The organism is Azospirillum formosense, assembly GCF_040500525.1.
Taxonomy (GTDB): domain Bacteria; phylum Pseudomonadota; class Alphaproteobacteria; order Azospirillales; family Azospirillaceae; genus Azospirillum; species Azospirillum formosense_A.
Window position 1 is genome coordinate 1100001 of sequence record NZ_CP159403.1, and the last position, 57504, is coordinate 1157504.

Annotated in this window: 48 protein-coding genes (1 of these 48 cut by a window edge); 15 read left to right on the forward strand and 33 right to left on the reverse strand. The window is 70.5% G+C overall.

Annotated features, from left to right (window positions below; all coding sequences use genetic code 11):
* Positions 1 to 200 precede the first annotated feature (200 nt).
* On the reverse strand, positions 201 to 629 hold the full coding sequence (locus tag ABVN73_RS18190; RefSeq protein ID WP_353859674.1) for a DUF1489 domain-containing protein: 429 nt from the start codon (positions 627 to 629) through the stop codon (positions 201 to 203).
* Between the two features lie 103 nt (positions 630 to 732).
* On the reverse strand, positions 733 to 1071 hold the full coding sequence (locus ABVN73_RS18195; RefSeq protein ID WP_353859675.1) for an acyl carrier protein: 339 nt from the start codon (positions 1069 to 1071) through the stop codon (positions 733 to 735).
* Between the two features lie 117 nt (positions 1072 to 1188).
* On the opposite strand from ABVN73_RS18195, the gene ABVN73_RS18200 reads away from it, so the two are divergent.
* Positions 1189 to 2088: a DMT family transporter gene (locus tag ABVN73_RS18200; protein WP_353859676.1), complete on the forward strand. Its 900-nt coding sequence runs from the start codon at positions 1189 to 1191 to the stop codon at positions 2086 to 2088.
* 19 nt (positions 2089 to 2107) lie between these two features.
* On the opposite strand, the gene modC is transcribed toward ABVN73_RS18200, so the two are convergent.
* From modC to ABVN73_RS18295, 19 genes are all read right to left on the reverse strand, one after another.
* Positions 2108 to 3244 carry a molybdenum ABC transporter ATP-binding protein gene (gene modC / locus ABVN73_RS18205; RefSeq protein WP_353859677.1) on the reverse strand — a complete coding sequence of 379 codons (1137 nt, stop codon included), beginning with the start codon at positions 3242 to 3244 and terminating at the stop codon, positions 2108 to 2110.
* Positions 3241 to 3909: a molybdate ABC transporter permease subunit gene (gene modB / locus ABVN73_RS18210; RefSeq protein ID WP_014198586.1), complete on the reverse strand. Its 669-nt coding sequence runs from the start codon at positions 3907 to 3909 to the stop codon at positions 3241 to 3243. Before modB ends, modC begins: the two co-directional genes overlap by 4 nt.
* 34 nt (positions 3910 to 3943) lie before the next feature.
* Entirely contained in the window at positions 3944 to 4690 is a 747-nt protein-coding gene (gene modA, locus ABVN73_RS18215; protein ID WP_353859678.1) for a molybdate ABC transporter substrate-binding protein, read from the reverse strand.
* 24 nt (positions 4691 to 4714) lie between these two features.
* A complete protein-coding gene (locus ABVN73_RS18220) occupies positions 4715 to 5506 on the reverse strand; it encodes a TOBE domain-containing protein (RefSeq protein ID WP_353859679.1) in 792 nt (263 codons plus the stop codon).
* A gap of 423 nt (positions 5507 to 5929) precedes the next feature.
* A complete protein-coding gene (locus tag ABVN73_RS18225; protein WP_353859680.1) occupies positions 5930 to 6661 on the reverse strand; it encodes an SIMPL domain-containing protein in 732 nt (243 codons plus the stop codon).
* A gap of 96 nt (positions 6662 to 6757) precedes the next feature.
* A complete protein-coding gene (locus ABVN73_RS18230; RefSeq protein WP_353859681.1) occupies positions 6758 to 7699 on the reverse strand; it encodes a hypothetical protein in 942 nt (313 codons plus the stop codon).
* Between the two features lie 26 nt (positions 7700 to 7725).
* A complete protein-coding gene (locus ABVN73_RS18235; RefSeq protein WP_353859682.1) occupies positions 7726 to 8313 on the reverse strand; it encodes a TIGR00645 family protein in 588 nt (195 codons plus the stop codon).
* Positions 8310 to 8867: a type VI secretion system tube protein Hcp gene (locus tag ABVN73_RS18240; RefSeq protein ID WP_353859683.1), complete on the reverse strand. Its 558-nt coding sequence runs from the start codon at positions 8865 to 8867 to the stop codon at positions 8310 to 8312. Before ABVN73_RS18240 ends, ABVN73_RS18235 begins: the two co-directional genes overlap by 4 nt.
* A gap of 3 nt (positions 8868 to 8870) precedes the next feature.
* On the reverse strand, positions 8871 to 9971 hold the full coding sequence (gene tssA, locus ABVN73_RS18245; protein ID WP_353859684.1) for a type VI secretion system protein TssA: 1101 nt from the start codon (positions 9969 to 9971) through the stop codon (positions 8871 to 8873).
* A gap of 8 nt (positions 9972 to 9979) precedes the next feature.
* On the reverse strand, positions 9980 to 14116 hold the full coding sequence (locus tag ABVN73_RS18250) for a type VI secretion protein IcmF/TssM N-terminal domain-containing protein (RefSeq protein WP_353859685.1): 4137 nt from the start codon (positions 14114 to 14116) through the stop codon (positions 9980 to 9982).
* 15 nt (positions 14117 to 14131) lie between these two features.
* The gene (locus tag ABVN73_RS18255) at positions 14132 to 15013 is read right to left on the reverse strand and encodes a DotU family type IV/VI secretion system protein (protein WP_353859686.1); all 882 of its coding nucleotides are present in this window, start codon (positions 15011 to 15013) and stop codon (positions 14132 to 14134) included.
* A gap of 8 nt (positions 15014 to 15021) precedes the next feature.
* Positions 15022 to 16365, reverse strand: coding sequence for a type VI secretion system baseplate subunit TssK (gene tssK, locus ABVN73_RS18260; protein WP_353859687.1), 1344 nt, complete (start codon positions 16363 to 16365; stop codon positions 15022 to 15024).
* Between the two features lie 27 nt (positions 16366 to 16392).
* Complete coding sequence (locus tag ABVN73_RS18265; protein ID WP_353859688.1) at positions 16393 to 16860, reverse strand: hypothetical protein; 468 nt, start codon at positions 16858 to 16860, stop codon at positions 16393 to 16395.
* 5 nt (positions 16861 to 16865) lie between these two features.
* Positions 16866 to 17627, reverse strand: coding sequence for an SPOR domain-containing protein (locus ABVN73_RS18270; RefSeq protein WP_353859689.1), 762 nt, complete (start codon positions 17625 to 17627; stop codon positions 16866 to 16868).
* Positions 17628 to 17844: 217 nt separating this feature from the next.
* On the reverse strand, positions 17845 to 18360 hold the full coding sequence (locus ABVN73_RS18275) for an SPOR domain-containing protein (protein WP_353859690.1): 516 nt from the start codon (positions 18358 to 18360) through the stop codon (positions 17845 to 17847).
* Between the two features lie 10 nt (positions 18361 to 18370).
* A complete protein-coding gene (locus ABVN73_RS18280; RefSeq protein ID WP_353859691.1) occupies positions 18371 to 18970 on the reverse strand; it encodes a lytic transglycosylase domain-containing protein in 600 nt (199 codons plus the stop codon).
* Positions 18967 to 20991 (reverse strand): SpoIIE family protein phosphatase, encoded by a 2025-nt coding sequence (locus tag ABVN73_RS18285; protein ID WP_353859692.1) that lies wholly within the window; start codon positions 20989 to 20991, stop codon positions 18967 to 18969. The genes ABVN73_RS18280 and ABVN73_RS18285 overlap by 4 nt, the downstream gene beginning before the upstream one ends.
* Positions 20988 to 22931, reverse strand: a complete 1944-nt coding sequence (locus ABVN73_RS18290; RefSeq protein WP_353859693.1) for a hypothetical protein — start codon at positions 22929 to 22931, stop codon at positions 20988 to 20990. The genes ABVN73_RS18285 and ABVN73_RS18290 overlap by 4 nt, the downstream gene beginning before the upstream one ends.
* Positions 22928 to 23680: a hypothetical protein gene (locus ABVN73_RS18295; protein ID WP_353859694.1), complete on the reverse strand. Its 753-nt coding sequence runs from the start codon at positions 23678 to 23680 to the stop codon at positions 22928 to 22930. Before ABVN73_RS18295 ends, ABVN73_RS18290 begins: the two co-directional genes overlap by 4 nt.
* A gap of 182 nt (positions 23681 to 23862) precedes the next feature.
* Between ABVN73_RS18295 and ABVN73_RS18300 the strand changes: the two genes are divergently transcribed.
* The 11 genes from ABVN73_RS18300 to ABVN73_RS18350 all read left to right on the forward strand — a co-directional run bounded on the left by ABVN73_RS18300 (position 23863) and on the right by ABVN73_RS18350 (position 36633).
* On the forward strand, positions 23863 to 24177 hold the full coding sequence (locus tag ABVN73_RS18300; protein ID WP_353859695.1) for a hypothetical protein: 315 nt from the start codon (positions 23863 to 23865) through the stop codon (positions 24175 to 24177).
* A 128-nt stretch (positions 24178 to 24305) separates the two neighbouring features.
* The gene (locus tag ABVN73_RS18305) at positions 24306 to 24941 is read left to right on the forward strand and encodes a hypothetical protein (protein ID WP_353859696.1); all 636 of its coding nucleotides are present in this window, start codon (positions 24306 to 24308) and stop codon (positions 24939 to 24941) included.
* Between the two features lie 168 nt (positions 24942 to 25109).
* Positions 25110 to 25646: a type VI secretion system contractile sheath small subunit gene (gene tssB / locus ABVN73_RS18310; protein WP_014198564.1), complete on the forward strand. Its 537-nt coding sequence runs from the start codon at positions 25110 to 25112 to the stop codon at positions 25644 to 25646.
* A 49-nt stretch (positions 25647 to 25695) separates the two neighbouring features.
* Complete coding sequence (tssC, locus tag ABVN73_RS18315; RefSeq protein ID WP_353859697.1) at positions 25696 to 27165, forward strand: type VI secretion system contractile sheath large subunit; 1470 nt, start codon at positions 25696 to 25698, stop codon at positions 27163 to 27165.
* A 39-nt stretch (positions 27166 to 27204) separates the two neighbouring features.
* Positions 27205 to 27720: a type VI secretion system tube protein Hcp gene (locus ABVN73_RS18320; RefSeq protein WP_109071735.1), complete on the forward strand. Its 516-nt coding sequence runs from the start codon at positions 27205 to 27207 to the stop codon at positions 27718 to 27720.
* Positions 27721 to 27922: 202 nt separating this feature from the next.
* Complete coding sequence (gene tssE, locus ABVN73_RS18325; protein ID WP_353859698.1) at positions 27923 to 28396, forward strand: type VI secretion system baseplate subunit TssE; 474 nt, start codon at positions 27923 to 27925, stop codon at positions 28394 to 28396.
* A gap of 14 nt (positions 28397 to 28410) precedes the next feature.
* Complete coding sequence (tssF, locus tag ABVN73_RS18330; RefSeq protein ID WP_353859699.1) at positions 28411 to 30207, forward strand: type VI secretion system baseplate subunit TssF; 1797 nt, start codon at positions 28411 to 28413, stop codon at positions 30205 to 30207.
* A gap of 11 nt (positions 30208 to 30218) precedes the next feature.
* A complete protein-coding gene (gene tssG, locus ABVN73_RS18335) occupies positions 30219 to 31262 on the forward strand; it encodes a type VI secretion system baseplate subunit TssG (RefSeq protein ID WP_353859700.1) in 1044 nt (347 codons plus the stop codon).
* Positions 31259 to 33874, forward strand: coding sequence for a type VI secretion system ATPase TssH (gene tssH / locus ABVN73_RS18340; RefSeq protein ID WP_353859701.1), 2616 nt, complete (start codon positions 31259 to 31261; stop codon positions 33872 to 33874). Before tssG ends, tssH begins: the two co-directional genes overlap by 4 nt.
* Before the next feature lie 16 nt (positions 33875 to 33890).
* On the forward strand, positions 33891 to 35966 hold the full coding sequence (gene tssI, locus ABVN73_RS18345; protein ID WP_353859702.1) for a type VI secretion system tip protein TssI/VgrG: 2076 nt from the start codon (positions 33891 to 33893) through the stop codon (positions 35964 to 35966).
* Position 35967: 1 nt separating this feature from the next.
* The gene (locus ABVN73_RS18350; protein ID WP_353859703.1) at positions 35968 to 36633 is read left to right on the forward strand and encodes a toxin-antitoxin system YwqK family antitoxin; all 666 of its coding nucleotides are present in this window, start codon (positions 35968 to 35970) and stop codon (positions 36631 to 36633) included.
* A gap of 140 nt (positions 36634 to 36773) precedes the next feature.
* Here the strand turns inward: ABVN73_RS18350 and ABVN73_RS18355 are convergent, their stop codons facing one another.
* The 4 genes from ABVN73_RS18355 to ABVN73_RS18370 all read right to left on the reverse strand — a co-directional run bounded on the left by ABVN73_RS18355 (position 36774) and on the right by ABVN73_RS18370 (position 39757).
* Positions 36774 to 37166, reverse strand: a complete 393-nt coding sequence (locus ABVN73_RS18355; protein WP_014198555.1) for a DUF4280 domain-containing protein — start codon at positions 37164 to 37166, stop codon at positions 36774 to 36776.
* 94 nt (positions 37167 to 37260) lie between these two features.
* A complete protein-coding gene (locus ABVN73_RS18360; protein WP_353859704.1) occupies positions 37261 to 38460 on the reverse strand; it encodes a DNA polymerase IV in 1200 nt (399 codons plus the stop codon).
* 68 nt (positions 38461 to 38528) lie between these two features.
* Positions 38529 to 39185, reverse strand: coding sequence for a ChrR family anti-sigma-E factor (locus tag ABVN73_RS18365; RefSeq protein WP_353859705.1), 657 nt, complete (start codon positions 39183 to 39185; stop codon positions 38529 to 38531).
* The gene (locus ABVN73_RS18370) at positions 39182 to 39757 is read right to left on the reverse strand and encodes a sigma-70 family RNA polymerase sigma factor (protein ID WP_353859706.1); all 576 of its coding nucleotides are present in this window, start codon (positions 39755 to 39757) and stop codon (positions 39182 to 39184) included. The genes ABVN73_RS18365 and ABVN73_RS18370 overlap by 4 nt, the downstream gene beginning before the upstream one ends.
* 215 nt (positions 39758 to 39972) lie before the next feature.
* Here ABVN73_RS18370 and ABVN73_RS18375 point away from each other — a divergent pair, with 215 nt between their 5' ends.
* Positions 39973 to 41409, forward strand: a complete 1437-nt coding sequence (locus ABVN73_RS18375; RefSeq protein WP_353859707.1) for a sigma 54-interacting transcriptional regulator — start codon at positions 39973 to 39975, stop codon at positions 41407 to 41409.
* 148 nt (positions 41410 to 41557) lie between these two features.
* On the opposite strand, the gene pflB is transcribed toward ABVN73_RS18375, so the two are convergent.
* The 8 genes from pflB to ABVN73_RS18415 all read right to left on the reverse strand — a co-directional run bounded on the left by pflB (position 41558) and on the right by ABVN73_RS18415 (position 54260).
* A complete protein-coding gene (gene pflB / locus ABVN73_RS18380; RefSeq protein ID WP_353859708.1) occupies positions 41558 to 43840 on the reverse strand; it encodes a formate C-acetyltransferase in 2283 nt (760 codons plus the stop codon).
* 310 nt (positions 43841 to 44150) lie between these two features.
* The gene (locus ABVN73_RS18385) at positions 44151 to 44762 is read right to left on the reverse strand and encodes a PqiC family protein (protein ID WP_353859709.1); all 612 of its coding nucleotides are present in this window, start codon (positions 44760 to 44762) and stop codon (positions 44151 to 44153) included.
* 8 nt (positions 44763 to 44770) lie between these two features.
* Positions 44771 to 46465, reverse strand: coding sequence for an MlaD family protein (locus ABVN73_RS18390; RefSeq protein WP_353859710.1), 1695 nt, complete (start codon positions 46463 to 46465; stop codon positions 44771 to 44773).
* Complete coding sequence (locus ABVN73_RS18395; protein ID WP_353859711.1) at positions 46458 to 47741, reverse strand: paraquat-inducible protein A; 1284 nt, start codon at positions 47739 to 47741, stop codon at positions 46458 to 46460. The genes ABVN73_RS18390 and ABVN73_RS18395 overlap by 8 nt, the downstream gene beginning before the upstream one ends.
* Before the next feature lie 160 nt (positions 47742 to 47901).
* Positions 47902 to 48549, reverse strand: a complete 648-nt coding sequence (locus ABVN73_RS18400) for a hypothetical protein (protein ID WP_353859712.1) — start codon at positions 48547 to 48549, stop codon at positions 47902 to 47904.
* 164 nt (positions 48550 to 48713) lie between these two features.
* The gene (locus ABVN73_RS18405; protein ID WP_353859713.1) at positions 48714 to 50369 is read right to left on the reverse strand and encodes a tetratricopeptide repeat protein; all 1656 of its coding nucleotides are present in this window, start codon (positions 50367 to 50369) and stop codon (positions 48714 to 48716) included.
* A 106-nt stretch (positions 50370 to 50475) separates the two neighbouring features.
* Positions 50476 to 52794, reverse strand: a complete 2319-nt coding sequence (locus ABVN73_RS18410) for an NADP-dependent malic enzyme (protein WP_353859714.1) — start codon at positions 52792 to 52794, stop codon at positions 50476 to 50478.
* 164 nt (positions 52795 to 52958) lie between these two features.
* On the reverse strand, positions 52959 to 54260 hold the full coding sequence (locus ABVN73_RS18415; RefSeq protein ID WP_353859715.1) for a dicarboxylate/amino acid:cation symporter: 1302 nt from the start codon (positions 54258 to 54260) through the stop codon (positions 52959 to 52961).
* Positions 54261 to 54489: 229 nt separating this feature from the next.
* Here ABVN73_RS18415 and ABVN73_RS18420 point away from each other — a divergent pair, with 229 nt between their 5' ends.
* Together ABVN73_RS18420 and ABVN73_RS18425 are read left to right on the forward strand one after the other, a co-directional pair.
* Complete coding sequence (locus ABVN73_RS18420) at positions 54490 to 56322, forward strand: ATP-binding protein (protein WP_353859716.1); 1833 nt, start codon at positions 54490 to 54492, stop codon at positions 56320 to 56322.
* On the forward strand, positions 56319 to 57504 hold the 5' portion of the coding sequence (locus ABVN73_RS18425) for a sigma-54 dependent transcriptional regulator (protein ID WP_353859717.1). The gene runs 194 nt beyond the window's last position; the window shows 1186 of its 1380 coding nt (coding positions 1-1186); the start codon lies at positions 56319 to 56321; its stop codon lies beyond the right edge, outside the window. The genes ABVN73_RS18420 and ABVN73_RS18425 overlap by 4 nt, the downstream gene beginning before the upstream one ends.

Consider the following 57504-nt stretch of genomic DNA (forward strand, 5'->3'; position numbering starts at 1 on the left):
CCCTTCAAGGAGTGGGCCGCCAGGGCCAGAATGTCTCTGTGTTCCCGACCCGTCGGCGCCTCGTTGGCGGCCACCGCGTCGGTGGAGGGGTTATAGGCGTCTCCCCCACGAACACGCAAGCGCTTTTTTGACAGGGTGATGAAAATTCTGCCCGGGCGAGGGAAATCAACGGGTTGGCGGGCCGCAGCCGGGCAAACCGACTACAGCAGGCCCAGCGAGCGCAATTCGGCGGCCAGATGGGCCGGAAGTTCATCGCCCTGCCCGCCCGCTTCGGACAGATCCTTGGGAGCGGCTTGCGGGTCGAGATAGCGCCATCCCTGGAACGGCCGATGCGGCGTCGGCACGGTGGCGACGAGTTGCGGGTCCATTCCGAGGATGCAACAAGCCTCCCCTTCCTCGTCCACGGTGGTGTCGATGGCGACCACCCGCTGACGGGCGGTTACGGAGCCGCGGACCACCCAGTAGATCGACCCGCCGGCGATGATCTCCTCGCCGCGCTTCGGAACGCGGCGCGTGAAGACGGGAATTGTCGTCCGACCATCGACGGTCTGCGCACGGCGCGCCTGCACCGCCGCCAGATGGTCGAAGTCGTCGATCCCGACGGCCAGCTTGATGAGATGCAACGGCATGGAGCGCTCAGAAGAAAGAAGATTGGCGGGACGGGTTCGCAGTCGCAGATGGGAATCCGTGGCGGCGTTTCCAGCCATGCACCGTGGAGAGCGGGCTTACGGGTCAGGCCGGCACGTTGTTGAGGGAGCGGCAGCGCTCCTCGAACGGCGGCGTGACGAAGTCCGGCTTCTTGAAGAGGCCGCGCATCCAAGCGGTCAGCGTGCAGAGGTCTTCCAGCCGCACGGTTTCGTTCAGGGTGTTCTCGGGAAAGGTCAGCTCGAAAGTTTCGGCGATGTGGTCGAGGACCTGTTCGAGCTGCTCCGGGGTGAGGCCGATTCCGCCGTCCAGCACGGCGTTGCGGGTCAGGACTTTTTCGTCCACACCGTATTCGTCACGGATCAGCTTCACGATCCAGCGGAACAGATGCATCCAGTTGGTGATCCCGAGGATCGGCTCCGACATACCCCGCCCCTTGTGTACCGCGACCTTGGCGTGAAGAATGGCACGCATTCTTTGCAAATTCATTGCGTGAAAATGCCGCTTCCGTAAGACGTCCGCGACGCCCATAGAATGCGGCCCATGCGCGCCGCTTATCTCAACCTCGCCCTGTCGATGACCCTGGTCGGGCTGTCCGTCCCAGCCTCCAAGGTGATCGTATCCCATATCCCGCCGCTTGTGGCGGCGGAAATGCGCTTCGCCCTGGTCGCGGCACTGCTCGCGCCCTTTGCCCTCAGGGGTGGAGCGGCGGCGCTGCCGCGCAACGGGCGGGACTGGACGAGCCTCACCCTCCTCTCCCTGTTCGGCATGGTGCTGTTCAACCTGTTCCTTCTCTATGGGCTGCGCGAGACCAGCGCGGTGGCCGCGGGCATCATCACCAGCACCATTCCGGCGATGACGGCGCTGGGAGCGGCGCTGATCCTGCGCGAGCGGATCGGGGCCGGCAGCGCCGCGGCCATCGCCCTGGCGGTCGTCGGCATGGTGGCGCTGAATTTGCGGCCGGGCGGCGGCGGGGGGCCCGACGATTCCGTCGTCGGCAACGCGCTGGTGCTGGGCGCGGTGGTGTCGGAGGGGCTGTACGGAGTCTTCGCGCGGCAGCTCGGCGGGCGGATCCCGCCTTTGACGCTGACCTGTCTGGCAAACGTCCTGGCCGCGGCGATGATGGCGCCGGGAGCCCTGGCCACGCTGGGCGGGTTCGATCCGGTCGCGGTGCCCGGCTGGGTCTGGCTGCTGTTCGTGGCGTCCGGCCTGACCGGCGGCCTGCTGGCGGTGGTGCTGTGGATGCGCGGAATCGCCCATGTGCCGGCCAACCGGGCCGGACTGTTCACCGGGCTGATCCCGGCGACGGGCGTGCTGGCCGCCGTCCTGTTCCTGGGCGAGGCCTTCACGCTGGCCCACGCCGCCGGGCTGCTGTGCGTCCTGTTCGGAATCGCGATGGGGACGGGGGCGCTGCGCATGCCCAAGCGCTTCACGCCGGGATAAGGCACAAGCGCGCCCCGATTCACATCGTTTCCTGGACCATAGCTTTCTGGAGCAGGGCTTTCTGGACCAGGGCCTCCTGGACCAGGGCCACGCCCTTGACCTGGGCGTAGACCGGCTGGCCGGGCGACAGCCCCAGCGCATCCCAGCTCTTGCGGGTAACACGGGCGAGCATCCGCGCCCCCCTGCCCTCCTCGCCCAGCGCGACGACGGCCATCATCTGCACCTCGTCCTGCCGCTCCGCCGCGACGATGCGGGCGGGAAGCGCGTTCAGGATGGTGCTTCCCTCGGGCGGGTTGCGGGCGAGGCTGACGTCGGACGCCGCAATGCGCGCGCGGCGCGCCGTTCCCTGCGGCCCGAGGTCGCCCGGAACGAGCAGATGACCGCCGTCCAGCCGCAGCAGGGTCAGGCCGTAGGCGTCCTCCCGCCCCGCCACCACCGCGGGCAGCGTCACTCCGGCTTCGGGCATGCGGGCGATGGGCAGGGTGGGGTCGGCCTGAAGCTCCTGCATCGGGCCGGCGGCGACCACGCGGCCCTGGCGCAGCAGCACCAGATGGTCCGCCAGCCGCTCCACCTCCGCGATGTCATGGCTGACGTAGAGGACGGGGACGGACAGGACCCCGTGCAGCCGCTCCAGATAGGGGAGGATTTCCTCCTTGCTGAAGCGGTCGAGCGCCGCCAGGGGCTCGTCCATCAGCAACAGGCGCGGTTGCGACAGCAGCGCGCGGCCGACGCCGACCCGCTGGCGCTCGCCGCCGGACAAATGCTCGGGCGACCGGTCGAGCAGATGCCCCAGTCCCAGCAGGTCCACCACGTCGTCCAGACGGATGTGCTCCGGCACGCCGCGCCCCACCGTCCGGCGATGACCGAACAGCAGGTTGGTGCGCACCGACAGATGGGGAAACAGGCTGGCTTCCTGGAAGACGTAGCCGATGGGCCGCTTGTGCGTCGGCCGGAAGGTCCGTCCCTCCTGCCAGACGTCGCCGTCCAGGGCGAAGCGGCCGTTCAGCCGCTGCAGCCCGGCCGCGCAGCGCAGCACCGAGGTCTTGCCGCAGCCCGACGGGCCGAACAGCGCGGTGATTCCGCGGCCCGGCGCCTCGAACGCCACGTCCAGGGCGAACCGGCCGAGCGTCCCGTGGAAATGCACCGACAGGCTCATCGCCCGCCCCGCCCGATGCGCTTCTCCAGCATCATCATCGTCAGGATCACCGTGAAGGAGAAGACCAGCATGCCGCCCGCCAGCAGATGGGCCTCGTCCCATTGCAGCGTCTCGACATAATCGTAGATGGCCACCGACAGGACCTTGGTCTGGCCGGGGATGTTGCCGCCGATCATCAGGACGACGCCGAACTCGCCCATGGTGTGGGCGAAGCCCAGCACGGCGCCGGTCAGGAAGCCGCGGCGCGCCAGCGGCACCGCCACGGTGAAGAAGGTGTCGAGCGGCGAGGCGCGCAGCGTCGCCGCCGCCTCCAGCGGGCGGTCTCCGAAGGCCTCGAAGGCGTTGCGGATCGGCTGCACCACGAAGGGCATGGAGTACAGCACCGACCCGATGACCAGCCCCTCGAAAGTGAAGGCCATGGAGCGGGCGCCCCACAGGGAGGCCAGCCAACCGCCCGGGCCGTTCGGGCCCAGCAGCATCAGCAGGTAGAAGCCGAGAACCGTCGGCGGCAGGACCAGAGGCAGCGCCACCACCGTGGCCACCGCCTCCTTCCACCAGGCGCCGGACCGCGCCAGCCACCAGGCCAGCGGGGTGCCGACGATCAGCAGGATGACCGTCGTCAGCGCCGCCAGCTCCAGGGTCAGGATGATCGGTTGCCAGCTCATCGGCGGGCGGTCCTTACCAGGGAGGCCGGCATGGTCAGTTCGGCGCCCTCGTGCCGTAGCCGTACTTGGAGATCACCGCGGCGGCCTCCGGACCCTTCAGGAAGGCGAGGAAAGCCGTGGCGGCCTCGTTGCCGGCGCCCTTCTTCAGCAGGACGGCGTCCTGGAAGATCGGGTCGTGCAGCGCTTCCGGAACCGGCCAGCGGGTGCCGTCCGGCTTGGCGATCACCTGGGACAGGGCGACGAAGGCCAGCTCGGCGGCGCCGGTCTCGGCGAACTGGAAAGCCTGGGCGATGCTGTTGCCCTGGACGATCTTCGGCTGGATCGCCTCGTAGACGCCCATCTTCTTCATCGCCTGCACGGCGGCGGCGCCATAGGGGGCGGTCGCCGGGTTGGCGATGGACAGCTTCTCGAAGGCGCCCTTGCGCAGCGTGTCCTCGCCCAGCGGCGCTTCGCTGGCCTTGGTCCACAGCACCAGACGGCCGACGGCGTAGGTGAAGCGGGAGTCCGGAACGGCCAAGCCCTCCTCCACCGCCTTCCGCGGGGTTTCGTCGTCGGCGGCGAGGAAGACGACGAAGGGCGCGTCCTGCTTGATCTGGGCGTAGAACTGGCCGGTCGCGCCGAAGCTCAGAACGGCCTTGTGGCCGGTCTTCTGCTCAAAGGCGGTGGCGATCTCCTTCGCCGGGGCGGTGAAGTTCGCGGCGACCGCGACGTTGAATTCGTCGGCATGGGCCGCCGCCGAGACGGACAGCAGCGCGACGGCGGCAAGCAGGACACGCGTCATTCAAAAACTCCTTCCGGTCTATCGTCAATCCACCGCGAGAATGATGTGCGATGCGTCGATCAGCGCGCAGGCCGGGTCGCCGGGCTTCAGGCCGATGTCGTCGGCGCTGCGCAGCGTGATGATGGCGGTCAGCGTCTTGCCGCCGCCGATGTCCAGGGTGACCTCGCTGTTGACGGCGCCGTCCTCGCGGCGCGCCACCACGCCTTCCACGCGGTTGCGCATCGAGGTGCGCTTCGCCTCGTCCGCCGGGGCGAGGATCACGAAGGGCGCCTTGATCAGCGCCGTCGCCGTGCGCCCCGGGAACAGGCCCAGGTCGCGCACGCTGTCGCGGGTGATGATCGCGACGATCGAGGTCCGGTCCGACACGGCCAGGGTGACTTCGGCGTTCACCGCCCCGTCGGTGATGGCGGTGACGGTGCCGCGAAGGGCGTTGCGGGCACTGGTGCGCATGAAGAATCCCCACATCAGGCTGGCCGCCGACAGGCCGGTGCCGTTCAGTTCCGGTTCCAGCACCTGGAAGGCGCGGACCATCTCGCTCTGCAGACGGTGGAAGGTGGCGACCAGCCGCACGCCGTCCGGCGTCAGGGCGGTTCCGCCACCGCGCTTTCCCCCGGCCTGCGCCTCGACCAGCGGGCGGCCGAACAGGTTGTTCATGGCGTCGATGGCGTCCCAGGCCGCCTTGTAGGTGACGCCGACCGACCGCGCCGCGCCGGAGATGCTGCCCTCGCGCCCGACCGCCTCCAGCAGGCGGATGCGCTCGGCGCCGATCGGCGACGCGTGCGGCCCGGCGAACGACACCTGCGGTTGGACGGACATCAACGGACACCCCGATTTCGCTATATACTCTCGCTATATAACCATGCTCGGATCAGGTCAACCAACGCTTTCTGCCCCTGCCGTCGATTTTTGCGGGTTGCGGCTTTGAAGAGGGGCGATGACGGTTTGAAAATCGGCGCGCCGTGCCAAACGCACAGTGCCGCCGACGCACCGCATCCGCTTATCGTGCCGATTTTCCGTGCGGTTCTCAGCGCCTGATCGGAGACTGTTGTGGGCGTGAAGGCAAGAATGGCGATCTCTTGAAACACGTTCACCGGTCTGGACTTCGTCGCGCCGCGAAGGCCCATGGCCAACGACGCCGCCCGCATCATTTCCTTGGCCGAAAATGGCCGAATGCGGCGTCTGCAATATATACTCGCTCTATACAGCGGTGAGCGCGGGCGGAGCGGTCGCCCCGCCCCGTCAGTCCACGAGTTCCCAGTCGAGCGTGGAGACGACGCGGACGATCTTGTCGATCTGCCGGCTTTCCATGATTCCGGGGGCTTCGTCGCGGGCGAGAATCTGGAACAGGCCCTGGTTGGCCCGGCGGATGCCGCCCAGCGTCGCGCCGCTGTCGGTGGCGAACTGGGTCGCCGCCTCGCGCGCCTTGGCGGTCGCCTCGGCGATCATCTCGGTCTTCACGTCGTTCAGCCGCGTAAACAGGTAGTTGGGGCCGGAGCCCATGCCCGGCTCCCCGCCCAGGGTGACGCCCTGGTCGAGCAGTTCCGCCAGATTCTGGCTGGCGCGGTCGACCCGCTCCACGTCGGGGCTGCGGATCATCAGGGTGCGGGTGAGGATGTAGCGCTGGTCCGCCGGCCCCTGGCGGTAGGCCTGGGCGAGCAGATCCACGAGATCGAGCGAGCGCGAGACGACCGCGTCGGGGCCCAGCCCGTAGCGTTCCAGAAAGGCCAGCACGGCCTTCTCGTCGGCCGCCGTCTTTGCCTGCACGGCGGAGAGATCGTCTCCGGTGGCGACGAACCGCACCGGCCAGAGGGCGAGGTTCGCCTTGACCTCGCGTTCGGCGGAGCCCTTCACGGTCACGAAGCGGTCGGCCAGCCGAACCTGCGCGACCTCCCGCCCCGCCGACCAGCCCGCCACCGCGATCCCGATGGCGAGAAACACCGCCGCGGCCAGCGCCGTCCGGTTTCCGATCATCCCACTCTCCTTCGTCGCTCCCTGCGAAGCGTGACGGAGGATTGTGGCGAAGCTCAGGCCGGAGCGGCGCTTGCCAACGGGATTACAACACCGGCATCACACGGTGGTCAGCCAGACGCACAGCAGCGCGTAGGCGACGGGGAAGACCACCAGGGACCAGCGGTCCAGGAGAAGCGACTTCGCCGCGTTCCGCTCGTAGATCATCAGCGACACCGCGCTCTGCATCAGGCTGAGGAAGATCATGCCCATGGAGGCGAGATTGACCCGGTCCGACAGGGTGAAGCCGCTGCTGCGCGGCAGGTCGCTGGCGATGACGAAGTAGCAGGCGACCACGGCGAACAGCGCGCCGATGCCCAGGCCGAAACGGGGGTCGAGGTCGACCGGCTTCACCAGGAAGGCCAGGAAGGCCACCACCGAGGAGATGAAGATGGTCGAGAAGGTCTTGATGTAATAGACCGAATCCGGCCGCTCCAGAGTGATCGCGTGGGTGTAGCGGGAATAGACGGACTCGTGGTTCTTCGGCAGGGTGATGTCGCCGTAGTTGGTGCGATAGCGGTGCGCCGCGATGGTCGCCCCGTTGTTGATCAGCGTGTAGCCCGAGACGTCGACGTCGGGATCGACGGTGCTGTTGTCGGTGTCCGGCACGTAGACGACGTGCTCGGCCGTCTGGTCGCTGTCCTCGATCACTAGACGGATCGTCTGGGTGTCCAGGGGAAAGCGGCTCACGTCCCAGGGCTGGTTGAGGACGGCCTGGACGCGGGCCTGCCCGTAGTTGGTGTCCTTCAGTTTGCGGATCGGGGTGGGCGTGCGGGACTCGATCCGCCCGTTCATCAGCTCGAACGTCTCCAGCGGGTTCAGCGAATCGTCGTCCCAGCGGAACCAGACGTAGAAGTCCACATTGACCTGATTGTCGCGGAGATTCACCCCGGTGATCTGGTTGACGTAGGTGCCGACCACCACCTTCGCCGGCTCCGCCCGCGACGCTCCGGGCAGGCCGGCCAGAAGGACGGCGATGAACGCCAGCGCGTACCGAATCATGATGCCCTCTCCCTTCCTGCCGGATGTCAGTGCGCGTGGCTCTTCTTGACCAGCACGTCCATGGTCGCCAGCAGCACGCCGGAAACGATGAAGGTGACGTGGATGGCGACCAGCCACATCAGGTCGCGGTCGGACACCTCCGACACGTTCATGAAGGTCTTCAGGATCTGGATGGAGGAGATCGCCACGATGCTGGCGATCAGCTTCACCTTCAGCGCGCTGAAATCCAGCTTGCCCATCCATTCCGGGCGGTCGGCGTGACCGGCGACGTCGATCTTCGAGACGAAGTTCTCGTAGCCGCTGAAGATCACCATCAGCACGAGGTTGCCGACCATCGTCAGGTCGACCAGCCCGAGCACGATCAGGATGATGTCGTTCTCCGTGCCGTGGACCAGAAGCGGCAGCGCGTGGACCAGTTCCAGCGCGAAGCGCCAGCCGATCATCAGCAGCGCGCCCACCAGACCGACATAGAGCGGCGCCAGGAGCCAGCGGCTCTGGAACATCACCTGCTCCAGGAAATGCTCGGCCCGGCGCGCCGGACCGCGGCGCCCCTCGCCGTTGCGGGACAGGAGGGTGGTGTCGCCGGTCAGGGCCGACGGGTTCGACTGGGTCATGACTTGCTCGCCAATGTGATGTCGCCACGGATCTGGCCGATTTTCCGGCCGTCGATTTGATGTTGGTAGGTCATCTGCAACTGGTCGAAGGCCAGCGAAATGGTCTCGGTGCCGTTGCTGCTGTCGTCGTTGTCGACCGACAGCACGTATTCGGTGATCTGCGTGTTCTTCAGGATGATGGTCAGGTACGGCTCGGCGAAGATGTCGCTCTCGCCGAAATACTCGCCGCCCTGAAGCTGCGCGAAGGTGCGGAAGAAGTGGATGGTCGCGGTGACGTCCTTCTTCTGCGGATCGAAGGCCGCCTGCATCAGTTTGGGCGAGGCGAGATCGAAGCGGCGCTCCAGCTTCAGGCTGTCGACGCCGAGCTTGTCCTGCTTCTGCGCCTTGCGGCTGCCGAAATAGGACGTGTCCTCGATCGGGTCGTCATAGTTGAAGCCGCCGACCTCGCGCTTGCCCGAGGACAGGTCGAATTTGAAGCAGTCGGCCAGATTCTTGTAGTTGCGGATCAGCGACTCGCCCTTGATGCCGGGATAGTCGAGCAGGATGCGGGGCATGGATCAGCGCTCCTCAAGCCGCAGAAGGCCGAAGATCCGCCCGACCTCGCCGCGGTCGCCGAGCAGCTCGGCGTACAGCTCCGGAAGGGACAGGTTCCCCCAGGCCGCGGCGCGGCGGACGAGGTAGGAGGTCGGGCTGTGCGGCTCCTCGCGTGCCAGGAAATCGGCGATCTGGTGCAGCATCGCGTAGGCCTCCTGGCGGGTCCGCGGCCCGCCGGGACGGGCGAAGGCGGCGGGAATGATCTCGGCGGACGCGTCCATGGTGGCCTCCTCCCCGCCTTCGGCCCCCTCCGTGGCGGCAGCGGCCCCGTCCGGATCGATGCCGCGCTTGGCGAGCGCTTCGCGGTGGAACTGGATCAGGCTTTCCAGGGTCTTCAGAAGCTGCGTGAAACCGGGCGCGGCGCGGCCGGCCACGGCGTCCAGCTCCGCCGCCAGCGTGCGCACCGCGGTCACCGTGTCGCGCAGGTGGCCGTGCTGGGTCTGGTAGAAGTCGGGCGGGGTGCGGTCCTGGGCGGCGAGAATCTGTTCGACCGTCACCTCCCCGTCGTCGACCGCCGCGTGGAAGGCGCGCGGGTCGCGGGTGGCGAGCTTGCGCAGACGTTGCGCGTTCTGCCAGTCCTGGAAGCGGTGGATCTCGTCGGCGCTCGGCCCCGGCTGGGTGACGGCGGTCGCCATCAGGTCGCGCGACAGCTGGCTGTCCAGCCAGACCAGCGGCGCCAGCCGCGGTTCCGGGTCGCCGTCGTCCAGGCGCGGGTAGAGGCCGTCCCAGAAGTCCTCCACCAGCCCATGGACCAGCAGAAGCCCCGGCGCCAGCCCCGCAGGGCCGTGCAGGCGGCCCAGCGCCTGGACCAGCCACGCCGCGACCTGGAGATCCTTGGTGCGGGTCGTCAGCAGGTCCGACGCCTGCTGGACGACGCCCTTCCAGTCGGCCTTCTTGACGGTGGTCTGCCAGATGCCCTGGTCGAGATCGTCGTCCATCCGACGCGCCTCGGTCAGCGCGTCGAACTCGGGGCCGTGGCGCAGGTCGTCGCCCGCCGGATCGTCGCCGGGGATGGGCTGAAGCAGGGCACCGATGTCGATCAGCGGGCGGGGCGTGGTGGTCATGGAGCTGCTCACGGGAAGCGTTGGGCCGCGGGGCGGAGCATCGGGGGTTGGGATGGCGGGGTGCCCAGATCGAAGAAGGCCCGGTCCGCCGGAGCCACCGCCCCGGAGGGCGCCGGCCAGCCGGCCAGCCCCGGCATCCGCCGCATGCTGCCGACCGGGGCCAGCGGCGGCGCCTGCGCGGGCAGCGCCGGCATGGCCACCTTCTCCTCGCGCGGCGGCTTGCCGTCGGAGAGAACAGTGCGCTTGACCGCCAGCGTCATGAAGACCCGGACGTTGGGCTTCACTGCCGGCTGCGGAGCCGCCTGGACCGCCGGAGCGATCGGCAGCGGGGCCGGATTGGCGGCTTCCTTGACCGGGCCGCTGGCCGTGGCCTCGAACAGCAGCAGCGGCTCGGTGTCCGGACCGGGGCGGCGGTCGCGCTGCGGCGCGGCCTGCCGGCCGGCCAGGGCGAACAGCGCCCAGGGACCGTCATAGTCGAAGCGCAGCGAGGGTCCGTCCACCGACGCCCCCGCGCCGACGCCGGAGACCGGCAGCACCGTGCCGTCCTTGGCCCAGCGCAACGTCACGCTCAGCTTGTCGCCGGGATACCAGCGCAACGGCGTGCGCGGCAGCATGCTGGACAGAGCGCCGTTCGGCGTGGCGAGCTTCCATTCGATGATGTCGCTGCCCCCGGCCTCGCGACCGCGGTTGACGCGGAAGGCGGGGTCGAGCGCCAGACCGCCGCTCTGGTCCGGGGTCACCGCGGCGATCAGCAGCGGACGCGCCCGCTCCATGGTCTCCACGAAGCGCAGCGCCTCGCGTCCGGCGGTGCCGAACCGCTCGCCGCGGCGCAGCCCCTCCAGCACGAAGGCCGACCGCGCGTCGAACCGCTCGTAGAAGGCGCGCACCGCCGCCGGGTCGGCCTCCTCGCCCGCCACGGCGGCGGCGGCAAAGGGGAAGCGGCCGGCCAGCATCTCGTTGAAGGACGCGGCCATGTCGACATAGGCGTCGTAGACGCGGGCGTCGGCGGCCAGCACGCAGCGCGTGGCGATCCACTGCTTCAGCTCGGCCAGACGGCTGCGGAAGAAGTCGTCCGGCACCCCGTCGATGGCGCCGAGATTCTGGCAGCCGGCGGCGTCCACCGCGGCGCTTTCCACCGTCACGAACTTTTCCAACTGCGCCAGGGAGCTGTTCGGACGCCCGCCGTCGTACTTGTCCAGCTCGGCGATAATCCGCGCCCATTTGGAGGCGGCGCCCGACCCGGTCCCGGCGCCCATCACCGGGCGCTCCAGGATCTCCACCACCGGGGCGGCGATGTCGCGGGCGAGCACCGTCACCTCCTGCCGGGCGTTGCCGAGATAGAGTGCCAGCCCGGCCGGCGTGGTCTGCCCGAACAGCAGGTGCGGCACCAGCGGCCCGTCCACCCAGACGTCCAGCGCGTGGGCGTCGGGCCGGTAGAGCTGGTCGCCCTCCAGCAGACGGTCGGCCTGCGCCAGCACGGCGTTGGCCTGCCGGGCCACCGTGTCGCGGATGGTGTCGGCGGAGGTGGTCAGCCCGATCTGGCGGAAGGACTGCATCGTCTCGGCCAGCACCGGGAAGGCGGTGCGCAGCGCGTGGGCCGAGGCGCGGAGCTGCGCCAGCCCGCCCGCCCGGTCCACGCCGCCCGGAGCGGGGCTGCCGGCGAGCGCGCGGGCGAGGATGCGCTCCACCCCCTGGCGGAGCTGGTGCTGCGCCGCCGCCCGCATGGAGGTGCGGAGCATGGCCGGTGCCTGCGGCAGGTCCTTGGCGTCGAACAGCAGATAGTCCTCGACCAGCGGCGGGATGCTGTCCAGGGCGGCGCGGTCCCAGCCGGCGCCCACGGCGGGCATCGCCAGCGCGCCGCTGTCGTCCGTCTTCATGAAGCGGCGGGCCATCCACACCGACAGGGTGCGGCGCAGCTGCTCCGCCGCAGGAGCCAAGCGGGCGCCTCCGTTGGGGGCCTGTTCCAGCAGGCGGCCGATCACGGAGTCCAGGCTGCGGGCGCCGACGCCCGCCTCGTCGTAGCGGCGCTGCGCCAGATCCAGGATGTCGGCGCGCAGGTTGGGGCCGAGCAGGTCGGACTTCTCCAGCCGGCCGAGCAGCGCTTCGAACTCCGGCGGCAGGACGGGGCCGTTGGCGCCGATCCAGGCGCCGCGCTCCGCCCCCAGGCCGCGGGCGGCGTCCTCCAGGCTCGACAGCACCTCGGCGTAAGCCGCCGCCGCGTCGGCGCCGGACCGCGCCCCGCCGGCCAGCAGCTCCAGCTCGCTGGCGGCGACCGACAGCCGCGCGGCGGCGAGGCCGCCCATGGCGAGATCGCGCAGATAGGCGTCGGCATACTGCCGGAAGCGGCGGCTGACCTCCGCCCGGTGGGCGGTGAGGTCGATGGGACGCTGCGCCCCCGGTCCCGGCGCCGGGATGGCGGTGCCGCCCGGCGGCTGGTCGATCTCCCAGCCGTGCAGCCGCGCCGAGAAGCCGCGCGCCACGCCGGAGCCGAGCGCGAAGTCCAGCACCTCGTCCAGCGGCAGGGTCGGGTCGCGGGCGTCCACGTTGTTGTAGGCGCGGGCCAGCCCCTCGGCGATGCCGATCTCGCCCGCGAAGGCGCGCAGCCGCTCGAAGGCGCCCGCCCCCGCCGGCCCCACCCCGCCGTCGCGGGTCAGGCGGCGCAAGCGGTCCTCGGCGACGTCGCGCACGGTCGACAGGGCGAGGCGGCGGTAGCCGACGGCCAGCGCCCCCGACACCGAATCCGGGACCCCGCTGATCCACGACGCCGGCAGCGGGTTGAAGGTCCAGTCGGTGGGCAGCATGGTCACGCCCTGCACGAAGCGTGCGGCGGGATCGCCGTAGGCGGCGGTCATCGGCGCCCCGGCCTCGACCGCCGGGCGCTGGTCGGCGAGCTGCTGGAGCCCGCCCGGAATGTCGGCCAGGACCGGAACCAGCCGGTCCGACAGGGTGGAGGCGCGCTGCACCCCCACCCACAGCAGCAGGACCGCGGCCAGCGCGGCGGCCCCCGTCCCCACCGGCCAGGAGTAGCGGCGCCACGCGCGCGACGCGGCCAGCGCGCGGGTCGGCTTGGGCAGGCCGGCCTCGGGGAAGATCTTGCGGTTCAGCAGGTCGCGCCCGAACAGCGCCGCCGCGTCCGGATCGGGACGGCCCGTGAAGTAGAGGCCGCGGACGTAGAGCGTTTCCTGATAGGCGGTGCGCTTGAAGGCGGTGCCGAGCAGGGCGCGCAACGCCGCCTCCGTCCCGGTCAGCCGCTCGGTCAGGGCGAACAGCGGGGCGCCGTCCGGCGTGGCCGCAGCACCGAACACCTCCAGCTCCACCGCCAGCAGACCGTCCGCCAGCGACTGCAGCGCCTCGCTCACGAAATCGGGGGAGAAGGCGGTCTCCAGCGCGTAGGGGCTCGACCAGCCGAGCATGCCGCCGGTCAGGGTCGGCGGCAAAGCCTCGGCCAGCGCCGCGAAGCCGGGGGCCTCCTCGCAGCCGGTCACCACCACATAGACCGGCAGGGCGAAGCCCAGCGTGCGCTGGATCTCCCACAGCCGGGCGTACAGCTCCGTCCCGCGCGCGGTGGCGCGGCGCACGTCGTCCAGCTCGGCCAGCGGGATGGTCAGGATCAGCCCGTCGGCGGGCAGCATCGGGCGGCGGCGGCCCAGCAGGTCCAGCACGCCGGCCCAGGCGGCGCGGGGATCGTCGACGTCGATGACCACCGCCCGGTCGTAGAAGCGCCAGGAGAAGCCCGCGTGCCGCTCGGCGGTCACCGGGGGACGCACCTCGTCCGCGCAGGACAGCAGGCCGGCGTCGTCCGACGCGGCGACGCCGGTGCGCAGGTACCAGGGCACCAGATAGACGTTGCGCGACAGCGTCTCGCGGTAGGCCGCCAGACCGTCGCGGAACAGGCGTCGGATGTCGCGAAGGGTGACGTCGGGCGCGGTGGCGGCCAGCGCCGGGACCGCCCCGCCCTCCTCCGCCGTCGCGTCGGGCGGCGGCAGGGCCGCCGGTTCCGCCGGGGCGGGCGCTGCGGCGCTGCGGGCGCGCAGCAGGATCGCCGCCATCACAGCGATGATCAGCAGCACGAGGACGAGAAGCCCCGCGAAGACCCAGATCTGGTTGCCGGCGATGCCGGACAGGACCGCTGCCAGGAGTTCCATGACCGTCCTCTCCCGTCAGCGGGTCACGCGGACGGATGCCTGAAGCACCGCGTCCGCCGCGTTGGAAAGCTGCGCGGTGGACATCCACCAGAGCGCCTGCCCCAGCACCAGCCACAGCCCGGCGATGGCCCCCAGCACCAGCGGCCAGCGCGGCCCGCGCGCCAGCGTGCGCGCCTTGCCGTCGGTCAGCGTGTAGGCGTAGGCGGCGGGGATCAGCGTCCGCCCGCCCGGCAGCACGCCCGCGCCCAGCTCGGACTCGCGGCCGGCGATGAACTCGAACAGCCGGGCGCTGTAGTCGCGCAGGGTGGACTCGCCGCCCGGCACCCGGCAGCGCCCCTTGAAGCCCATGCCGAGCACGCAGAGATAGACCGCCGCCAGTTGGACCAGCCGCCGGTCGTTGCTGGCGAGCAGCGCCTCCATCCGGTCGAACACCCGCTCGCCGGCCAGCCGGGTGCGGAACACCGCCTGCTCCAGCAGCACGCTGCGCCACAACTCCCGCCCGTTCCATTCCACGTCGTGGATGAACAGGTCGTCGGCCAGCGCCGCCATGGCGTATTGCGCCTCGCGGTGCTGGCTGATCATCAGGTCGGTGCCGGTGCGCCCGACCTGGACCGCCTGGGCCTCCAGGAAGTCCTGAAGGCGGCGGATGATGATCTCGGCGTCGGGCTCCAGCGCCAGGGCCGGCACCGCCGCGGCACCGCCGCGCGGCGCCGGGATCGACAGGGCGTCCTCGGTCAGGAAGGCCGGCAGGCTGTCCGCCGTCTCCCCCGCGGGGCCCTCGGGCTTCGCGGCGGCGGCGGAGCGGCCCGCCCCGACCGCGGCGCGGTGCTTTTGAAGTTCCCGCGCGAAGGCGAGGAAGTGATCGACCAGATCCCGGCGGTGCAGCATGGCGGTCATTCCCAGCCTCAGGCGCTGACGAAGAGGGTGATCTCGACGGGGCGGAAGCGGCTGCCCAGCGAGTCCGGGTTCCAGATCTCCAGCCGCTCGCCGGGGACGATGTAGCGGGGATCGACCTTGATCTCGAACGGCACCACGCCGCGCGGAGCGGCCACGCCGCCCTCACCGCTGTCGTCCAGCGCGACGCGCTCGGCCCCCTTGACGCGCAGGCCGGACAGCGTCTCCAGCCGCGAGCGCGAGGCGACGATGCAGTTCTCCATCCAGGCCGCGACCTCGCTGACCGGGGCGGAGGCCGGGCCACGCACCCCGACGACCAGCCGGCCCTTCAGCCAGGCCTCGTCCATCGGCAGCCCGAACATGCCATCCTCGAAGGTGAAGGGAATGCGGGCGACGCCCTCCTTCACGCGGTCGATCATGCGCAGGATGAAGTCGCGCACCTCGCCGAAGCTCGCCATCGGGTCGTCGTGGTCGTAGCGCGACAGCTTGGCCGGCACGGCGCCGCTGGCGAAGGCCGACAGGTGCCCGGCGAGCGTGCACAGCGACATGTAGACGTCGAACGGGTGGCAGACGCCGACGCCGAGCTGCGCCTCCAGCGGCGGCAGGCCGGTGACGAGGCTGCGGATCTCCGCCCGCGCGGCCTCGGCCAGCTCCGTCGCCGGGTTGCCGTTGCCGACGCCGGAGCGTTCGGCCAGGAACAGCGCCTTCTCGCGCACGCGCCGCACCACCTCCGCCCCCAGACGGCCGAGCGGCGCGTTGGCGGCGACGGTCAGCGCCGGCGGCACGAAGTCGGTCAGCACGAAGGCGTCGTTGCGGAAGGTCGCCTGCGCGACCGGCATGGAGACGAACTTCTGCGGAGGCTTCTGCGTCGGGCCGGTGGTGGCGAACAGCGCCAGCCGCGGGCGCAGCCGGGCGATGGACAGCTCCTCCCCGCCGTGCTGGTCGGCGACCGGCGCGCCCTCGACCGAGACGTAGCGCGGCGTCTCCCCCGGCCCCGGCGCGCGGTCGCCGCGCGCGGCGGGCACGATCAGGTGGATGGTGATCTGCGTCTGCCCCACCGGGTCGGCGTAGGCGGAGATGTCCACCTCCAGCGGCTCGTCGATCCCGGCGCGGTAGTCCACGACGAGGCCGTCGGGCAGGATCGCCTCCAGCTCCCGCACCTGGACCAGCCCGGAGACGAGCTGCACCCGGTCGACCTGGAGGTGGACGACGCCCCAATGGAAGGGCCGCGCCTGCCGGACATGGTAGGTCAGCTGCCGCTCGTGCCGCAGCGCCTGCTGCTGGAAATGCTGCGGGGCCAGCAGCATCCCGTCGTGCCAGTCGATGGCGTCGGGAATGTCGCGCGCCTCGGTCATGCGGTCCTCACGGAGAAGGAAAGAACATCACGGAACCAGTTCGACATCCTTGTCCCCGGCGGTGAGGGTCAGCGTTCGTGTGTCGGGCACGCGCAGGCGGTGCGGCCCCGGCGTGGCGTAGTTGGCGAAGACCAGCAGGGCCCAGGCCGGCTCGCCCGGCGGCAGGTCCGTCTTCAGAATCTGGCCGGGGACCAGCTCCCAGCTCGTCACGCCGAGCGTGGTCGGATGGTCGCGCATGGACTGCTCGCGCTGGCCGAACCACTCCGCGGCGGTCAGCGCCCCAAGCTTGTCCACCAGCGCCTTGTCGCGGACGGCGACGAGGTCGATGGCAACCGGCGTGGTGTCGTTGGCAGCCGGGGCGACCGTGAAGGACACGCTGTCCAGCGCGGCGCGCGGCTTGTCCGCGCACCCCGCGGCCAGCAGCGCCAGCGCCAGCGCCAGCACGCCGGCCGTTCCCAATCGCGTTCCCGATCCTTTTCCGTTCACCAAACTCATGGCGTTCAGCGCTCTCCCGCTTCGGCAAGGGTGACGACGGTTCCGGACACTCCGTTGGCCCGCGTCAGCGCGTCCAGCGCGCGGGCGGCCTCGTCGGCGGCGGCGTAGCGCCCGGTGCGCACGGCGTAGGGGGCGTTGCCGCCCGGCAGCGGCGCAAAATCGACCGTGCCGCGCACGCCGCGCTGGGCGGCGGCGGCGGCGAAGGACTCCGCGTTGGCCGGGGTGGCGAAGCGCCCGAGTTCGATGGCGTAGTGGCGGACCGGCGCCGCGCCATCCTCCTTCAGAGCGTCCAGCCGGTCGTTCAGCGTGTCCTCGACGAGGCCTTCCACGCTGTTGCCGGCGAATTCGGTGACGCGGTAGCCGGTCTTCTCGATGACGTGGGCCGCGGTGCCGGCCATCCAGCCGGGCAGGAAGCGGCGGGCCGCGTCCGCGGCGCCGCGGGTCATCGGCTCGGTGGCCGAGATCGCCCGTCCGCGCGCCTCGTCGCTGAAGATGTCCGCCGTCTCGATGACGCCCTGGCGGGCCTCGAAGCTGTCGGCGACGCTGCTCCGCGCCATCGCGCCCAGTCCGCCTCCAGCGGCGGGCGCCCCGGCGGTCTTCGCCGCGGTCGTGGCGGCCGGGGACGACGCGGCCACCACCGGCGCGTCGCCGCCGGTGAGGACCAGCGCCGCCATCACCGCGCCGAGCAGCAGGGCCACGACGGTCAGCACGGCGACGCCGGCGGCCAGAGCCGCCACCTGCCATCGTCCGAGCGTGATCGTGGTCATCGCGGGAAATCCTGGGGAAGAAACCGTCGGGCGGACCGTCCGCCGTGCAGGGCGGCGGCCCAGCCTGATAGAAGCATCCCGGCGGTCCAAATCCGCGCGCTGTCTGGTTCGTTCTGGCGTAGTCCCGCGGGGGTTTCGCGGCGATGGCCCGGAGGCCCGCCCCGTCCTGCGGAGAAGCCCGCAAATCCGGTGGGTTACCCCGTTGGTCCGAACTGGATCATTCGCCGCCGCCAGCCTTCGCGGACGGAGCGGCGGGAAGCGGTTCCTCGACCACCACGCCGCCGATCCCGGCGGTCCGCTCGAAGGAGGGGCGGCGCGCCTCGGCCTGCCAGCGGTCGGCGAAGGCGCCGGCGCGCACCCGGTGCCATTGCCCTCCAGCGGCGTCCATGGTCTCGACGATCTCCACCGGAAGGCCCCGCCCGGCCAACGCCGCCGCGAAGTCCTGGGCATTGCCGGCGGAGCGGAAGACGCCGAGTTCGATGGAGAATCGCGCCGTCGCCGCCTTCACCGAAGCGACCGGACGGACCGGGACGGCGGCCGGCGCGGCCGCCTCCGCTTCCGCCTTCGCCGCGTCCCGCGACGCTGCGGGTGGTGCGGCGGGCGCGGTGTTCGCCTCGGCGTGCGCGGGGTCGTCCGCGCCACCGGGCAATCCGCCGCCGGCCAGGAAATAGCCGCCCGCGAAGGCCACCAGGAGGAGGAGCAGAGCCAGCAGGCCGATCAGAAGCTTCTTCATGGCGCCGCGCTCACGATTCCGGGCCGCCGCACAGCCGGCGCATCTCCGCCGTCTCGCGCTGGTAGCCGAGCCGCACCCGCCGGTCGAGCACGAGGCAGAGGTAGGTGTCCTGCGCCGTCGGGTCGCTGGCGTGGTAGCGGCGCACCGCCTCCGTCCAGGAGCCGTGGCGGTCGTACAGCTCCCGCAGGAAGCGGGCGGCGTAGGCGACGTTGACCGCGGGGTCCAGCATGTCCTCGCCCCCCGCGAAGGAGCCGGCGTGCCAACGCGTGTGGATCTGCATGCAGCCGACCGCCACGTCGCCGCGCAGGCCGCCCTCGCCGTCCTGCATCAGCCGCAGCGCCTCGCGCCGCGTCGCTGGATAGTGCGGGCGCCCCGAGACGTTCAGCGCCCAGGGCCAGGGCATGCCGGCCCGCCCGGATTCCACGACGCTCATGGCGTGCAGGATGCCCGGCGGAATGCCGTAGAGCGCCTCTCCATTGCGGAGGTGGCGGCTGCACTGGAACAGCGCCGGCCCGCCGTCCGACACCGGGGCCACCTCCGCCGCCACCGGCCCGGCGAGCAGGGCGCCCACCAGGGCGAGCGCGCCGGCCAGGACGCCGCGCGCCCTCATGCCCGCACCCGCAGGGCGACGCAGAGCCGGTCGACCGCCATCGCGCCGCCGCCGCCATGCTCGGCCAGACCGGCGGACACCGCCGCGGTGACGCTGGGTGCCGACAGGTCGTCGAGGTTGCCGAGGATGCCGGTCAGCCGCGCCCGCCCGAAGGCGACGCCGAAGCGGTTCTCGCCGTCCAGCAGACCGCCGTTGCACAGCACCAGCGTCGAGGGCACCGGCAGGTCGAGCGCGGTTTCCACCGCCGTCATCGCGGGATCGAGGCCGAGCGGCGGGTTGGCCGCCACCGGCAGGTCCACCACGTCGCCGAAGCGCCGCAGCAGAAAGGGCTCCGGCACGCCCGCGGCGGCGAAGACCAGCCGGCGCGACCGCGGCGACACGATGCCCATGGCGAGGCCGATCGACAGGCCGGCCGCGTTGTCCGCCGCCAGCAGCCGGTTGGCGCCGGTCAGGCAGGCCGCCGGCCCGAGCCCGGCCGCCGCCAGCGTCCGCAGGGCGGCGCGCGCCGTCACCGTCATGAAACCCGCCGCCAGCCCGCCGCCCGACACCTGCCCGATCAGGACCGCCAGCGACCCGTCCGCCGTCAGGAAGAAATCGTAGAAGCTGCCGTCGAACTCCGCCGCCGGGCGCATCAGGCCGGACGCCTCCAGGTCGGGGACCGTGGTCAGGTCGGGCGGCAGGATCGCCGCCTGCATGCGCCGGGCGATCTCGAACTGCTTCTGCAGTTCCAGAAGCTCGGTGCGGGTGTCCAGGGCGGCCTGAAGCTGGCGGACCATGCCGTCGAGCGCGGTGTGCTGGTCGCGCACGCGCTCCGCCATCACCTCGAAGGCGACGGCGAGCGCGCCGGGGTCGTCGGTGCGCGCGCAGGGCGTCTTGCCCTCCGACGCCGCCTCGATGCGGGCGAGGTCGGCGAGGAGTTCCCGCCGGCCCTGCTCCGGCAGGGTTTCGGACAGGCGCAGCATCTGGCGGCGGATGAAGGACTGCTGGCGCAGCCAATGGCGGGCGCGCCGCTCCTCGGCGTCGCGCAGCGCGCGGCTGCGGCTGCGGAAAACCTCGACGGTGCGGGCGAGCTGCCCGGCCTCGTCGGCGCGCTCCGCTCCCAGCACGGCGACGCCGGTGTCCCCCGCCGCCAGGGCCGACAAGGCGGACATGGAGGCGTAGACCGGCGTGAAGACCCGCCGGAAATACCAGTCCAGTCCCAGCGTTCCCGCCACCAGCACCATCAGCACCACCAGGATGGCCGAGCTGTCGAGCAGGCTGTCGGCCATGGCGGCCAGCGTGGTCTCGCGCACGGTGACGAGGTACAGCGTGCCGTCCCCTTCCGTCCCGGCCACCTTGGGCAGGCGCAGCTTGCGCACGCCGTAGCCGCGGGCGCCGATGGTCGCCTGCACCTCCTCGCCGCGCTCCGCGGCGGGGTGCACGTCGGCCCAGGCCAGCGGCCCGGCGTGCCCGTAAAGCCGCCCGTCGCCGCCGACCAGAAAAGCGGAGCCGCCGAGGACGCCGGCCAGCGCCTCCAGGCTGCCGGTCAGCGGGCGGATGGCGACCAGCGCCCGGTCGGCGGGCCGCTGCGCGCCGAGGGGGCGGGCGAGCAGAAGCTGGGCGGCACCGCCGGTCAGGACCAGCCCGTCCTGCGTGTCGTTGCGGGCCAGCACCTGCCCGATGCGCCGCTCGTCGAAAACGCGGATCGGCTGGTCGGCCGGAACGGCGAGCAGGGTCTGCCCGGCGCCGTTGACCACCGTCGCCGCCGTGAAGCCCAGAGCGCCGAGCCGATCCGCCACCGCAGCGGCGTCGCCGCGCTCCAGCGCTTCGGTGAGGCGGGGATCGCCCACCGCCACCCGCGCCGCGGCGGCGGACTGGTCGAGCAGCCCTTCCCACAACCGCAGGGTCATCCGCCCCTCGTCCTCGGCGTGGCGGGTGGCCCCGCTCTCGATGCGCAGCAGGGCGAAGACCGCCGCGGTGACGAGCACGGCGATGACCACCGCCGCCGCGGCCACCGTCATGCGCTGGCGAAGACCGGTCATCGCGCGGCCTCCCCGTCGACCGGCACGCGCCGGCGCGGCGTGGCGCTGCGCCACAGGGACAGGGCCAGCGGCGGCAGGGCGGCGATCCCGGCGAGCAAGGCGAGAGAGGGCAGCGTGCCCGCGGCGACCATGGGATTGCTCCCGCCCGACAGCCAGAGCGCGCCGAGCGTTCCGGCCAGGGTCAGCGCGGCGCGGGCCGCGGTCATGCCCCCCCAGTCACCCGACACCGCGAACCCCGCGTGCCCGGCGCCGAGCGCCGCCGCGGCGGCGAGCGCGACGGCCGTTCCCGGCTCCACCGGGCCGAGCGCCAGGAGCAGCCCGACCGCCGCCGTCGCCCCCAGGCTCAGCGGCGTCGCCGCCCCCCGCGGCACGATGACCGCGACCATCGCGGCGGCCAGCCAGGCCGGAGTGGCGTGCAGCCAGAGAAGCTCCGCCACCCGGCGGGCGTCCATCATCCCGCCGCCGTCGGCCCGGCCCAACACCGCCAGGGCGAGCGCGGTAACCAGCCACAGCCCCCATCCCTTGGGACGCACCGTGCCCTCCGCCCACCAGCGGTCCACCGCCAGCAGGGAGCGCAGGGTCGCCCGCGGCAGCGTCAGGCCGGTCCGCCGCTCCAGCCGGACGGCGGCCAGCAGGCCGGCCAGCCCGGACAGCACCGCTCCGGCCATGAGAACGCCGGGCACGGCACCGCCGAGGCACAGGACCGACAGCCCCGTCCCGACGACCAGACCACCGGCGGCGGACACCGCCGGCCCGGCGCGCAGGCTTTCCGCGGCGGGACGCGCCGCCTGGAAGGGAAGTGCGGCGAACACCCCGCCCAGCACCGCGCCGGCCAGCCACAGCACCGCCCCGTCGCCCAGCCCGTTCAGCAGCGCCCAGCCGCCCAGCGCGAGCGCCCCGGCGACGGGCGCGCGGCGGCCGAGCGCCAGGGCGAGCGGAACCGCCGCGGCCATGCCCAGAACCACCCCGCCGAGCGCAACGCCCGGCGGCAGGTGCCGCGCCGCGACCGCGACGGCGACGGCCGTTCCCACACCCGCGCAAAAGGCGGTGGCGTAGGGCAGAGACCCGGCGTCCGGCTGGGCCAGCGCGGTCAGCCGGTCGGGCGAGAAGCGGCCCAGCCGCTCGATCCGCTCGATCAGCGGCGCCACCTCCGCCGCGGCGTCCTTGTTGAAGCTGAGGTCGCGCACCTCGGCCAGATAGCTGCGCAGGCGGGCGAAGCGGTCGTTCACCCCGGTCACCACCCGGTTCATCTCGGCCAGCAGGGTGCCGATCAGGCTCTGCTCCACCGGCGGGGCGATGCGGTCGTAGGCGGACCGCGCGAGGTTGGCCTCCAGCGACGCCGCCAGCCGCAGCGGCGCCATCACCTGGGCGTTCAGCATGGTGCGCAGCGCCAGCCCGCCGAGCGCCAGGGCGATGCTCAGCGCCACCGCGAAGTCGATCAGGATGCGCGGCGCGTTGGCCGGCTGCGCCACGGCGTTGCGGCCGAGCAGGACCTCCCCCGCCGTCGCGGCGCCCTGCCGGATGGGAAAGCGTTGCAGGACCAGCCCCAGCGCGGACCAGTCGGTCTCCGCCGGCACCAGCCGCACCGACAAGTCCGGGCGCGCCGCGTCGGATTTCTGGAACAGCGGGCGGCCGGCGCCGTCCACCACGAGGATCAGCTTGATCTCCGGAAAGACCCCGCCGGCCTCGCCCAGATAATCCTCCATCCCGGCCATGCGGTCGAGCGGCAGGCCGAGCGCCAGCGCCTTCTCCAGGTCATGGGCGATGCCCGTCCCGACGATCTCGGCGCGGGAGGCGGTTCCCCGGTCGGCCAGCCCGGCGGCGGCGATCAGCGCCGCCGCCAGCGTGGCGAGCCAGGGCACGACCACCACCACCGCCATCAGCGGGATGAAGCGCCGCAACACGCCGCGCTGGGGGAACAGGGTCGACGGGCGGGTCATCGCAGCACCTCCCCGTCGATGCGGGCCGCCTCGGTCTCCGCCGCGCGCAGCCCGGCCAGCACGGCGGACAGCGCCGGATCGGCCACCGCCACGGCGGCGGGCTCGTCGGCCTGAAGCTGCCGCGCCTCGGCGGCGTAGAAGGCCGTCCGCTCCAGAACGGACCGGCAGACGCCCGACAGCAGAAGCCGCGTGCCCAGAACGGCGAGAAGACCGATGGCGGCGAGGAAGACGGCGGTGACCGTCGCCGTCTCGCGCAGCGCGGCCAGAACCTCCACCCGCGCGTCCTGCTGCGGGGCGAGGCCCAGCACGGCGCCGGCGGGCTTGCCCAGGGCGTCGGCCACCGGGACGCCGACCAGCACGCCGTCGCGGTCCGCGAGGTCCCAGGGCTCGGCCGGCAGCCCCGCGGCGCCGCCCATCCAGGAGGCCGGCACCGGCGTTCCCGCCGCCTGGGCGGTGGCGAACAGCACGGTCCCGCGCGGGTCCACCACATAGAGCCGCACGCCACCGCCGCCGGTGGACGCCACTTCGATCAGCCTCTGCAGGTCGTTCTGGTCGGCCAGAGGAAAGCCGATGGCGGCGCGCTCCGCCGCGCTGGCGGCCACGCGGCTGGCCAGCGCCGACGCGCGCGCGGCGATTTCCGCCGTGTGCGCCTCCGCCACCGCGTTGTGAAAGGCGAACAGGGTGAACGCCTGCCCGCCCACGGCGCACAGCCACAACACAAGCGCCAGACGCCCGAAACCGTAGAGCATGGCCAGCCTCCCAAGGGTCCGGCTATAGCGGCTTTCCGCGGGGGCATCCCGTTCAGATTGGCCCAACTTGGTCTGATCTGCTTTTGCCGCTCCCCGGCCCCTGCGATACTCCCCCGGCGAACCAGACCAAACAACCAGACCGGCCAACCAGAAGAGACGCGCTCCATCATGAACCGGCCATCATGAACCGGGATGCCCGCCTTCACGCGATCCTCGCCCGGCTGCGCAGCGACTCCCCCGGCGAGCGGCTGGCGGCCCTCTCCGCGCTGGAGCGGCTGATGCCCGCCGGGACCTCCCTCTACGACGTCATCCAGGTCGGACTGTTCTACACCGACCGCGGCACCGTCGCCCCCTCGCTGGTCGAGGAGGTGGACCGCCTGCGCGGCGAGGCGCAGGAGGCGACGCGGCGGGAGGAGCGGCAGCGCCGCCGCGTCCGGGCCCTGGAAACCGGCATCCGCGCCGTGATGGAGGAATTCCGCGGCGGCAAGGACGGCTGAGCGCCTTCGCTCCGCAACGGACGCAGTTCCGGCGCCGTGACTCCGGGAGTGGACCAACAAGGCGTTCCGCGGCGGCCCGCCATCGCACACCTTGCGGGGCATTACCGCCGTGCGTACCCGGAGGCCCTTTGCCCACCATCACCGCACCCTGTCAGCATGCCCTTTACGCCGCCGTGGACTCCGCGGCGGCGGCGCGCGGCATGACGGTGCCCGCCCTGATCCGCTCCTGCCTGACGCTGGTCGGGCCGGAGGCGCTGACCCATCTGCCCGATCCCGGCAGCCCGGAGCCGGTGGACGTCTCCCACCGCACCGTGACGCTGAAGAACGGCGGCACCCGCCGCGTGCGGGTGGTGCCGAAGCTGCGGGTGCGCCACGCCACGCCGCTCGACGCGGCGACCGTGCGCAAGGCCGCCTGGGTCGCCGCCACCATCGGCAACGACGACGGCGCCCACCTCATCACCGCGGGCGAGCTGAACGCCGTGGAAAGCGAGATGAGCCGCTGCCGCCTGCGGCTGGAGCAGCTGACGGCGGCGCTGGAGACGCTGGCCTTCCGCCCGCTCCGCCAGCCGATCCGCAAACCCTGGCAGGCCACCTACGTGCTGGGCTTCACCCACGAATGGGGGCTGGACACGCAGACGGTCAACAGCCGCTTCCGCACGCTGGCCCCGATCTTCCATCCCGACACCGGCCTGCTGTCCAGCGCGGAGCGGATGAGTCAACTGCTGGAGGCCCGCAACTTCCTCTTGCAGCACCTTCGAAGCTGAGCGGGCGATGCTTCGTACGCCGGACATTCCCTCCGAAACGGAGGTGTTCCGGGGCGATGTCGTCCAATTGGGCTCCATCTCGGCTGGCCTCCGCGGGGGTGCCTTTCGAATGATGGCGAAGCTCGACAGCCGGCGCGCGACGCGCACAACCCTATGAGGTCGTCAGATATGAGCGAGAGCAGTCAGAAGAAGTTGGAGCGCGTCCGCCCGCCGCGGGTGAAGCTCACCTACGAGGTCCACACCGGCGGCGCCCAGGAGATGAAGGAGTTGCCCTTCCTGGTCGGCATCCTGGCCGACCTCAGCGGCAAGCCGGAGAAGCCCCTTCCCAAGCTGAAGGAGCGCAAGTTCGTCGAGATCGACCGCGACAACTTCAACGACGTGATGGCCTCCGTCGGCCCGCGCCTCGCCTTCCAGGTGGACAACAAGCTGCAGGAGGACGGCGGCAAGCTGAACATCCTGCTGAACATGCGCCACATGGACGACTTCCAGCCGGTGGAGGTGCTGAAGCAGGTGCCGACGCTGAGCCGCCTGTTCGAAGCCCGGCAGAAGCTGTCGGACCTGCTGGCCAAGCTGGACGGCAACGACGAGCTGAACGGCCTGCTGAACGACGTCATCACCAGCACCGAACAGCAGGACGAGCTGAAGAAGCTCCTCGGCCCGGTGGCCGGTGCCCCGGCCGGCGAGCCCGCGGGCGAGCCCGCCTGATCCCCCGTCCCGTCAAGCCCAATCAGAACCCCCTTCACGGAGCGAACAGGTGAGCACGGAAACGTCCGTTGAGAGCGCCGCCAGTCTGTCCCTGCTCGACCGCATGATGGTCGAAGGCAAGATGGCGCGCGAAGAGGGCCAGCGGCCCTACGCCCGCGATCTTCTGACCGAATTCGTCGACCAGGTCCTCGCCGAGACCGGCGACGCCTCCGCCGTCGACGTGGTCGAGGCGATCAACCAGCGCATCGCGCAGATCGACGAGCTGATCAGCGACCAGCTGAACGAGGTCATGCACCACCCCGACTTCCAGAAGCTGGAAGCGACGTGGCGCGGCCTGAACTACCTCGTCATGAACACCGAGACCTCGACGACGCTGAAGCTGCGCGTCCTCAACGTCTCCCGCAAGGACCTCCAGAAGGACCTGGACAGCGCGGTCGAGTTCGACCAGAGCGCCATGTTCAAGATGGTCTACGAGGCCGAGTACGGCACGCTGGGCGGCACGCCCTACAGCATGCTGGTCGGCGACTACGAGTTCGGCCGCCATCCGCAGGACATCTCCCTGCTGGAGAAGATGTCCAACCTCGCCGCCGCTGCCCACGCGCCGTTCATCAGCGCCGTGTCGCCGGCGATGTTCGACATGGAGAGCTTCAGCGAGCTGGGCGCCCCGCGCGACCTGTCGAAGATTTTCGAGACGGCCGAGATGGTGAAGTGGCGGTCCTTCCGCGCGTCGGAGGATTCCCGCTACGTCTCTCTGACCATGCCGCACGTCCTGATGCGCCTGCCCTACGGCCCGAACACCGTTCCGGTCGAAGGCATGAACTTCATCGAGGACACCGACGGCCGCGATCATTCCAAGTACCTGTGGGGCAACGCCTCCTGGGCCCTGGCCGCGCGCATCACCGACAGCTTCGCCAAGCACGGCTGGACCGCGGCCATCCGCGGCGTGGAAGGCGGCGGCAAGGTCGAGGGTCTGCCCAGCCACACCTTCAAGACCGACGAGGGCGACATCGCCCTGAAGTGCCCGACGGAGATCGCCATCACCGATCGCCGTGAGAAGGAGCTGAACGACCTCGGCTTCATCTCGCTGGTCCACTGCAAGAACACGGATTACGCGGCGTTCTTCAGCGGCCAGACCACCAACAAGCCGAAGGTCTACAACACCGACGAGGCCAACGCGAACGCCCGCATCTCCGCGATGCTGCCGTACATGCTGGTGTCGTCGCGCTTCGCCCATTACCTGAAGGTGATGCTGCGCGACAAGATCGGCGCCTTCCTGACGCGCAACAACATCACGGACCACCTGAACACCTGGATCGCCAACTACGTCCTGCTGGACGACGAGGCGTCGCAGGGCACGAAGGCCCGTTTCCCGCTGCGCGAGGCCCGCATCGACGTCTACGACGTGCCGGGCCGTCCGGGCGTCTACCGCGCCAACATCTTCCTGCGTCCGCATTTCCAGCTCGAAGAGCTGTCGGCCTCCATCCGCATGGTCGCCGAACTGCCGGCGCCGGAAGCCTGATCCCCTCCCCACCGAACGCATCGTCCGGAGTAAATCCGCATGTCTATGATCATTCTCGATATCCCCAACGTCCAGGGGGAGTCCGCGGTGGAGATCGCCGGGGGCGTGGTGTTCAAGGACATGATCCTGTGCGAATCCCTGTCGCAGGACATGACCGTCGAAATGGAAGTGTCGACCAACGCCCGCCGCACGGTCCACACCCCGAAGGTCGAGAACATCACGCTTGAGCGCAAGTGGGACCGGGCCTCGCCCAAGCTGATCTCGCTGCTGCTGCGCTCGGCCAACTCCGACACGGCGAAGAAGCAGTGGACCATCCATTGCCTGAAGCCGATCGGCGACACCCACCAGTGGGGCGAGTTCCTGACGATCGAGCTGACCAACCCGCTGATCGCCAAGCACAGCCTGAGCGTCAACGAGGGCGACACGACCGAGACCATCGAGATCAACGCCACCGAGATCTACTGGACCTACAAGCGCTACACCGAGGAGCAGAAGCACGAAGGCGGTGGCGGCGTGAAGTTCAACCTGCTGAAGGGCACCGTGTCCGACAGCTGAGGTGGTGAATAACCATCTCCCCGACGCTCACGCGCAAACTTCGTTTGCGCTGACGCGACAGGCGGACCAAAGGTCCGCCGAAAGCGGGGAGAGGGAAGGGTGAGGGGGTGTGCATGTCGGCACGTCCGGCACACGCGCGCCCCCCTCGTCCCGACCTTCTGCCCGGAGGGGAGAAGGAATTGAAGCTCCAACGGACACGGCGATGACCCAGCCCAAGACGATGACCGGTGGACGGTCGCTGCTGTTCGAACGGCTGATCGACTTCGAACCGGACCACCCGACGGGCGACGAACCGTCCGCCACGGTGCTGTCCATGCCCGACCTCAAGGCGTCAATCCGGCGCGAGGTCGCCCGCATCCTCGACAGCCGCAGCACCGGCACCCGCCGCCCCGACCTCGGCGGAACGGCGCTGGACTATGGGATTTCCGACATCACGCATCTGGACGCCGCCTCCGACGCCGACCGCCGTCAGGTGGAGCGGATGGTGCGGCAGGCCATCATCGATTTCGAGCCGCGGCTGAAGCGCCCGCGGGTGACCGTCAGCGCCGGAACCGGGCGCGGCACCATGGTCACCAGCATCTCCGGTGAGGTCGTGGCGGGCACCGTCACCGAACGGCTGGAGTTCGACGTGGGCCTGCGCGGCCCCGGCCCCAACGAGCCGAGCCAGTCCGGCTGAAAGGACGCACCAGGATGCGGCGCGAGGATCTCCTCGACCATTACGAACGCGAGCTTCTCTACGTCCGCCGGGCGGGCGAAGCCTTCGCGCGCAGCTATCCCAAGATCGCGCGCCGTCTGGCGCTGGGACCCGATCAGGCCGCCGACCCGAACGTGGAGCGGCTGATCGAGTCCTTCGCCTTCCTGTCCGGGCGCCTGCAGCTGAATCTGGAGCGCGAGTTCCCCCGCTTCTCCGAGGCGCTGCTCGGCATCCTGCACCCGCAGATGATCGCGCCGATCCCGGCCATGGGCATCGCGCGGATGGAGCCGACGCCCGGCGAGGGGCGGCTGACCGGCGGCTTCCGCGTGCCGCGGGGTACCCCGCTGCACGCCGTGGCCGAGGACAACATCCGCTGCCGCTTCCGCACCGCCTATGACGTGACGCTGTGGCCGGTCGCGGTGACCGACGCCGCGGTGGAGCCGGCGGACCGCTACGACTTCCTCGACGGCGCCGCCACTGCCTCGGTGCTGCGGCTGCGGCTGGAGACGCGCAACCAGTCCTTCGAGAATCTGCCGATCGACACACTGCGGCTGTTCATCGACGGCGAGACGATCCTCACCTCCGCCCTGCACGAGCTGTTCCTGTGCGGCGTGGTCGAGATCGCCTACGTCCAGCCCGGCAAGCCGCCGGTGCGGCTGCGCGGCGAGAACCTGATCGCCCCGGTGGGCTTCGGCCCCGACGAGACGGTGCTGCCCCACCCCAGGCACGCCCAGCCGGCCTACGGCCTGCTGCAGGAGTATTTCGAGTTTCCGCAGAAGTTCGACTTCTACGACCTGCCGCTTCCCCGGGGGCGGCTGTCGGGGGAGGTCGTGGACATCCTGATCGCGGTGTCGCGCCCGCTGCCCAACCGGCTGACCCTGCGCAAGGACAGCTTCGTCCTCGGCTGCACGCCCATCGTCAACCTGTTCAACCGCACCGCCGAGCCGATCCGGCTGAACCACCGGCGCACCGCCTACCGCGTCGTTCCCGACGCCCTGCGCGAGCGCACCACCGAGGTCCATTCGATCCTGGAGGTCAGCGGCCTGCGCGACGGCGACGGCATGCACCACCGCTACGTCCCGCTCTTCTCGCACCAGCACGCCGAGGCGGAGACCGAGCCGCGCGGCTTCTGGCTGGCCGCGCGCGAGCCGACCCAGCGCGACGACGTGCCGGGCACCGACCTGCATCTCAGCCTGCACCACCTCGACCTGACGCCGACCGACCCGGCGGACGAGACGCTCCTGGTGCGCACGCTCTGCACCAACCGGGCGCTGGCGGAGCAGGTGCCGGCGGGTGCGGCGCTGATGATCGAGGAAGCGGCGCCCATCGCCACCATCCGCTGCCTGCACAAGCCGACGCCCGGCCGCCCGGCCCCGGCGGGCGGTTCCTCGGCCTGGAAATTGATCTCGCACCTGTCGGTCAACCATCTCAGCCTCACCGGAGACGCCGAGGGGCTGCGCGCCCTGCAGTCGATCCTGCTGCTGCACGCGCCCGACGACCCGTCCGCCCAGCACCAGATCCGCGGCGTGCAGGGCCTGTCCTCCCGTCCGGTGCTCCACCGCATGGGGCAGGACGCCTGGCGCGGCTTCGTGCGCGGGCTGGAGGTCACGGTCGACCTGGACGAGCGGAACTTCGTCGGGGCTAGCCCGCTGGTGTTCGGCGGGGTGCTCAGCCGCTTCCTCGGGCTCTACGTCAACGTCAACGCCTTCGCCCAGCTTCGGCTGCGCTCGGTGCAACGGGAAGGGGTGTGGAAGGCATGGTCGCGCCTTGCCGGCAGCCAGCCGGTCCTGTGACGGGCTTTCCCATGAATCCCCCCGCTCTGATCGACCGGCTGGAGGCCGAGCCCTGGGGCTTCGACCTGCTGCAGGCCATCGCCCTGCTGGAGCGCGCCGCCCCCGGTCTGGCCCCGCTCGGCACCGGCATCGACCCGGAGCAGGAGGCCGTCCGCATCGAGCACGACCCCAGCTTCGTCTTCCCCGCCAGCGACGTCGTCGAGGCGCGGCGAACCGAGGACGGGCGCGGCGTCGTGCGCTCCCCCGTGCTGGGTGTGGCGGGCATCAACGGCCCCCTGCCCTACGTTGCCACCGAACTGCTCGTCGAGCGGGCGGCGCGGCGCGACACGGCGGGCTCGGCCTTCTACGACATCTTCAACCACCGCCTGATGTCGATCTTCTACCGCACCCGTCAGGGAAGCCTGCCCCTGCTGGAGCGCGACCCGGAACGCACCCTGATGGCCCGCGTGCTGCGCGCGCTGGCCGGCATCGGCACGCCCGGCCTGGAGCAGCGCCTGCCCGGCACGCCCGACCGCATGCTGCTGGCCTTCTCCGGCATCCTCGCCAACCGGCGCCGCTCCTCCGCGGGGCTGGAAGCGATCCTCGGCGCCGTCTTCCGGGTCAGGGTCAGGGTGGAGAGCTTCGTCGGGCGCTGGCTGCCGCTGGACGAGGAGAGCCGGACCCGCATCGGGGGCGGCTTCGGCGCGCGGAACAACAGCCTGGGCCGCACGGTGGTGCTGGGCCGCCGCGTCTGGGACCAGCAGAGCTGCTACGCCATCGAACTGACGCTCGACAGCCTGGAGCGCTTCCGCGAGTTCCTGCCCGACGGGCGGCATCACCAGACGCTCTGCGCGCTCGCCCGCTTCCACACCGGGGACGGCATGGACTTCCGCATCGTGCTGGTGCTGGAGGCCGCCAGGGTGCCGCCGACGCGCCTGTCCACCAAGCCCCAGGAGGGCAGCCGCCTCGGCTGGACCTCCTGGCTGCGGGCGCCGGGCCGCCCGAATGTGAAGGACGGGCGCCTGACCCTCGCCCCCGCCCCGCCCGCAACGTCATCCCAGGGAGCCGTCCCGTGACCGCCGACATCAAGTCCCTCATCGGAAAGCTCGACCGCGACGGGCGCAAGGTTCTCGAACGCTCCGCCGCGCTGTGCGTCTCGCAGACCCATTACGACGTCGAGGCGGAGCATGTGCTGCTCGCCCTGCTGCGGCTGAAGGACGCCGCCGTCGCCGGCATCCTGCGCCATTACGGCGTCGAGGCGGGCCGGCTGGAAACGGAGCTGGACGCGGCGCTGGACCGCATCCGCCGCGGCAACAGCCGCACCCCGGCCTTCTCCCCCCGCGTGCCGGAGATGCTGGAGACGGCCCTGCTGATCTCCGTCACCCATCTGGACAGCCCGCAGATCGTCCTGCCGGCCATCCTCTGGGCCGCGGTCGCCTGCGATTCCGTGCGGGCGGTGGTCACGGAATCCGCCCCGTCCCTGCTCGCCCTGCCGCGCGAACGCACCGCGTCCGACCTGCCGGAGCTGGTCCGCGTCCTGAAGGAGGGCGGACCGTCCGCCACCGCCTCCGAATCCTCTTCCGCCGCCGCTCCAGTCTCCGCCGCCTCGGACGGGCGGGCCATGCTGGACCAGTACAGCCAGGACCTGACCGCCCAGGCCAAGGCCGGGAAGATCGATCCGGTGATCGGACGCGACCGCGAGATCCGGCAGGTCATCGACGTGATGATGCGCCGCCGCCAGAACAACCCGATCCTGGTCGGCGACCCCGGCGTCGGCAAGACCGCCATCGTCGAAGGGCTGGCCCTGCGCATCGCCGAGGGCGACGTGCCGCCGCCGCTGCGCGGCATGGTCATCCGCATGCTCGACCTCGGGCTCCTGCAGGCCGGGGCCGGGGTCAAGGGCGAGTTCGAGAACCGGCTGAAGTCGATCATCAAGGAGGTCTCGGCCTCTCCCGTGCCGATGGTCGTCTTCATCGACGAGGCGCATGCGCTGATCGGCGCCGGCGGGGCCGCCGGCCAGGGCGACGCCGCCAACCTGTTGAAGCCCGCCCTGGCGCGCGGCGAGTTCCGCACCATCGCCGCCACCACCTGGGCCGAGTACAAGAAGTATTTCGAGAAGGACCCGGCGCTGGCCCGCCGCTTCCAGCCCGTCTCGGTGCCGGAGCCGGACGAGACGGCGGCGGCGGCCATGCTGCGCGGCCTCGCCCGCCGCTTCGAGGAGCATCACGGGGTCCGCGTGCTCGACGACGGCATCGCCGCCGCGGTGGCGCTGTCCGCCCGCTACATCCCCGCCCGCCAGTTGCCCGACAAGGCGATCAGCGTGCTCGACACCGCCTGCGCCCGCGTCGCCATCGCCCGCAGCTCCAAGCCCGAGGCCATCGAGGCGATGGAGCGGGAGGACGCCATCCTGGCCCGCGAGGCGGAGCGGCTGGAGGCCGAACCCGGCACCGCCCACCACGCCCGCCTGTCGCAGATTTCGCAACGCCGCGGCGCGCTGGCCCTGGAGAAGGCCGCGCTGGACGAACGCTGGACGCGCGAGCGCGATCTGGTCGATGCGGTGGAGGCCGCGTTGAAGGCCGGCCACACGGTGGAGGCCGCCGCCGCGACAGAGAAGCTGAAGGCCGTGCAGGGCGACAGCCCGCTCGTCCCGCACCGGGTGGACGGCGCCGTCGTCGCCGCCGTGGTGTCGAACTGGACCGGCATCCCGGTCGGCTCGATGTCCAAGGACGATCTGGAGGTGGTCGCCACTCTGGAGGACCGCATGGCCGCCCGCGTCGTCGGCCAGCCGCAGGCGCTCCAGGCCATCGCGCGGGCCGTGCGCGGCTACCGCGCCGGGCTGGGCGAGCCGCACCGCCCCATCGGCGTCTTCCTGCTGAGCGGCCCCAGCGGCGTCGGCAAGACCGAAACCGCCCTGGCGCTCGCCGAACTGCTGAACGGCGGCGAGGACAGCCTGATCACCATCAACATGTCGGAGTATCAGGAGGCCCACGCCGTGGCGACCCTGCGCGGCGCCCCGCCGGGCTATGTCGGCTACGGCAGCGGCGGCGTGCTGACCGAGGCGGTGCGCCGCCGCCCTCACGCCGTGGTGCTGATGGACGAGGTGGAGAAAGCCCACCCCGACGTGCTGGACATGTTCTATCAGGTCTTCGACAAGGGCGTGCTGGAGGACGGCGAGGGGGTGGAGGTGGACTTCCGCAACACGCTGATCCTGCTGACCAGCAACCTGGGCGATACCGAGCTGTTCGCGCTCGGCCGCGAGGCTCTCGACGCCGGGCGCATCGGCGAGGCGCGCGAGGAGGGGCTGGCCGCCATCTCCGACGTGCTGCGCCGCCGCTTCCGCCCGGCCTTCCTCGGCCGCCTGTCCGTCGTGCCCTACTACCCGCTCAGCGAGGCGCAGATCCGCCGCATCGTGACGATGAAGCTGGACAGGCTGCAACGCCGCACCGCCGGCAACCGCGGCGCCGAGCTGGCCGTCACCGACGCGGCGGTGGAGGCGCTGGTTCTGCGGGCGCTGAACTCCGACGCCGGGGCGCGCATGATCGACACGTTGCTGTCGGAGTTCGTGGTGCCGGAGGTGGCGATCCGCATCCTCGACCGCGTCGCCGCCGGCCGGCCGGTGGGCCGCATCACCGTGGACCACGGGGCGGACGGGCGCTTCACCGTGAGCGTGGACGGCACGGCGGCCTGACCGGGGAGCGGCGAGAATGGCGAAGCGCTTTTCCCAGGACGGCCAGTATCTGTCCATCACCACCCCGCTGGGGCCGGACGCGCTGGCGCTGCGCACCATCGTGGGGGAGGAGCGGCTGTCGTCGCTGTTCACCTACCGCGTCACGATGATCTCGTCGGACGAGGACATCGCCTTCGACCGGGTCGTCGGCAAGGCGGTGACCGTCGCCATCACGCTCGGCGACCAGGAGACGGTGCGCTACATCAACGCCATCGTCGGCCGGATCGAGCTGACCCACGTCGACGACCGCGGCCAGGTCGCCCATTACGAGGCGGAGCTTCACCCCTGGCTGTGGATGCTGACCCATTCCGGCGACTGCCGCATCTTCCAGGAGAAGACGGTCCCGGAGATCGTCGAGGAGGTCTGCAAGGGCGCCGGCTACACCGACCTCAAGAAGTCGCTGACCGGCACCTACGCCAAGCGCGAATATTGCGTGCAGTACCGCGAGACCGACTACAACTTCGTCGCTCGGCTGCTCGAAGAGGAAGGCATCTTCTATTACTTCGCGCATGAGGACGGGAAGCACACGCTGGTGCTGGGCGACGGGGCCAACGCCTTCGCCAAGAGCCCGCTGCTCGACGCCTTCGAATACCGCGCCACCGAAGGGCACGACGACGAGGACCATGTGCTGAACGGGCTCAGCGTCGAGCGGCGCGTGACGACCAAGAGCTACGGCATCGACGGCTACCATTTCGAGACGCCCTCGACCGACCTCTACGCCACGGCGGAAGGCGCGTCGGGCTTCGGCACGGTCAGCGACTACATGGGACGCCACACCACCTCGTCGGACGGCGAGGCGATGGCCAAGCTGCGCCAGCAGGCGCTCGCCTTCCCCGGACGCCGGGTGCGCGGCAGCGGCGAATGCCGGTCGCTGGAGGCCGGGACGCGCATCACCGTGTCCGGCCACCGCAAGAACGACCTGAACGCCGAATATGTCCTGTATTCCGTGCGCATCGACGGGGCGAGCGGCCATTTCAACGCCCATTTCACCGCCTTCCCGCCGGACCAGCCCTTCCGCCCGCTCGACACGGCGGTGAAGCCGCGCATCCATTCCACCCAGACCGCCATCGTCGTCGGCAAGAGCGGGGAGGAGATCTGGCTCGACAAGTACGGGCGCATCAAGGTGCAGTTCCACTGGGACCGGCTGGGCAAGAAGGACGAGAAAAGCTCCTGCTGGGTCCGTGTCGCGCAGAACTGGGCGGGCAAGAACTACGGCATCATGTTCTTCCCCCGCGTCGGGCAGGAGGTGGTGGTGACCTTCCTCGACGGCGATCCCGACCGCCCGCTGGTCACCGGCTCGGTCTACAACGCCGAGCAGACCGTGCCCTACACCCTGCCCGACGATTCGACCAAGAGCACCATCAAGACCCAGACCTCCAAGAACGGCACCGGCAAGTTCAACGAGATCCGCTTCGAGGACAAGGCCGATGCCGAGGAGATTTTCGTTCACGCCCAGAAGGACATGAACGTCGAGGTGTTGAACGACGTGACCCGCCTCGTGAAGCACGACGAGATCGAGACGGTCGAGAACGACAGCACCATCGACATCCAGCACGACCGCAAGCTGACCGTGAAGAACGATCACAGCATCACCGTGTCGGAGGGCAACGAGACGCACGAGGTCGCGAAGGGGACGCGCGCCGTGACGGTGAAGGGCAACGAGACCCACACCAACAAGGCCGACTTCACCCACAAGGCCGACGGCGACTACACCCTGACGGTGAAGGGCAACCTGACCATCGACGTGACCGGCGACGTGGTCATCAAGGGCAAGTCGGTGAAGGTGACCGCCACGTCGGGCGAGGTCGCCGTCAAGTCCGGCACGGACATGAAGCTCGACGCCGGCGGCGCCTTCAACGCGAAGTCCGGCATGGCCATGGAGATCAAGTCGGGCATGGGCATGGACGTCAAGGCCAGCATGGCGATGAACCTGAAGGCCGGCCTCGCCCTGACCGCCGAGGGGCTGTCCGCGACGCTGAAGGCCCAGACCATGGGCGAGGTCAGCGCCGGGGCCATCATGACCGTCAAGGGCACCCTGGTGAAGGTGAACTGAGATGGCCGACGATCCCGTACCCGATCCCCAACCCGTGGAGGAGCGCGACGAGCAGGGCCGCATCGTGCGCAGCGGCGAGATGCACGGGGAGTTGTTCCACGGCCTCTTCACCGCCTACGGCGAGGACGGGCACCCGATCCTGCGCGCCCGGCTGCGCGCCGGGAAGCTGCATGGCGAGGTGCGCAACTACGCGCCCGGCGGCGCCCTGGTCCAGGTGGCGGAGTATGCGGACGGCGTGCAGCACGGCCAGACCACCTTCTACGCCGACGCCCGCCCGACCTGCCGCATGACCTACCGCGACGGGCTTCTCAACGGCCCGTCCGTCTTCTTCCACGAAACGGGCACAGTGGCCGCCGTCTTCCAGTATTGCGACGGCAAGCGCGAGGGCGAGGCGCTGTTCCACAGCCCGCAGGGCCGCCCGATGCGGCGGGAGAGCTACGCCAACGACCGCCTGCACGGCCCGGTGCTGGGCTATTACGACGACGGCACGGTGAGCGAGCGCGCGACCTTTCTGGACGGACTCCAGGACGGGGTGCTGCGCCGCTTCTTCCCGTCCGGCGCGCTGATGCAGCACGGCGTCTACCGCCGCGGCCTGCTGATCGAACCGCTGCGGACCTATTCGGAGGACGGCAAGGAGATCGCCGTGCTGCAGCCCCCGGCGGGGTGAGGGAAACCCTTGGAGAGGTCTTGCCCCCTCCCCGGCCCTCCCCCGCTTCGCAGGGGAGAGTGCCTTCTGGGAAGCGGCGGTAGTCCCCTCCCCTGCGATAGCGGGGGAGGGTTAGGGAGGGGGCAAAACCCACGCACACCTCACGGCGTCTGCACCGTGAACTGCCCCGGCACGACGATCTGGATCACCCCGCCCCAGTTGCACATCAGCTTGCTGGTGGAGGTCAGGGCCGGCATGTTGCCGACCATCACGGTCGGGGCGCCGGGCACCCAGGGGGCGACGGTGCAGGGAACGCAGGGCTGCGGCTTGATCACGCCCGGCGGCGGCACCGGGATCATCGAGGCGACCACGGGGTTCGCCGGGCTGGTGCACACGCCGAAGGGCGGGATGTTCATGATCGGCTTGTTGTCCATGATGTTCGCCATCGGCGGCCCGCCGGCCATCGTCCGGTTCAGCGGCAGCACCACCAGGGCGGACGGCGCCGCCCCGAAGCTGCAGGTCATCATGGCTCCCGCGCACACCGCCTGACTCATCCCGTCTCTCCATCCCGAAACGTCCAGGCGAAGAGTGGGCGCCTCCGCCGTCCCGCGGCAAGCGGGCCCTGGACCGGATTGGTCCGAATTCGCTTCAACCCGGCGGAGACGGGCCGAACCCGTCGAACAGGCCCGGCTCCGCCTCGGTCTCCGGGTCGAGCAGGTCGGTGCAGCCGACGCCGATCAGTCGGATCGACCGCCCATCCGGCTCGGCGTCCAGCATCTCGCAGCCGGTCTGCCAGATCAGCCCCGCCGACCGGGCGGGCGGGTCGACCCTTCGGGAGCGGGTGATCGTCTGGAAATCGGCCGTCTTCATCTTCAGCACGACGCTGCGCCCCCGCAAGCCCGCGGCCGACAGGCGGCGCGCCACCGTCTCGGCCAGCGGGAGCAGCGCATCCTTCAGCGCGGCCTTGTCGGCGGTTTCCCAATCGAAGGTCGTTTCGGCGGAAATGCTCTTGCTCGGCGACTCCGGCTCCACCCGGCGGTCGTCCTGGCCGCGGGCGAAGCGGTGCAGCAGGCGGCCCATCTTGCCGTGGCGGCGCACCAGATCGATCTCCGACCAGCCGCGCAGGTCGCCCACGGTGCGGATGCCGTCGGATTGCAGCTTGCGCTGGAGCACCGGCCCGACGCCCCATAGGATCGACACCGGCTTCGGCGCCAGGAAGTCCAGCGCCTGCCCCCGCCCGATCACCGAGAATCCCCGCGGCTTCTCCAGGTCGGAGGCGATCTTGGCGAACAGCTTGTTGTAGCTGAGCCCGACCGAGGCGGTGATGCCCAGCTGGTTCTCGAAGCGGCGGACCAGCTCGGCCAGGGCCTGGGCCGGGCTGATGCTCAGCCGCTCCGCCACGCCGGACAGGTCGAGGAAGGCCTCGTCGATGGACAGCGGCTCGACCAGCGGGGTGAAGGCGTGCATCAGGTCCCGCGCCTGCCGGCCCACCGCCTTGTACTTCGCCATGTCGGGCCGCAGCACGACGGCGTCCGGACAGGCCTCCAGCGCCTGCCACATCGGCATGGCCGAGCGCACCCCGGCCATCCGCGCGATGTAGCAGCAGGCGGCGACCACCCCGCGCCGGTCGCCGCCAATGATCAGCGGGCGGCTGACCAGCTCGGGCCGGTCGCGCTTCTCCACCGTGGCGTAGAAGGCGTCGCAGTCGATGTGGCCGATGGCGAGGCCGTGCAGCTCCTCATGCCGGACCAGCCGCCGGCCGCCGCATTTCGGGCAGCGCGGCTCGCTCCCGCGGAGAGCCGCCGCGCAGTCGCGGCACAGGACCTTGCAATCGTCGAACACAGCCATGGCCGCAGTCTAGCAGCAGCGCGCCCGCGCCGGGGAAGGAATGTTCCTGTCCCGTTCCAGCATTCCGCTCAGAAGCGGAAACCCCGATTGAGCAGCCAGCCGAGCGGACCGGTGAAGACCAGGGGCTGGTCCTGCACCAGCAGGCACAGGCATTCCCCGTCCGCGTCGGCCACGGCGTGGTGCGGCGTGCCGGTGTCGTAGGACGCCACGTCGCCGACCCGGTAGGCCCCGAACTCGTCGGAGAAGCCGCCCTTCATCACCAGCAGCATCTCGCTGTCGGTGTGGCGGTGGGCCGGCACCCGCGCGCCCGGCGCCATGCGCAGCAGGCAGGCCGAGGCCGTTCCCGCGCCAAGGCCCCAGGCGGACAGATGGACGCCCGGGACGACGCGCACCCACTCCAGCGACTCCGGCTCCGCCCCGATGACGCGGCGCAGAGGGCCGGGAAACAGGCTCCTTTCTGCGGGTGCGGGCACGGGCGGCGGCGGGACGGTGCCCGCATCGCCCAACCGGGTCATCAGGGTGCCGAACAGCGTGTCGGACACCGGCTCCGGCGGCAGTTCCGCCAGCAGGACGCCGCCGCAGGCCTCCAACTCCGCGACCTGCGCCCGGCATTCCGGGCAATAGGCGAGATGCGCGGCGACGAGAAGCGACTGCACCACACGCAGGCTGCCGGCGGCGTAGTCGAGCAGCAGTTCGGGGGCGGGATGATGGGCCGGCACGGTCATGCCCCCTCCCCGAAGGCCCGGCGCAGGCGGACGAGGGCCAGCCGCAGGCGGGTCTTCACGGTACCCAGCGGGATGCCGCGTTCGGCGGAGATTTCCGCATGAACCTTGTCCTCGTAGTAGGCGAGCCGCAGCACGTCCGCCTGCTCCGGCGGCAGATTGCCGATCACCGTGCGCAGGCGGAAGGCCGTCTCGGCCGCTTCGAACTGGTGGTCGGGCGTCGGCTCCTCCCCACCGTCCGGCATCAGGTCGTCGGGCTGAAGCTCGGGCCGCCGCTCCTGCCGGACGCGGTCGATCCGGCGGTTGCGGGCGATGGTGTAGATCCAGGTGGAGGCGCTGGCCAGCGCCGGGTCGAAGCGGTCGGCCCGCAGCCACACCGCCATCATGACGTCCTGGACCAGCTCCTCCGCCGCGCTGCTGTCGGCGCCCAGCCGGCGCATGTAGGCCTTGATCCGCGGCGCGAAGTGATCGAACAGCGCGCGGAAGGCCGTGGAGTCGCGGTTGCGCGCGACGGCAAGCAGAAGTTGCTCGTGGTCCGGCATGGTCGGGTCGTTCGAATCGGCCTTCGGCAGCATGCCAGTGGATGGTCTTCGATCGGTCTCAGTCTCGGCGCACCATACAACAGGGTGTCCCGCGGCACACGGCGTAATTCGGCATAGGTTTTCCGTCGTGCATACGGGCGGGGCACTCCCCAACTGGATTCCCTGGTATGGTGCCCCCACTTGATGCTAGGTCCGCATCCCCCTCCACCGCGCCACCCCGCCGAGCCCCCGCCAAGAAGGAAGAAGGCATGAGCCTCGAACCGAACTTCGAACATTTGCGGGCCCGGGCCGTGGAGTCGCTGTTCCACCATCTGGCGGACGCCTGCGTCGGGCTGATCGTGGTCGACCAGCACGCGCGGATCGCCTGGATCGGCGAGCGCTATCTGGAGTTGCTCGGCTATTCCGGCAACCCGGACGACGCGCTGGGCCGCCCGGTGGAGGAGGTCATTCCCAACAGCCAGATGCGCCATGTCGTGGAGAGCGGGCAGACCATGCTGCTCGACCTCATGGACATCGGGGAACGGACCATCGTGGTGACCCGCCTGCCGCTGCGCGAGGAGGACGGGACGCTGATCGGCGCCATCGGCTTCGCCCTGTTCGACCGGGCCGACCGGCTGCGCCCGCTGATGTCGAAGTACCAGAAGCTTCAGGAGGAGCTGACCCGCACCCGCCAGGAGCTGGCGCAGGAGCGGCGCGCGAAGTACTCCCTGTCGCAGATGATCGGCAACAGCGATTCCATGCGCGAGGTGAAGCGTCTGGCCCGCCGCGCCGCGCAGCTCGACAGCACCGTCCTGCTGCTGGGCGAGACCGGCACCGGCAAGGAGTTGCTGGCCCACGGCATCCACGCCGCCAGCCCGCGCGCCAACGCGCCGTTTGTCGGGGTGAACGTCGCGGCGATCCCGGAAAATCTCCTTGAATCGGAGCTTTTCGGCGTCGCTCCCGGCGCCTACACCGGCGCCGACCGCAAGATGCGCGAGGGCAAGTTCCAGCTGGCCGACGGCGGCACCCTGTTCCTGGACGAGATCGGCGACATGCCGCTGCCGCTCCAGGCCAAGCTGCTGCGCGTGCTGCAGGAGCGGGAGTTCGAGGCGGTCGGCTCCAACAAGGTGGTGCGCGTCGATCTGCGCGTCATCGCGGCGACCAGCCGCGACCTCGACGCCCTGGTCCGCGAGCGGCAGTTCCGCGCCGACCTCTATTACCGTTTGAACGTGGTGCCGATCACCCTGCCGCCCCTACGCGACCGGACGGAGGACATCGGCAGCATCGCCGACCGCATCCTCGACGAGTTGGCCTTCACCACCGCCGCGCCGTCTCGGGAACTGACCGCCGGTGCCATTGCCGTGCTGGAGGATTACGACTGGCCGGGCAACGTGCGGGAGTTGCGCAACGTGCTGGAGCGGGTGTCGGCGATGACCGACGACGCGGCCCTGACCGCCGAGCACATCCGCGGCGCCCTGCCGCGCGCGGCGGGTCCCGCCGGTTCGGGCGACCGCCCGGCGGAGGGTGGTGACCGTCCCTTGAGCGACGTGCTGAAGGACACGGAGCGCGCCGCCATCGTCGGCGCCCTGTCGCGCACCGGCGGGGTGAAGGCGAAGGCCGCCAAGCTGTTGGGGATTTCACGCGCCTCGCTCTACGAGCGGATGCAGGCGCTGGGGATCAGGGAGGACACGCAAGGGGCGGTCTAAGGGGGGCGGCGTCCGGCTCCCACCCTTCCCACGGCTCCGCCGCGGGCCCCTTCCCTCCCCCGCTTCGCAGGAGAGGGAGTTCATCCCCTCCCCTGCGTCAGCGGGGGAGGGTCAGGGAGGGGGCAACACGCCGCTGCTCAGCAACGCTTCAATGCGCGCCGTGGAAGGTGCGGCTGATGACGTCCATCTGCTGCTCGCGGGTCAGCTTGATGAAGTTCACCGCATAGCCCGACACCCGGATGGTCAGCTGCGGGTACAGCTCCGGATGGTCCATGGCGTGCAGCAGCGTCTCGCGGTCGAAGACGTTCACGTTGATGTGGTGGCCGCCCTGGCCGAAATAGCCGTCCAGCATGCCCACCAGATTGGCCACCCGCTCACCCTCGGTCGGCCCCAGCGCGCCGGGCACGATCGTGAAGGTGTAGCTGATGCCGTCCTGGGCGTGGGTGTAGGGCAGCTTGGCCACCGACGCCATCGAGGCGATCGCCCCCTTGCGGTCGCGTCCGTGCATCGGGTTGGCCCCCGGCGCGAAGGGCTGGCCGGCCTTGCGCCCGTCCGGCGTGTTGCCCGTCTTCTTGCCGTAGACCACGTTCGAGGTGATCGTCAGCACCGACTGGGTGGGCACCGCGTCGCGGTAGGCCTTCTGCTTGCGCAGCAGGCCCATGAAGGTCTCCACCAGCCACACCGCGATCCCGTCGACCCGGTCGTCGTTGTTGCCGAAGGCCGGGTAGTCGCCCTCGATGACGAAGTCGGTGGCAAGGCCGCGCTCGTCGCGGACCACCTTGACCGTGGCGTGCCTGATCGCCGACAGGCTGTCCGCGACCACGCTCAGGCCGGCGATGCCGCAGGCCATGGTGCGCAGCACGTCGCGGTCGTGCAGCGCCATCTCCAGCCGCTCGTACATGTACTTGTCGTGCATGAAGTGGATGGCGTTGAGCGTGTTCATGTAGGCGCGGGCCAGCCACTCCATCATCGGCAGCAGGCGGGCGACCACCGTGTCGTGGTCGAGCACGTCGCCGGTGATCGGCGCGAAGGCCGGGCCGACCTGCTCGCCCGACACCTCGTCGCGGCCGCCGTTGATGGCGTAGAGCAGCGTCTTGGCGAGGTTGGCGCGGGCGCCGAAGAACTGCATCTGCTTGCCGATGCGCATGGCCGAGACGCAGCAGGCGATGCCGTAGTCGTCGCCCCAGTAGGGCCGCATCAGGTCGTCGTTCTCGTACTGCACCGAGCAGGTCTTGATGGAGGTCTCGGCGCAGAAGGCCTTGAAGCCCTCCGGCAGGCTCTCCGACCACAGCACCGTCAGGTTCGGCTCCGGCGCCGGCCCGAGATTCTGGAGCGTGTGCAGCATGCGGAAGCTGCCCTTGGTGACCAGCGTGCGCCCGTCGAGCGCCATGCCGCCGATGCACTCGGTCACCCAGGTCGGGTCGCCCGAGAAGAGCTGGTCGTATTCCGGCGTGCGCAGGAAGCGCACCATCCGCAGCTTGATGACGAACTGGTCGATCAGCTCCTGGGCGCCCGCCTCGTCCAGGCGGCCTTCACGCAGGTCGCGCTCGATGTAGACGTCGAGGAAGCTCGACACGCGGCCGAGCGACATGGCGGCACCATTGGCCTCCTTCACCGCCGCCAGATAGGCCAGATAGGTCCACTGCACCGCCTCGAAGGCGTTGGTCGCCGGGCGGGTCACGTCGAAGCCGTAGGACTTGGCCATCGTCACGAGATCGCGCAGCGCCCGGATCTGCTCGGTGATCTCCTCGCGCAGACGCAGCGTATGCTCGTCGATGCGGTCGACTTCCAGGCTCTTGTACTGGGCCTTCTTGTCCTCGATCAGGAAATCGGCGCCGTAGAGCGCCAGCCGGCGGTAGTCGCCGATGATGCGCCCGCGCCCGTAGGCGTCCGGCAGGCCGGTGATGACCCCCGACTTGCGGCAGCGCAGCATCTCTTCGGTGTAGACGTCGAAAACGCCGTCGTTGTGTGTCTTGCGCAGCGCCGGGAACACGTCGTCCAGCTTGGGCGAGGGCTTGAAGCCGTAGGCCTCCAGGCCCGTCTTGACCATCCGCCAGCCGCCGAAGGGCATGATCGACCGCTTCAGCGGCTTGTCCGTCTGCAGCCCGACGATGACCTCAAGCTCCCGGTCAATATAGCCGGGGGCGTGGCTGACGATGGAGGACACCAGCTCCGTGTCGGCGTCGAGAACCCCGCCCTTGGCCGCGCGCTCCTCCTTCAGGAGATCGCGCACCTTGTTCCACAGCGACAGGGTGCGGTCGCTGGCCGGGGAGAGGAAGCTGCCGTCGCCGTCGTAGGGGCGGACGTTCTTCACAATGAAATCGCGCAGATCGACCGTGGTCCGCCAGGAACCGGGCGCGAAACCGCGCCAGGGATTCGGCGTCTCGGCTTCGGCAACGGGGGTTTTCGGTTCGAACATCAGGGAATCCATGACGCGCCTCTGTTTGTCTGCGGCGGTCCCTGCCCTCCCCGGCGGGGGCCGCGCCACGTTGCGCGGCGCCGGACCGGACGGACCCGCCCGGCCAAGCATCGCGCTTGCCCGATCAGTAGGCGCCCAAAGCTCTTCAGCCTCATTGATCCCAGTCAATCAATCCCTGCGAAATACGCAGGGCACCGTCCACGGCACGTCGTGTCACAAAAGCTGAAGAAACGCGCCGCTTTTGCGTCGCAGCATTTGAGACAATCCACCGGAATTCGAATGTTTTCCTTCGGAACGCGGGATTTAGAACAGACGATTCAGGTCAGCGCAGGGCGCTTGCGATATCTTGCGCCAGACGGGCCAGGGTGCGGCTGAGCGCGTCGGCGACGGCACCGGGATCGCCGGCCGCGGCCACCGGCTCCTGCGCCGCGGTGTGGCCCAGACGGCGCAGCCGGTCGCCGCTCTGGTCGAAGACGCGCCAGCGCGCCTCCAGGACCGCCGGCCCGTCCTCCGCCGCGTCGAAGCGGTCCAGCGTCACCTCGACCACCTGGGACAGCGGGAAGTCGCGCTGAAGCGGCAGGCCGACCACCTCCGCCCCCGGCAGGTCCATCTCCAGGTTCCGCAGCAGAGTGCGGGTCACCATCTCGTCGAGGGGGCCGCCCCAGCGGTCGAACTCCCGGACGACCAGCCGGTTGCCCGGCGCCCGCATCACCAATTCCGACCGGTCGAGGTAGCCGGGAACCTTCACCCCCTCCAGACCGATCACCCGCCGTTGCGCCTCGCTTCCCCGCAACGGGGCTGCGCCTTGCGGGGCGGCGCCCGGCGCGACGGCGTCCAGATGGTAGAAGCGGCTGGGCGGCGTGCTGCAGGCGGCCAGCAAGGCCACAGCGGAGGCGCACAGCAGAAGGCGACGGGCGTGAGCAATCGGAGCCATGGGAATCCTCAACCGCGTTTGCCCCGGATCAGGGCTTCGGGATGGCGTTCGAGATAGTCGGTCAGGCCGCGGATCGACCGGGCCGCGGCGGTCAGCTCGCGCACCAGCCCCTGCAGGTCATTGACCGCGGGGCGGGACGAGTTGACCAGCCCATCGGTGCTGCTGAGCGTCTTTTCAGCCTGCCGGACCAGCTTGGAGGTGTTCTCGGCCACGTCGCGCAGGGCGCGGATGGTCGGTTCGCCCTCGCTGCCCAGCGCCTGCGTCGTCTTCTCCAGCTCGGCCAGCGACCGGCTGAGCGACACCATCGCCTGCGCCACCTCCGGCGAGCCGATCAGGGCGCCGGCCTTCTGGATGGTCGAGCGCAGTTCCACCACCGTTTCGGCAATCGGTGCGCGGGCCAGTTCGTTCATCAGGTCGGTGGCGGTCTTGGTCGCCGTGTCGAGCACGTTCGGCTGGGACGGCAGTTCCGGATAGGGGCCGCCGGAAATCATCGTCTGCTTCGGGGCGTCGGGGAACAGGTCCAACGTCACGATCAGTTCGCCGGTCAGCAGGTTGCCGGTGCGCAGCTGCGCCCGCAGTCCCTGCTCCACCAGAGCCTTCATGCCGGCATAGGCGGCCTCGGTGTCGTGCGCCGCCGGCAGTTCGCCGCCCAGCCGCTCCGGCTCGATGTTCAGGGTAACCGGGATGCGCGCGTTGCCGGTCACCGGGTCCACGTCCAGACGGATGTCGGTCACTTCGCCCACCCGGATGCCGCGGAACTCCACGGCCGATCCCGGATGCAGGCCGCGCACCGAGCCGTCGAAATGGACGAGGAAGGGCACCCGCCGGGTGAAGCGGGCGTCGCTGGCGGCGCTGCGGTTCTCGTAGAGGGGGAAGTCCGTGCCCTCCGCCGCGATCTCGCCGTTGTCGCCGGGACCGCCAAGGCCGGGGGTCTCGAAGGACACGCCGCCGGTCGCCAGCGACTGCAGCGATTCCAGCGCCACCGTCGGCCCCTCCGGCCCGATGGACACCGACAGGCCGCTGGCGTTCCAGAAGCGGGTGTTGGGGCGCACGATCCGGTCGTAGGGGGCATGGATGAAGACCGGGATGGTCAGCGACTGCCAATCCTTGGAGAACTCATAGCCGACCACCTCGCCGACCTGGATGCCGCGGTAGTAGATCGGCGCTCCCGGCCCGAGGCCGCCCAGACGGTCGGCGCGCAGCGCGAAGCGCCGGCCCGGCGAGCTGGAACGGATCAGCGGCGGCTCCTCCAGCCCGCGGAAGGCGGTGAGCGCCTCGCCGTTTCCGGTACCCGGGTCCATGCCGATGTAGGCGCCCGAGACCAGCGTGCCGAGGCCCGAGACGCCGCCGAAGCCCAGCCGCGGCTTGACCACCCAGAAGCTCGTCCGGTCGTTGAGGTAGGAGGCCGCTCCCTTCACCATGCGCACGGTGACGATGACGTTCGCCAGGTCGGGCGAGACCGCCACACCCTGCACAGTCCCGACATCCACGTCGCGATAGCGCACGCGGGTCTTGCCGGGTTCCAGCCCCTCCGCCGTGTCGAAGGTGATGGTGATGGTCGGCCCGCGCTCGTTCAGGGTCTTCCAGGCCAGCCAGCCGCCGATCAGCGCGGCGATCAGCGGCACCAGCCAGATCAGCGGCAGACCGCGGCGGCGGCGGATCACCGGGCTGGCCGGCTCCACGGTGGAATTCGGATCAGTCATGGGCATCAATCATAGGAGTGTCCTGCCGCTGCGTCCGCCGCGGCGGCGCATCCCAGATCAGCCGCGGGTCGAAGGACTCCGACGCCAGCATGGTGATGATGACGACCGCGGCGAAGGCGACGGCGCCCAGCTCCGCGTGGATGGTGGCGATGGCGCCCAACTGCACCAGCGCCGCCAGGAGCGAGATCATGAAGATGTCCACCATGGACCAGCGCCCGACGCCCTCGATCAGGCGGTAGAGCCGCGTGCGGTCGCGTTTCCGCTTCGGCGAGCCCCGCTGCACCGTCCACAGCAGATAGGCCAGCCCGATCAGCTTCAGCACCGGCACGGTGATGCTGGCGAAGAAGACCAGCAGAGCCACCGGCCACATCTCCGCCGCGATCAGCGCCTCCACGCCGGAGAGGATGGTGTCGGGCTGGCCGGCGCCGAAATAGACCACCGTCATGATCGGCAGCAGGTTGGCCGGAATGTAGAGGATCGTCGCCGCGGCGATCAGCGCCCAGCCGCGCGGCAGGCTGTTCGGCTTGCGGTGGTGCAGACGGGCGCCGCAGCGCGGGCACGTTCCCTCGGAACCGGCGCCTTCCGCTCTGGCGACCACCTGATGGCAGTCGTGGCAGGCGGTCAGCCGCTCCGGGTCGGCGTTGGCCGCCTGGGCGACGCGGGTCTGCGGGGCGATCCGCTCCCACACCTCGAAGGGGCTGAGCGACGCCTCTCCCCACACCTGCACCAGGATGAAGGCGACCAGGGCGGCCAGCGACGCTCCCGGCTCCAGCTCGGCCAAGTCGGACAGCTTCACATAGGCGACGATCAGGCCGAGCAGGAAGACCTCCGCCATCGCCCAGCGGCGCAGCCGCGCCACCGTCCGGAAGGTCCAGGCCGCGCCCGGCGCCGGCGTCCGCCCGGCGGCGAGCGGCATCACGACGTAGAGCGTGCCGAGCACCTGCGCCAGCGGCGCCAGGAACAGCACGAAGAAGACCAGGACGCTCAGCTCCTCGTAGCCGCCATCCCACAGCGCCAGCGAACCGCTGAGCAGGGTCGCCGTCTGCGCCCGCCCCTCCAGCTCGAAGGTCAGGATCGGGAACAGGTTGGCGGTGACGAACAGGATCGTCGAGGCGATGGCGAGGGCCACCGCGTGCCCCAGCCCACCGGTCCGGAAATGGCGCAGCACCGCCCCGCAGCGGTGGCATTCCGCGCGATGGCCGGGCAGGGCCGGCGGCAAGGCGTGCGGCGCGTCGCAGTCGTGGCAAAGCAGGATTGGATGGTCCGGTGCGGTCATAGCGTTGGCTTAACATTTCCCACGGGCGAAAGGTCCGCCGAATGCGGGGTGCGCCGGCGGAGGAGCACCGACCGGGGTGGACCGGGAACCCCGGATGGAAAAAGCCCTTCCCCCGTGGGCGGGGAAAGGGCTTGGGCGTTCGGCGGGGGATGGGATTTGGTCAGACGAACAGATTGAAGCTGCCCATCAACTTCTGCGTGCCGGTCTGGCCGGTGGGGATCGAGTTCAGGCTCGCCGCCGCCTGGTTCAGCCCGTCCAGCATGGCCTGCTGGCCGCTGGAGAGGTTGAACGGGCTTTCGCCCTTCTTCGGCGCCTTGGCGACCGTGTCGTAGTCCTGGGTGTATTTGCCCATGCTGAGCTGGATGGCGTAGTTCTTGGCGTCCTTGGGCGACTGCCCCTTCTCGCGCGTCAGGCGCAGCGTGTAGTCGCCACGGTCGAGTTCGTACTCGCCCTGCATCATGCTCTTGAAGGCGTCGTAGTTCTTTCCGGCGCTCTTGTCGCTGTCGGCCAGAACGGTGCCGAACTTGGACATCACCTGGACGCGCAACCCCTCGTCGCCGACCTGCCCCAGGGTCACCTCGCCCTTGGTCGTCACGCGGAATTTGTAGAAATCGACGGGATCGTCGGCGCCCAGAGCGCCGACCACGTTCAGGCGCGTCACGTTCTTGGCGAGAACGCCCATGTCCGTGGCGAAGCCGGGGGTGTTGACGGAGGACTTGCGGACGTCCTTGCGGAATTCCTGCACGTTGCCGGCTGCGGCGGCCTCAGCCTCGCGCTGGGCGTTCAGGCGTTCGACGGCAGCGGACACGGACTTGTTAAGGTCCGCGACCATCTGACCAACGCCGGCCATTGCGTCTGACATGGCACCCTCTCCCATCAGGCGCGCCCCCGGACGGGGAAGCACGAATGGATCGCTCGACCCTCACTTTACCGCAAAGAATGTAAAGTTGCGAATTGTTTTTCGCCCAAATTTCAGATAAGGCGGGAATCCAGTTGTCCGGCCATCCGCCTCAACACGCCAGGGGTGTCCTCGCCGCCTTGCGGTTGGAAGAGACGCTGCGCCGGGAACCAGGGGCGCACCGCGGTGCCGAGCTGGGTCCAGTCCCGTCCGCCGAAGCGCCAGACCGGCACGCCGAGCGCCGCCGCCAGTTCCCCCACCGCCGTGGCGGGCGCGATCACCAGATCCAGGTTCGCCATCAGCGCGGCCGTCCCGTCGAAATCGTCGGTCAGGTCGAGATCGTCCCAGCGGTGGATGGCGACGCCGAACAGATCCTCCGCCGCAACCCGCTCGGCCTCGCACGCGCCATGCTGGAGGGTGACGAAGACCACGCCCGGCACGGCGAACAGCGCGCCCCACTGGTCGAGCCGGCTGTAGGCGGCGCGGCGCGATTCGGTCACCAGCGCGCTGCGCCAGCCGATCCCCACGCGAAGGCCGGGGCCGAGCGTCGCCACCCGCTCCCGCCAGAGCGCCACCCGCGCCGGGTCGGGGACCAGCCAGCCGCCGGCCGGCCCGGGGAAGGCGGACAGGTCGCGGCGGAAGACCCGCGCCAGGGAACCGATGGGCGTGTGCAGGTCGCAATCGGGCACGGCCGCCGCGCCGGGGCCGTGCGGACGGACCAGCGCGGCGGGAAAGGAGCGGGCGAACAGCGGCACCAGCCGCCGGTCGGTCTCGATCACCACGGAACGGGCGCGGGCGATGGCCTCCCCGCAGAGGGAGGAGAACAGGATGGTGTCGCCCACCCCCTGCTCTCCCCAGACCAGCAGGCGCTTGCCCGCGAGATCCTCGCCACGCCAGGCGGGCAGCCGCGGCGGACGCGTCCCGCCCGCCTGACCGGACGCGAAGCGCCAGCCATAGCCGGCCCAACCCTCGGCCAGATCGCCGCGCTCCAGCCGCAGCAGGCCGCGGTTGAACCGGGCCAGAGGCAGATCGGGCGTCGCGCGCAGCGCCCGCCCGTACAGACGCTCCGCAAGCGTCCCGTCGCCCAGGCGCTGCACCGCCAGCCCAAGATTGCAGAGCGCCGCCGCGTAGCCGGGGTCGAGCGCCAGCGCACGGCGGAACCAGCGGGCCGCCTCCGCGTGGCGGAGCCGGGCCTGCAGCGCGTGGCCGAAGTTGTTGTTGGCCTGGGGCTCATCCGGCATCAGCCGCAGGGCGCGGCGGTGTGTCCGCTCGGCCTCGTCCAGACGCTCGGCGTCGCACAGCCCGCCACCGAGGTTGGAGAGAGCCTCCGGCAGCGCCGGGTCGAGCAGGACGGCGCGCCGCCACGCCGCCAGGGCGGCGGCTGCGCGGCCCTGCCGGCTCAGCGCGTTGGCCAGATTGTTCCAGAACGGAGCTCGGTCGGCGCAGTGGACCAGGGCGGCGCGGTGGCAGGCTTCGGCCTCCGCGAAGCGGCCCTGACCGGCGCGCAGCGTGCCCAAGCTGTCGGCCGCGTCCACGCATCCGGGATCGAGGGCGAAGGCCGCCTCGAAGCATGTGGCGGCCCCGTCGATCTGCCCGAGATCGCGCAGCACCAGCCCGAAGCCGGAGAGCAACGCCGGGTTTCGGCGATCCAGCCGCAAGGCGTCGGTGTAGGCGGTCACCGCCTCGGCCAGCCGACCTTCGGCGTGATGGCGGGCGGCCTGGGCCGTCAAACTGGAGATGTCATCGCGGGTAGGGGCGTCGGGACTCATCCCGGCAGAGTGGCCCGCGGAACCGGAGCGGCGCAAGCGCCGTCCGGCCCCGCGGTTTCTCGGTTGCTCAGTCCTCGCCGTCCTGCAGCGCCGGCGGACGCGGGGCGGCGTTGACCGGGGCGGCGAGCTGGGCGTCGACCACCGCCACCGCCGTCATGTTGACCAGACCGCGCGTCGTCACCGACGGGGTGACGATGTGCACGGGGCGCGCGGCGCCCAGCAGCATCGGCCCGACATTCTGCGCGTCGGCCATGATCTTCAGCATGTTGAAGGCGATGTTGGCGGCGTCCAGGGTCGGCATGACCAGCAGGTTCGCCTCGCCCTTCAGGCGGCTGTCGGGCAGCACGCCCTTGCGCAGCACCTCCGACAGGGCGGCGTCGGCGTGCATCTCGCCGTCCACCTCCAGGTCGGGATTCTCATCGGCGATGAGCTGGTAGGCCAGCCGCATCTTGCGGGCCGACGGCGTGTCGGCGCTGCCGAAGTTGGAGTGGGAGAGCAGCGCCACCTTCGGTTCGATGCCGAAGCGCTTCACCTCCTCCGCCGCCAGCCGGGCGATCTCGGCCACCTGCTCGGCGGTCGGATCGGGGTTGACGTAGGTGTCGCAGATGAAGTGCGTGCCCTTCTGCGAGATCAGGCCGTTCATCGCGCCGGCGACCTTCACGCCCTTGCGCAGCCCGATCACGTCCATGACGTGGTTGAAGTGGTCGCCGTAGCGGCCCGAGGTGCCGCAGACCATGCCGTCGGCCTCGCCCCGGCGGACCATCAGCGCGCCGAAGACGCTCGGCTGGGTGCGCACGACGTTCAGCGCGTTGGCCGGCGACACGCCGCGGCGGCCCATCAGCTGGCGGTAGACCTCGGCGTAGTTGTGGCAGCGCAGGTCACGGGCGGCCTCGATCACCTCCACGTCCTTGCCGATGCGGATGCGCAGGCCCATGTCGGCGATCGTCCGCTCGATCACGTCGGCGCGGCCGAGCAGGATCGGGTGGGCGATGCCGTCGTCCACCACCACCTGGGCGCAGCGCAGGACGCGCGGCTCCTCGCCCTCGGCGTAGACGATGCGCTTGGGCGCCGCCTTCGCCTTGGTGATGACCGGCTTCATGACGAGGCCGGAGCGGAAGACATACTGGCCGAGGCTGTCGCGGTAGGCGCGGAAATCGGCGATCGGCCGCGTCGCCACGCCCGACTCCATGGCGGCCTTGGCCACCGCCGAGGACACCTCGATCACCAGGCGCGGGTCGAAGGGCTTGGGCAGGATGTAGTCCGGGCCGAAGCGCAGGTTCTCACCCACATAGGCGGCGGCCACCACGTCCGACGGCTCGGCCTGGGCGAGGCTGGCCATGGCGTGGGTGGCGGCGATCTTCATCTCCTCGTTCACCGTCGTCGCGCCGACGTCGAGCGCGCCGCGGAAGATGAAGGGGAAGCACAGAACGTTGTTGACCTGGTTGGGGAAGTCCGAGCGGCCGGTGGCGATGATGGCGTCGGGGCGGGCCTGCCGGGCGAGGTCCGGCATGATCTCCGGCTCCGGGTTGGCCAGCGCCAGCACCAGCGGCTTGTCGGCCATGCGGACCAGCATCTCCGGCTTCAGCACCTTGGCGCCCGACAGGCCGAGGAAGATGTCCGCCCCGTCGATGACGTCGTCCAGCACGCGGGCGTCGGTGTCCTGCGCGTAGGCGTCCTTGTAGGGGTTCATCTCCTCGTTGCGGCCCTTGTGGACCACGCCGATGCGGTCGACCAGCCAGACGTTCTCGCGCTTCACGCCCAGGCTGAGCATCAGGTCCAGGCAGGCGATGCCCGCGGCGCCGCCGCCAGTGGAGACGACCTTGACGGTGGAAATGTCCTTGCCGACCAGCTTCAGCCCGTTGAGGACGGCCGCACCCACCACGATGGCGGTGCCGTGCTGGTCGTCGTGGAAGACCGGGATCTTCATCCGCTCGCGGCAGCGGCGCTCCACCTCGAAGCAGGCGGGGGCGGCGATGTCTTCGAGGTTGATGGCGCCGAAGGTCGGCTCCAGCCGGACGATGGTGTCGACCAGCCCGTCGACGTCCTTCTCGTTCAGCTCCAGGTCGAAGCAGTCGATGCCGGCGAACTTCTTGAAGAGGACGGCCTTGCCCTCCATGACCGGCTTGGCGGCCATCGGGCCGATGTCGCCCAGCCCCAGCACCGCCGTGCCGTTGGTGACGACCGCCACGAGGTTGGCGCGGGCCGTCAGCTCGGCGGCCTGCGCCGGATCGGCGGCGATGGCGCTGGACGCCGCGGCCACGCCCGGCGAATAGGCCAGGGCGAGGTCGCGCTGGTTCGCCATGGGCTTGGTGGCGACGATCGCCAACTTACCGGGCTTCGGATTCCGGTGGTACTCAAGCGCCATCGCGTCGAAGTCGCCGGACATACGTCCTCTCCCCTTTTAACTTGATTTCAGTTAATTTGCCGAACGACGAACTGTTTCCCCTCCGGCTTATACCCGAATTGCCCGGGCACCGGAATGGGAAAGGGGCAGCCCGTGGCGGACCGCCCTCTCCTTTTCACCTCCAAGGACCGGAGGCCGGACCCGCGTCAGATGCGGGCCAGGGCGGGTTCCTTGAAGTGCTCCTGGTACTCGGCGACCGCCTTGCTCTCGTCGAACTCGCCTTCCATCTTGGCGACCACGATGGTGGCGACGCCGTTGCCGATCAGGTTGGTGATGGCGCGGGCCTCCGACATGAAGCGGTCGACGCCCAGCAGCAGCGCCAGACCTTCGATCGGCAGATGGCCGGTGGCCGACAGGGTGGCCGCCAGCGTCACGAAGCCGCCGCCAGTGACCGCCGCCGCGCCCTTCGAGGTCAGCATCAGCAGGCCGAGGATGGTCAGCTGCTGCCAGATCGTCAGGTCGATGTTGAAGGCCTGGGCGATGAAGATCGCGGCCATCGACAGGTAGATCGAGGTGCCGTCGAGGTTGAACGAGTAGCCGGTGGGGATGACGAGGCCGACGACGTGCTTGGAGCACCCGAACTTCTGCATCTTCTCCATCATGCGCGGCAGCACGGACTCCGACGAGGAGGTGCCGAGCACGATCAGCAGCTCGTCCTTGATGTAGCGCAGGAAGGTCAGGAGGCTGAAGTTGTACAGGCGGGCGATGCTGCCCAGCACGACGAAGACGAACAGCGCCATGGTGATGTAGACCGCCGCCATCAGCTGGCCGAGCGAGGTCAGCGACGACACGCCGTACTTGCCGATGGTGAAGGACATGGCACCGAAGGCGCCCAGCGGAGCGACGCGCATCAGGATGCCGATCACGCCGAACAGGGCGTGCGACACCTTCTCGAACAGGTCCTCGACCACCTTGCCCTTCTGGCCCATGGCGGACAGCGCGACGCCGAAGATCACCGCGAAGAACAGGATCTGCAGCATGTCGCCCTTGACGAAGGCGCCGACGACGTTGTCCGGGACGATGTTGACCAGGAAATCGATGGTGGTGTGGTTCTGAGCCTCGGTCGCGTATTTGGCGACGGCGTCGGCCTTCAGCGAACCGGCCTGGATGTTCATCCCCGAGCCCGGCCTCACCAGATTGACGACCAGCAGGCCGAGACCCAGGGCGAAGGTGGTGACGATCTCGAAGTACAGGATCGCCTTGCCGCCGACCTTGCCGACCTTCTTCATATCGCCGATCGAGGAGATGCCGGTGACCACGGTCAGGAAGACGATCGGACCGATGACCATCTTGATCATCTTGATGAAGACGTCGCCCAGCGGTTTCATCTGCACCGCAAGAGCCGGATAGAAATGGCCGAGCAGGATGCCGATGGTGATCGCGGTCAGAACCTGGACGGTCAGGTTCGTGTAGAATGGCTTTTTCTGGGGCTGCCCTTGGGCGTGCATGGTCGTCTCCTCGTGGCGTTCCTGAAATGGGCTGCCGCTCTTGTCTCGCGGTCGGCGGCCTGCCCGTCATGCCCTTGTCAAAGCAAGCGGTGTGCCAAAAACAAAAGTGAGGAATCGCAGCGCTCCGACGAAACGCGTGGGTCAGAATCCGCACGACACGGGCGGAATCCATGTGCGAAAATCCGCACATCGAGACCTCTTGTTGCGATGCAACATGAAACGAGGACCGTTGGTTAGGATCGTCCCCACCCGCTGGACATTTTCGCAAAGCCGCGACTGGATTGCCCGGCGGCTGCCCGCCCTGTTCGCCCGTCCGCGGCGGGTGATGCTGGCCGTGCTGGTCGTCGGCATGCCGCTGGCCGCGGCGGTGGCGGCGGGCCTGGCGGCGGACAACGCCGGCGAATCCCTGCGCGAACAGGGGGCGGCGCAGCTGTCGCTGTACGAATCCAACCTGCGCACGGAGCTGGAGCGGCACGCCGCCGTGCCGATGGTGCTCGCCCACGACCGCGAGGTCGCCGACCTGCTGCGCGACCCCAGCCCGGAGCGGGTGGATCACCTGAACCGCAAGCTGGAAGCCATCGCGGCGACGCTGAAGGCGTCGGCCCTCTATGTGATGAACGCGGCCGGCACCACCGTCGCGGCCAGCAACTGGAACGCCTCGCCCAGCTTCGTCGGGCAGAATTTCAGCTACCGCCCCTATTTCCAGTCGGCCATGGAGCAGGGGGAGGGGCATCATTTCGCGCTCGGCACCACCTCGCTCGTCCCCGGCTACTACACGGCGCAGCGGGTGGTGGCGGAAAACCGCACAGACGGCCGGGCGGGCGACCGGGGGGCCGGCGTCGTGGTCCTGAAGGTCGGCTTCCAGGCGCTGGAACGCGCCTGGTCGCACGGCCAGGAGAAGGTTCTGGTCTCCGACCGCGACGGCGTCGTCTTCATCACCAACGTGGAGGGCTGGCGCTACAACGCCCTGCCCCGCCGCCTCCCGGTCACGCTGCCCGCGGCGACGGTCCCAACGACCGAGGAGATCCCCACCCTGCCCTGGGCCTTCGGCGGGGCCTCCGACCGCATCACCCTGCGGGAAGGCGACGCGGAGCGGCGGTACCTCCTGCAATCGGCCGCGGTGCCCGGCGGCGACTGGACGATCCACGCCCTGACCAGCCTCGCCCCGGTCGCCACCCGCGCCCAGCAGGCCGGCCTGCTCGCCGCCGCGGTGGTGGCGCTGACCGCCCTGACCGGCCACGCGCTGGCCCAGCGCCGCCTGAACCTCGTGGAGCGGCTTGCCATGCAGGAGGAGGCGCGGGCCGAGCTGGAGCGCCGCGTGGCCGCCGCCACGGCGGAGTTGCGGGCCACCGAGAACGAGCTGACCCAGGCGGCCAAGCTGGCGGCGCTCGGCCAGATGTCGGCGGCCATGGCGCACGAGATCAACCAGCCGCTCGCCGCCATCCGCAGCTTCGCCGACAACGCAGTGGTGCTGCTGGAGCGCGGACGGCCGGATTCGGTGCGCGACAATCTGGCGGAGATCGCCGACCTGACCGACCGCATGGCCGCCATCACCCGCAGCCTGAAGGGCATCGCCCGGCGCGCCTCGGGCACGCTCGGCGCGATCTCCGCCGCCGCCGCCGTCGGGCAGGCGCTGGCCCTGCTGGAGGCCCGCCTGCGGCGCGAGTCCGTGACGGTGGACACCGATCTGCCACCCGGCCCCCTGCTGGTCACCGGCGAGGACGTGCGGTTGCAGCAGGTGCTGGTCAACCTGATCGGCAACGCCGCCGACGCCATGCGCGCCTCCCCCCGCCGCCATATCCGGATCGCCCTGGCCGCGGAGGGCGCGGAGGAGGCGGTACTGACCGTCCGCGACAGCGGCCCCGGCATCGCGGAGGCCGACCTACCGCGCATCTTCGTGCCCTTCTTCACGACCAAGGAGGCGGGCGACGGGCTCGGCCTCGGCCTGTCGATCAGCCACGGCATCGTCGAGGATTTCGGCGGCAGCCTGACCGCCGCCAACCACCCGGAGGGCGGCGCCCTCTTCACCATCCGCCTCAAGCGCAGGGATATCCAGACATGACGACCGGCAGCATCGCCCCGGGCGGCTCCGTCCTCTTCGTGGACGACGAGCGGTCCGTCCGCCTCGCCGGGCAGCAGGCGCTGGAACTGGCCGGCTTCGACGTCACCGCCTGCGACGGGGCGGAGCGCGCGCTGCGCCATCTCGGCCGCGACTGGCCGGGCGCCCTGGTCACCGACGTGCGCATGCCGCAGATCGACGGGCTGGAGCTGATGGAGCGCGCCCTGGCGCTGGACCCCGAGCTGCCGGTCATCCTGATCACCGGCCATGGCGACGTGCCGATGGCGGTGGAGGCGATGCGGCGCGGCGCCTACGATTTCCTGGAAAAGCCCTTCCCCTCCGACCGGCTGGTCGAGGTGACGCGGCGCGCGGTGGAGAAGCGCCGGCTGGTGCTGGAGAACCGGCGCCTGCGCGACCAGCTGGCCGGGGTGCCCGCCGGGGAGGCCTCGCCCATCGTCGGGCGCACGCCGGGGATCGAGCGGCTGCGCACCGCCATCGCCGCGGTGGCCGACACCGACGCCGACGTGCTGGTGCTGGGCGAGACCGGCACCGGCAAGGAGATGGTCGCCCGCGCCCTCCACGCCGGCAGCAACCGGCGCAAGCACCCCTTCGTCGCCCTGAACTGCGGCGCCATGCCCGAGGCGATCTTCGAAAGCGAGCTGTTCGGCCACGAGGCGGGGGCCTTCACCGGGGCCGGCAAGCGCCGCGTCGGGCGCATCGAGCACGCCAGCGGCGGCACCCTGTTCCTCGACGAGATCGAGAGCATGCCGCTGTCGCTCCAGGTCAAGCTGCTGCGCGTGATCCAGGAGCGGGTGGTGGAGCCGCTCGGCTCGAACGAGCTGATTCCCGTGGACCTGCGCGTCGTCGCCGCGACCAAGGTGGACCTGCGCAAGGCGGCCAGCGAGGGCAAGTTCCGCGAGGACCTCTATTACCGGCTCAACGTCGTCGTGGTGACCATCCCGCCGCTGCGCGACCGCCGCGACGACATTCCGCTGCTGTTCCAGCATTTCGTCGTGCAGGCCGCCGCCCGCTACAACCGCGAGCCCCGCGCGCCCAGCCCGGCTCAGGTGCAGCGGCTGATGGCCCACGACTGGCCGGGCAACGTCCGCGAACTGCGCAACGCCGCCGACCGCTTCGTCCTTGGGCTGGACGACACGCTGTCCGCTGTGGGCGGCACCGCTCCGG

Bases quoted from the DNA above. Each gene is read 5' to 3' on its own strand.
- ABVN73_RS18190 (WP_353859674.1), bottom strand. From the start codon at position 629: ATGCCGTTGCATCTCATCAAGCTGGCCGTCGGGATCGACGACTTCGAC.
- ABVN73_RS18195 (WP_353859675.1), bottom strand. From the start codon at position 1,071: ATGTCGGAGCCGATCCTCGGGATCACCAACTGGATGCATCTGTTCCGC.
- ABVN73_RS18200 (WP_353859676.1), top strand. From the start codon at position 1,189: ATGCGCGCCGCTTATCTCAACCTCGCCCTGTCGATGACCCTGGTCGGG.
- modC (WP_353859677.1), bottom strand. From the start codon at position 3,244: ATGAGCCTGTCGGTGCATTTCCACGGGACGCTCGGCCGGTTCGCCCTG.
- modB (WP_014198586.1), bottom strand. From the start codon at position 3,909: ATGAGCTGGCAACCGATCATCCTGACCCTGGAGCTGGCGGCGCTGACG.
- modA (WP_353859678.1), bottom strand. From the start codon at position 4,690: ATGACGCGTGTCCTGCTTGCCGCCGTCGCGCTGCTGTCCGTCTCGGCG.
- ABVN73_RS18220 (WP_353859679.1), bottom strand. From the start codon at position 5,506: ATGTCCGTCCAACCGCAGGTGTCGTTCGCCGGGCCGCACGCGTCGCCG.
- ABVN73_RS18225 (WP_353859680.1), bottom strand. From the start codon at position 6,661: ATGATCGGAAACCGGACGGCGCTGGCCGCGGCGGTGTTTCTCGCCATC.
- ABVN73_RS18230 (WP_353859681.1), bottom strand. From the start codon at position 7,699: ATGATTCGGTACGCGCTGGCGTTCATCGCCGTCCTTCTGGCCGGCCTG.
- ABVN73_RS18235 (WP_353859682.1), bottom strand. From the start codon at position 8,313: ATGACCCAGTCGAACCCGTCGGCCCTGACCGGCGACACCACCCTCCTG.
- ABVN73_RS18240 (WP_353859683.1), bottom strand. From the start codon at position 8,867: ATGCCCCGCATCCTGCTCGACTATCCCGGCATCAAGGGCGAGTCGCTG.
- tssA (WP_353859684.1), bottom strand. From the start codon at position 9,971: ATGACCACCACGCCCCGCCCGCTGATCGACATCGGTGCCCTGCTTCAG.
- ABVN73_RS18250 (WP_353859685.1), bottom strand. From the start codon at position 14,116: ATGGAACTCCTGGCAGCGGTCCTGTCCGGCATCGCCGGCAACCAGATC.
- ABVN73_RS18255 (WP_353859686.1), bottom strand. From the start codon at position 15,013: ATGACCGCCATGCTGCACCGCCGGGATCTGGTCGATCACTTCCTCGCC.
- tssK (WP_353859687.1), bottom strand. From the start codon at position 16,365: ATGACCGAGGCGCGCGACATTCCCGACGCCATCGACTGGCACGACGGG.
- ABVN73_RS18265 (WP_353859688.1), bottom strand. From the start codon at position 16,860: ATGAGTTTGGTGAACGGAAAAGGATCGGGAACGCGATTGGGAACGGCC.
- ABVN73_RS18270 (WP_353859689.1), bottom strand. From the start codon at position 17,627: ATGACCACGATCACGCTCGGACGATGGCAGGTGGCGGCTCTGGCCGCC.
- ABVN73_RS18275 (WP_353859690.1), bottom strand. From the start codon at position 18,360: ATGAAGAAGCTTCTGATCGGCCTGCTGGCTCTGCTCCTCCTCCTGGTG.
- ABVN73_RS18280 (WP_353859691.1), bottom strand. From the start codon at position 18,970: ATGAGGGCGCGCGGCGTCCTGGCCGGCGCGCTCGCCCTGGTGGGCGCC.
- ABVN73_RS18285 (WP_353859692.1), bottom strand. From the start codon at position 20,991: ATGACCGGTCTTCGCCAGCGCATGACGGTGGCCGCGGCGGCGGTGGTC.
- ABVN73_RS18290 (WP_353859693.1), bottom strand. From the start codon at position 22,931: ATGACCCGCCCGTCGACCCTGTTCCCCCAGCGCGGCGTGTTGCGGCGC.
- ABVN73_RS18295 (WP_353859694.1), bottom strand. From the start codon at position 23,680: ATGCTCTACGGTTTCGGGCGTCTGGCGCTTGTGTTGTGGCTGTGCGCC.
- ABVN73_RS18300 (WP_353859695.1), top strand. From the start codon at position 23,863: ATGAACCGGGATGCCCGCCTTCACGCGATCCTCGCCCGGCTGCGCAGC.
- tssB (WP_014198564.1), top strand. From the start codon at position 25,110: ATGAGCGAGAGCAGTCAGAAGAAGTTGGAGCGCGTCCGCCCGCCGCGG.
- ABVN73_RS18320 (WP_109071735.1), top strand. From the start codon at position 27,205: ATGTCTATGATCATTCTCGATATCCCCAACGTCCAGGGGGAGTCCGCG.
- tssE (WP_353859698.1), top strand. From the start codon at position 27,923: ATGACCCAGCCCAAGACGATGACCGGTGGACGGTCGCTGCTGTTCGAA.
- tssF (WP_353859699.1), top strand. From the start codon at position 28,411: ATGCGGCGCGAGGATCTCCTCGACCATTACGAACGCGAGCTTCTCTAC.
- tssG (WP_353859700.1), top strand. From the start codon at position 30,219: ATGAATCCCCCCGCTCTGATCGACCGGCTGGAGGCCGAGCCCTGGGGC.
- tssI (WP_353859702.1), top strand. From the start codon at position 33,891: ATGGCGAAGCGCTTTTCCCAGGACGGCCAGTATCTGTCCATCACCACC.
- ABVN73_RS18350 (WP_353859703.1), top strand. From the start codon at position 35,968: ATGGCCGACGATCCCGTACCCGATCCCCAACCCGTGGAGGAGCGCGAC.
- ABVN73_RS18355 (WP_014198555.1), bottom strand. From the start codon at position 37,166: ATGAGTCAGGCGGTGTGCGCGGGAGCCATGATGACCTGCAGCTTCGGG.
- ABVN73_RS18360 (WP_353859704.1), bottom strand. From the start codon at position 38,460: ATGGCTGTGTTCGACGATTGCAAGGTCCTGTGCCGCGACTGCGCGGCG.
- ABVN73_RS18365 (WP_353859705.1), bottom strand. From the start codon at position 39,185: ATGACCGTGCCGGCCCATCATCCCGCCCCCGAACTGCTGCTCGACTAC.
- ABVN73_RS18370 (WP_353859706.1), bottom strand. From the start codon at position 39,757: ATGCTGCCGAAGGCCGATTCGAACGACCCGACCATGCCGGACCACGAG.
- ABVN73_RS18375 (WP_353859707.1), top strand. From the start codon at position 39,973: ATGAGCCTCGAACCGAACTTCGAACATTTGCGGGCCCGGGCCGTGGAG.
- pflB (WP_353859708.1), bottom strand. From the start codon at position 43,840: ATGGATTCCCTGATGTTCGAACCGAAAACCCCCGTTGCCGAAGCCGAG.
- ABVN73_RS18385 (WP_353859709.1), bottom strand. From the start codon at position 44,762: ATGGCTCCGATTGCTCACGCCCGTCGCCTTCTGCTGTGCGCCTCCGCT.
- ABVN73_RS18390 (WP_353859710.1), bottom strand. From the start codon at position 46,465: ATGACTGATCCGAATTCCACCGTGGAGCCGGCCAGCCCGGTGATCCGC.
- ABVN73_RS18395 (WP_353859711.1), bottom strand. From the start codon at position 47,741: ATGACCGCACCGGACCATCCAATCCTGCTTTGCCACGACTGCGACGCG.
- ABVN73_RS18410 (WP_353859714.1), bottom strand. From the start codon at position 52,794: ATGTCCGGCGACTTCGACGCGATGGCGCTTGAGTACCACCGGAATCCG.
- ABVN73_RS18415 (WP_353859715.1), bottom strand. From the start codon at position 54,260: ATGCACGCCCAAGGGCAGCCCCAGAAAAAGCCATTCTACACGAACCTG.